This is a genomic window from Chryseobacterium sp. C39-AII1 (assembly GCF_039672645.1).
Lineage (GTDB): Bacteria > Bacteroidota > Bacteroidia > Flavobacteriales > Weeksellaceae > Chryseobacterium.
In genome coordinates, this window is record NZ_JBDFPQ010000002.1 from 57,672 (window position 1) to 115,342 (window position 57,671).

The 57,671-nt window shown below is 34.6% G+C and carries 52 protein-coding genes, 3 tRNA genes and 2 riboswitches (2 of these 57 cut by a window edge); of the genes, 20 read left to right on the plus strand and 35 right to left on the minus strand.

Annotated elements, in window-relative coordinates:
• Together rmuC and ABEG63_RS03105 are read left to right on the plus strand one after the other, a co-directional pair.
• On the plus strand, positions 1–76 hold the 3' portion of the coding sequence (gene rmuC / locus ABEG63_RS03100) for a DNA recombination protein RmuC (protein ID WP_346582909.1). It extends 1,307 nt beyond the left edge of the window; the window shows 76 of its 1,383 coding nt (coding positions 1,308–1,383); its start codon lies beyond the left edge, outside the window; its stop codon occupies positions 74–76.
• Positions 77–204: 128 nt separating this feature from the next.
• Positions 205–972: an RNA methyltransferase gene (locus tag ABEG63_RS03105; protein WP_346582910.1), complete on the plus strand. Its 768-nt coding sequence runs from the start codon at positions 205–207 to the stop codon at positions 970–972.
• 140 nt (positions 973–1,112) lie between these two features.
• Here the strand turns inward: ABEG63_RS03105 and ABEG63_RS03110 are convergent, their stop codons facing one another.
• On the minus strand, positions 1,113–1,364 hold the full coding sequence (locus ABEG63_RS03110) for a hypothetical protein (protein WP_267405505.1): 252 nt from the start codon (positions 1,362–1,364) through the stop codon (positions 1,113–1,115).
• 183 nt (positions 1,365–1,547) lie between these two features.
• On the opposite strand from ABEG63_RS03110, the gene ABEG63_RS03115 reads away from it, so the two are divergent.
• Positions 1,548–2,711 carry a hypothetical protein gene (locus tag ABEG63_RS03115; RefSeq protein WP_346582912.1) on the plus strand — a complete coding sequence of 388 codons (1,164 nt, stop codon included), beginning with the start codon at positions 1,548–1,550 and terminating at the stop codon, positions 2,709–2,711.
• Entirely contained in the window at positions 2,695–3,279 is a 585-nt protein-coding gene (locus ABEG63_RS03120) for a hypothetical protein (RefSeq protein WP_267405507.1), read from the plus strand. The genes ABEG63_RS03115 and ABEG63_RS03120 overlap by 17 nt, the downstream gene beginning before the upstream one ends.
• Here the strand turns inward: ABEG63_RS03120 and ABEG63_RS03125 are convergent.
• Positions 3,231–3,773 (minus strand): 5-formyltetrahydrofolate cyclo-ligase, encoded by a 543-nt coding sequence (locus ABEG63_RS03125; protein ID WP_346582914.1) that lies wholly within the window; start codon positions 3,771–3,773, stop codon positions 3,231–3,233. The two genes, ABEG63_RS03120 and ABEG63_RS03125, sit on opposite strands and share 49 nt — an antisense overlap.
• Before the next feature lie 45 nt (positions 3,774–3,818).
• Complete coding sequence (locus ABEG63_RS03130) at positions 3,819–5,183, minus strand: rhodanese-related sulfurtransferase (RefSeq protein WP_346582915.1); 1,365 nt, start codon at positions 5,181–5,183, stop codon at positions 3,819–3,821.
• Between the two features lie 380 nt (positions 5,184–5,563).
• Between ABEG63_RS03130 and ABEG63_RS03135 the strand changes: the two genes are divergently transcribed.
• Positions 5,564–7,108, plus strand: a complete 1,545-nt coding sequence (locus tag ABEG63_RS03135) for a trypsin-like peptidase domain-containing protein (RefSeq protein ID WP_346582916.1) — start codon at positions 5,564–5,566, stop codon at positions 7,106–7,108.
• A gap of 89 nt (positions 7,109–7,197) precedes the next feature.
• On the opposite strand, the gene ABEG63_RS03140 is transcribed toward ABEG63_RS03135, so the two are convergent.
• From ABEG63_RS03140 to ABEG63_RS03150, 3 genes are all read right to left on the minus strand, one after another.
• Positions 7,198–7,653 carry a hypothetical protein gene (locus ABEG63_RS03140; RefSeq protein ID WP_267405511.1) on the minus strand — a complete coding sequence of 152 codons (456 nt, stop codon included), beginning with the start codon at positions 7,651–7,653 and terminating at the stop codon, positions 7,198–7,200.
• Entirely contained in the window at positions 7,653–8,033 is a 381-nt protein-coding gene (locus tag ABEG63_RS03145; protein WP_267405512.1) for a RidA family protein, read from the minus strand. Before ABEG63_RS03145 ends, ABEG63_RS03140 begins: the two co-directional genes overlap by 1 nt.
• 67 nt (positions 8,034–8,100) lie before the next feature.
• Positions 8,101–10,689 carry a putative LPS assembly protein LptD gene (locus ABEG63_RS03150; protein ID WP_346582918.1) on the minus strand — a complete coding sequence of 863 codons (2,589 nt, stop codon included), beginning with the start codon at positions 10,687–10,689 and terminating at the stop codon, positions 8,101–8,103.
• A gap of 65 nt (positions 10,690–10,754) precedes the next feature.
• Between ABEG63_RS03150 and ABEG63_RS03155 the strand changes: the two genes are divergently transcribed.
• From ABEG63_RS03155 to ABEG63_RS03190, 8 genes are all read left to right on the plus strand, one after another.
• Positions 10,755–12,044, plus strand: coding sequence for an N-acetylmuramoyl-L-alanine amidase (locus ABEG63_RS03155; RefSeq protein WP_267405514.1), 1,290 nt, complete (start codon positions 10,755–10,757; stop codon positions 12,042–12,044).
• 59 nt (positions 12,045–12,103) lie between these two features.
• Positions 12,104–12,178, plus strand: a tRNA-Glu gene (locus tag ABEG63_RS03160).
• A gap of 178 nt (positions 12,179–12,356) precedes the next feature.
• Positions 12,357–12,716, plus strand: a complete 360-nt coding sequence (locus ABEG63_RS03165; protein ID WP_267405515.1) for a hypothetical protein — start codon at positions 12,357–12,359, stop codon at positions 12,714–12,716.
• A complete protein-coding gene (locus tag ABEG63_RS03170) occupies positions 12,713–12,898 on the plus strand; it encodes a hypothetical protein (RefSeq protein ID WP_267405516.1) in 186 nt (61 codons plus the stop codon). The genes ABEG63_RS03165 and ABEG63_RS03170 overlap by 4 nt, the downstream gene beginning before the upstream one ends.
• A gap of 337 nt (positions 12,899–13,235) precedes the next feature.
• Positions 13,236–13,556 (plus strand): hypothetical protein, encoded by a 321-nt coding sequence (locus ABEG63_RS03175; RefSeq protein WP_267405517.1) that lies wholly within the window; start codon positions 13,236–13,238, stop codon positions 13,554–13,556.
• 67 nt (positions 13,557–13,623) lie between these two features.
• Positions 13,624–13,878, plus strand: coding sequence for a 30S ribosomal protein S20 (gene rpsT / locus ABEG63_RS03180; RefSeq protein WP_123945153.1), 255 nt, complete (start codon positions 13,624–13,626; stop codon positions 13,876–13,878).
• An 11-nt stretch (positions 13,879–13,889) separates the two neighbouring features.
• Positions 13,890–13,961 (plus strand) — tRNA-Glu (locus ABEG63_RS03185).
• A gap of 95 nt (positions 13,962–14,056) precedes the next feature.
• Positions 14,057–14,128, plus strand: a tRNA-Glu gene (locus ABEG63_RS03190).
• Positions 14,129–14,411: 283 nt separating this feature from the next.
• Here ABEG63_RS03190 and ABEG63_RS03195 read toward each other — a convergent pair.
• From ABEG63_RS03195 to ABEG63_RS03235, 9 genes are all read right to left on the minus strand, one after another.
• Positions 14,412–15,086, minus strand: coding sequence for a SprT family zinc-dependent metalloprotease (locus ABEG63_RS03195; RefSeq protein ID WP_346582920.1), 675 nt, complete (start codon positions 15,084–15,086; stop codon positions 14,412–14,414).
• The gene (locus tag ABEG63_RS03200; protein WP_346582922.1) at positions 15,086–18,274 is read right to left on the minus strand and encodes an HsdR family type I site-specific deoxyribonuclease; all 3,189 of its coding nucleotides are present in this window, start codon (positions 18,272–18,274) and stop codon (positions 15,086–15,088) included. The genes ABEG63_RS03195 and ABEG63_RS03200 overlap by 1 nt, the downstream gene beginning before the upstream one ends.
• Positions 18,271–19,512, minus strand: coding sequence for a restriction endonuclease subunit S (locus ABEG63_RS03205; protein WP_346582923.1), 1,242 nt, complete (start codon positions 19,510–19,512; stop codon positions 18,271–18,273). Before ABEG63_RS03205 ends, ABEG63_RS03200 begins: the two co-directional genes overlap by 4 nt.
• Complete coding sequence (locus tag ABEG63_RS03210; protein ID WP_346582925.1) at positions 19,509–22,358, minus strand: N-6 DNA methylase; 2,850 nt, start codon at positions 22,356–22,358, stop codon at positions 19,509–19,511. The genes ABEG63_RS03205 and ABEG63_RS03210 overlap by 4 nt, the downstream gene beginning before the upstream one ends.
• Before the next feature lie 269 nt (positions 22,359–22,627).
• Positions 22,628–22,966: a hypothetical protein gene (locus ABEG63_RS03215; protein ID WP_346582927.1), complete on the minus strand. Its 339-nt coding sequence runs from the start codon at positions 22,964–22,966 to the stop codon at positions 22,628–22,630.
• A gap of 17 nt (positions 22,967–22,983) precedes the next feature.
• A complete protein-coding gene (locus tag ABEG63_RS03220; RefSeq protein ID WP_346582929.1) occupies positions 22,984–23,283 on the minus strand; it encodes a hypothetical protein in 300 nt (99 codons plus the stop codon).
• A 28-nt stretch (positions 23,284–23,311) separates the two neighbouring features.
• A complete protein-coding gene (locus ABEG63_RS03225; RefSeq protein ID WP_267405529.1) occupies positions 23,312–24,208 on the minus strand; it encodes a hypothetical protein in 897 nt (298 codons plus the stop codon).
• Between the two features lie 438 nt (positions 24,209–24,646).
• Positions 24,647–25,609 (minus strand): phage/plasmid replication protein, encoded by a 963-nt coding sequence (locus ABEG63_RS03230; protein ID WP_346582931.1) that lies wholly within the window; start codon positions 25,607–25,609, stop codon positions 24,647–24,649.
• A gap of 464 nt (positions 25,610–26,073) precedes the next feature.
• A complete protein-coding gene (locus ABEG63_RS03235; protein WP_346582933.1) occupies positions 26,074–27,132 on the minus strand; it encodes a site-specific integrase in 1,059 nt (352 codons plus the stop codon).
• A 747-nt stretch (positions 27,133–27,879) separates the two neighbouring features.
• On the opposite strand from ABEG63_RS03235, the gene ABEG63_RS03240 reads away from it, so the two are divergent.
• The gene (locus ABEG63_RS03240) at positions 27,880–28,536 is read left to right on the plus strand and encodes a FadR/GntR family transcriptional regulator (RefSeq protein WP_346582934.1); all 657 of its coding nucleotides are present in this window, start codon (positions 27,880–27,882) and stop codon (positions 28,534–28,536) included.
• A 60-nt stretch (positions 28,537–28,596) separates the two neighbouring features.
• The gene (locus tag ABEG63_RS03245; protein ID WP_346582935.1) at positions 28,597–29,802 is read left to right on the plus strand and encodes an MFS transporter; all 1,206 of its coding nucleotides are present in this window, start codon (positions 28,597–28,599) and stop codon (positions 29,800–29,802) included.
• Between the two features lie 59 nt (positions 29,803–29,861).
• On the opposite strand, the gene ABEG63_RS03250 is transcribed toward ABEG63_RS03245, so the two are convergent.
• The 14 genes from ABEG63_RS03250 to ABEG63_RS03315 form a co-directional block, all read right to left on the minus strand.
• Positions 29,862–32,141: a DUF5074 domain-containing protein gene (locus tag ABEG63_RS03250; RefSeq protein WP_346582937.1), complete on the minus strand. Its 2,280-nt coding sequence runs from the start codon at positions 32,139–32,141 to the stop codon at positions 29,862–29,864.
• Positions 32,142–32,171: 30 nt separating this feature from the next.
• The gene (locus ABEG63_RS03255; protein WP_346582939.1) at positions 32,172–33,359 is read right to left on the minus strand and encodes a cell surface protein; all 1,188 of its coding nucleotides are present in this window, start codon (positions 33,357–33,359) and stop codon (positions 32,172–32,174) included.
• A 13-nt stretch (positions 33,360–33,372) separates the two neighbouring features.
• Entirely contained in the window at positions 33,373–34,506 is a 1,134-nt protein-coding gene (locus ABEG63_RS03260; RefSeq protein ID WP_346582941.1) for a DUF5074 domain-containing protein, read from the minus strand.
• Positions 34,503–36,536: a TonB-dependent receptor gene (locus ABEG63_RS03265; protein WP_346582943.1), complete on the minus strand. Its 2,034-nt coding sequence runs from the start codon at positions 36,534–36,536 to the stop codon at positions 34,503–34,505. Before ABEG63_RS03265 ends, ABEG63_RS03260 begins: the two co-directional genes overlap by 4 nt.
• Positions 36,537–36,644: 108 nt before the next feature.
• Positions 36,645–36,830: riboswitch (cobalamin riboswitch) on the minus strand.
• 265 nt (positions 36,831–37,095) lie between these two features.
• Positions 37,096–38,037, minus strand: coding sequence for a transporter (locus tag ABEG63_RS03270; protein ID WP_346582945.1), 942 nt, complete (start codon positions 38,035–38,037; stop codon positions 37,096–37,098).
• Between the two features lie 11 nt (positions 38,038–38,048).
• On the minus strand, positions 38,049–39,092 hold the full coding sequence (locus ABEG63_RS03275) for a cytochrome c peroxidase (protein WP_346582946.1): 1,044 nt from the start codon (positions 39,090–39,092) through the stop codon (positions 38,049–38,051).
• Positions 39,085–39,906, minus strand: coding sequence for an MbnP family protein (locus tag ABEG63_RS03280; RefSeq protein ID WP_346582947.1), 822 nt, complete (start codon positions 39,904–39,906; stop codon positions 39,085–39,087). Before ABEG63_RS03280 ends, ABEG63_RS03275 begins: the two co-directional genes overlap by 8 nt.
• A 512-nt stretch (positions 39,907–40,418) precedes the next feature.
• Complete coding sequence (locus tag ABEG63_RS03285) at positions 40,419–40,787, minus strand: hypothetical protein (RefSeq protein WP_346582949.1); 369 nt, start codon at positions 40,785–40,787, stop codon at positions 40,419–40,421.
• A gap of 3 nt (positions 40,788–40,790) precedes the next feature.
• On the minus strand, positions 40,791–41,465 hold the full coding sequence (locus ABEG63_RS03290; RefSeq protein WP_346582951.1) for a superoxide dismutase: 675 nt from the start codon (positions 41,463–41,465) through the stop codon (positions 40,791–40,793).
• 112 nt (positions 41,466–41,577) lie between these two features.
• A complete protein-coding gene (locus tag ABEG63_RS03295; RefSeq protein WP_346582953.1) occupies positions 41,578–42,258 on the minus strand; it encodes an SCO family protein in 681 nt (226 codons plus the stop codon).
• Positions 42,245–42,520: a YHS domain-containing protein gene (locus ABEG63_RS03300; RefSeq protein WP_267405549.1), complete on the minus strand. Its 276-nt coding sequence runs from the start codon at positions 42,518–42,520 to the stop codon at positions 42,245–42,247. Before ABEG63_RS03300 ends, ABEG63_RS03295 begins: the two co-directional genes overlap by 14 nt.
• A 207-nt stretch (positions 42,521–42,727) precedes the next feature.
• On the minus strand, positions 42,728–43,036 hold the full coding sequence (locus ABEG63_RS03305) for a hypothetical protein (protein ID WP_346582955.1): 309 nt from the start codon (positions 43,034–43,036) through the stop codon (positions 42,728–42,730).
• Between the two features lie 378 nt (positions 43,037–43,414).
• On the minus strand, positions 43,415–45,373 hold the full coding sequence (locus ABEG63_RS03310) for a heavy metal translocating P-type ATPase (protein WP_346582957.1): 1,959 nt from the start codon (positions 45,371–45,373) through the stop codon (positions 43,415–43,417).
• A 45-nt stretch (positions 45,374–45,418) separates the two neighbouring features.
• Complete coding sequence (locus ABEG63_RS03315; protein WP_326981932.1) at positions 45,419–45,838, minus strand: transcriptional repressor; 420 nt, start codon at positions 45,836–45,838, stop codon at positions 45,419–45,421.
• 355 nt (positions 45,839–46,193) lie between these two features.
• Here ABEG63_RS03315 and ABEG63_RS03320 point away from each other — a divergent pair, with 355 nt between their 5' ends.
• The 4 genes from ABEG63_RS03320 (at position 46,194) to ABEG63_RS03335 (ending at position 48,254) form a co-directional block, all read left to right on the plus strand.
• Positions 46,194–46,883 (plus strand): hypothetical protein, encoded by a 690-nt coding sequence (locus tag ABEG63_RS03320; protein ID WP_346582960.1) that lies wholly within the window; start codon positions 46,194–46,196, stop codon positions 46,881–46,883.
• 45 nt (positions 46,884–46,928) lie between these two features.
• On the plus strand, positions 46,929–47,540 hold the full coding sequence (locus ABEG63_RS03325) for a hypothetical protein (protein ID WP_346582962.1): 612 nt from the start codon (positions 46,929–46,931) through the stop codon (positions 47,538–47,540).
• 100 nt (positions 47,541–47,640) lie between these two features.
• The gene (locus ABEG63_RS03330) at positions 47,641–47,895 is read left to right on the plus strand and encodes a CPCC family cysteine-rich protein (protein ID WP_267405554.1); all 255 of its coding nucleotides are present in this window, start codon (positions 47,641–47,643) and stop codon (positions 47,893–47,895) included.
• A gap of 113 nt (positions 47,896–48,008) precedes the next feature.
• A complete protein-coding gene (locus ABEG63_RS03335) occupies positions 48,009–48,254 on the plus strand; it encodes a hypothetical protein (RefSeq protein ID WP_346582964.1) in 246 nt (81 codons plus the stop codon).
• A gap of 103 nt (positions 48,255–48,357) precedes the next feature.
• Here ABEG63_RS03335 and ABEG63_RS03340 read toward each other — a convergent pair whose 3' ends face one another.
• On the minus strand, positions 48,358–49,851 hold the full coding sequence (locus tag ABEG63_RS03340; protein WP_346582966.1) for a RagB/SusD family nutrient uptake outer membrane protein: 1,494 nt from the start codon (positions 49,849–49,851) through the stop codon (positions 48,358–48,360).
• Positions 49,852–49,867: 16 nt separating this feature from the next.
• Positions 49,868–52,777 (minus strand): TonB-dependent receptor, encoded by a 2,910-nt coding sequence (locus tag ABEG63_RS03345; RefSeq protein ID WP_346582968.1) that lies wholly within the window; start codon positions 52,775–52,777, stop codon positions 49,868–49,870.
• Between the two features lie 83 nt (positions 52,778–52,860).
• Positions 52,861–52,958, minus strand: a riboswitch (SAM riboswitch).
• Positions 52,959–53,358: 400 nt separating this feature from the next.
• Between ABEG63_RS03345 and ABEG63_RS03350 the strand changes: the two genes are divergently transcribed.
• Positions 53,359–53,766: a type II 3-dehydroquinate dehydratase gene (locus ABEG63_RS03350; RefSeq protein WP_346582970.1), complete on the plus strand. Its 408-nt coding sequence runs from the start codon at positions 53,359–53,361 to the stop codon at positions 53,764–53,766.
• Positions 53,767–53,911: 145 nt separating this feature from the next.
• Here the strand turns inward: ABEG63_RS03350 and pckA are convergent, their stop codons facing one another.
• From pckA to ABEG63_RS03370, 4 genes are all read right to left on the minus strand, one after another.
• The gene (gene pckA / locus ABEG63_RS03355) at positions 53,912–55,531 is read right to left on the minus strand and encodes a phosphoenolpyruvate carboxykinase (ATP) (RefSeq protein WP_346582972.1); all 1,620 of its coding nucleotides are present in this window, start codon (positions 55,529–55,531) and stop codon (positions 53,912–53,914) included.
• Positions 55,532–55,659: 128 nt separating this feature from the next.
• On the minus strand, positions 55,660–56,565 hold the full coding sequence (locus ABEG63_RS03360) for a GYDIA family GHMP kinase (RefSeq protein ID WP_346582974.1): 906 nt from the start codon (positions 56,563–56,565) through the stop codon (positions 55,660–55,662).
• A gap of 9 nt (positions 56,566–56,574) precedes the next feature.
• Positions 56,575–57,450, minus strand: a complete 876-nt coding sequence (gene fabD, locus ABEG63_RS03365) for an ACP S-malonyltransferase (protein WP_267405562.1) — start codon at positions 57,448–57,450, stop codon at positions 56,575–56,577.
• 50 nt (positions 57,451–57,500) lie between these two features.
• Positions 57,501–57,671, minus strand: partial view of a LysM peptidoglycan-binding domain-containing protein gene (locus tag ABEG63_RS03370; protein ID WP_346582977.1) — the final stretch only. Its footprint extends 1,761 nt past the window's final position; the window shows 171 of its 1,932 coding nt (coding positions 1,762–1,932); the start codon falls outside the window, past its right edge; the stop codon is at positions 57,501–57,503.

The following is a 57,671-nucleotide window of genomic DNA, read 5'->3' on the forward strand; positions in this document are numbered from 1 at the left end:
AATTAAAAACAAAAAAGAACTGCCGCAAAGTTTGATCGACACTTCTCAAATCTCAATTGAATCCTCAGAAGAATAATTTTTCAGGTACAAGGTAAAAAGTAAAAAGAACCGAGTACATCAAGCTACAATTAAAATAAACCTCGGATTGATTCTGAGGTTTTTCATTTTCATTATTTAACGATAAATTTTACATAATTTTGCAATATGCAAATAGAAAGTTTTCAAAACGAAAAGATAAAAAACATCACGAAACTTCTTACAGACAACAGATTTAGAAAGAAATCCAACGTTTTTGTTGTGGAAGGTCAACAGGAAAATGAAAGAGCTTTAAAGTATGATTTCGAGCCTGTAGAATATTTTATCTGTGAAAATATATTTAAAGGAATTCAACCCAACGGAAAAATTCATTTGGTAAGTGATAAAGTATATGAAAAAATTGCGTACAGAGGAAGTTCTGAAGGAATTATTGGTGTTTACAAAACAAAAGAAACTTCTCTTAAAGATTTTAACCCGAAGGATAATTCAACGGTAATTATTGTGGAAGGTGTTGAAAAGCCTGGAAATTTGGGTGCCATTTTAAGAAGTTGTGAGGCTTTTGGCGTTGATGCTTTAATTGTAACTGATACAAAAGCAGATTTTTACAATCCGAATGTTATTCGATCAAGCGTAGGTTGCCTTTTCGGAATGGAAGTTTTTCAGGCGGAAAATGAAGAAGTTTTAGAATATTTAAATAAAAACAATTTCAATATCTATACAACTATCATGGATGAAACGGCGGAAGATCTTTACAAAAGAGATTTCACGCAGAGATCAGCAGTTTTATTTGGAACAGAACATTCAGGTTTAAGTGAATTCTGGACAGGAAAAGGAAAGAATACTTTAATTCCAATGGTTGGAAGTATCGATTCTTTGAATTTGAGCAATGCTGTGGCGATTACTTGTTATGAAGCGTTGAGACAAAAGAAAGGATAATTGTTGATAGTTGTTGGTGGATAGTTTATAGATAATTACTTCTATAAGCTATTGCTTTGTCTTCGATTCGCAATGACTGTACATAAAAAAACCGTCTCACTGAGTGAAACGGTTCTTTTATTTTTAAAGCGTAGCTTAAATTATTTCTTAGCTTCTTCTTTAACTTCAGTTTTAGCAGCAGATGCATCAGCTTTTACTGAATCTACAGCAGCACCAGCGTTAGCTTTTACTGAATCTACAGCAGCAGTAGCAGTAGAATCTACAGCAGCAACAGTAGAATCGATAGCAGTTGTAGCTGAATCAGCAGCACCTTCTGTAGCAGTAGCTTCAGTTTTTTTACAAGCAACTAAAGAGATTGCAGCGATAGCAGCTACGAATAATGACTTTTTCATAATAAATTAAATTTAATTTTGTTAATATTGTTTTATAAAATTTTTCTCTGTTCTGTTATTTGAACAAGACAAAGGTATAGCAGATAAAAAATTTGTTTAGGAAAAATAATTGTAATAACTTTGTAAAATTGTTTTACAAATAAACAATACTGAAAATCAATAATTTAATTATTAAAAAATAAATTGACGGATTTAGATCTATTACATTTTGAGCAGTTAAAAAAGGATGTTCAAGCTCAATATCTGAAAGAATACACTCCTTCCTACGATGATATTTCAAAGTGGAAGGGTATAGATATTATATATTTTCAGGAAGATCTTCGAAAAAAAGCTAAAGGAAACATTAGCGAAAAGTCTTTTTACACTTACTTTAAAACTTCTCCGGTTACGAAATTACCCAGAATAGATATGCTTAATTTATTGAGCATTTATGCGGGTTACGATTCATGGTATGATTTTAAAAAGCAACATCTTTTTGCAGGAGAATTGCTACAGGAAAGTGAAGAATTAGACGAAGAAGAAATTCAGCAATTAGAAAATATCGTATCGAATTCTCAAGAATTGCCAAATTCTGAAATAATTCATAAAAAAACAGAATTACCAGAGCAAGAAATACCTGATTTACAAAAATCAAATACTGAAAATCAAATAATTAATCAAAATAGAGAAGATATAACTCAAACATTTCCTCAGAACGAAAAAACTAAAAAGAATTTCTTCAAAAAGAATATTTGGGCATTTGTAACTTCAATTTTGATTATCACTACGGGACTTTTAGGTTTTAAAGATGAAATTTTCTCAAAAACTTATAAATATTGTTTCACAGACGCAGACAGAAGCATCTCGATTATAAATACTTTAGAAATAAAAGTAATTAAAGAGAATGAATCTCCTCTTCTCTATAAAATAAAGCCGGGAGAATGTTTTTATTATTCTACCAAGGATAAAAACATCAAAATGCAGATCAGTGCTCCTTTCTATGAAAATCTGGAAGTAAACCGTAATCTGGAAAATGCACCTGAAGAAGAAATGATAGAATTAAAGCCAGATGATTACAAAATGGCGGTAAATTATTTCTCTGTAAAAGATGCAAAAGGCAATCCTGAAATGCTAAAACAAAAGAGAAAGCAGCTGGAAAACCTGATTAGTAATAACGCAGTGATCTATCAAGTATATGATAATGCAACTTTTGGAATTGAAACCCTCGATAAACAAAAATATATTACTTTAGTAACCACACCAACTACGTCTTTGAAAAACCTTAGCGTAATTGAAATGAAAAAAGACAAAGGAAAAATAGTATCCATTAAATTTAAAATTGCAAGTACTGATGAAAAGAATAAATAATTTTTTACTGTTTGCAATACTGTTATTTTGCTTAGCGGCCTGCAATAAAAAAACGACGGCAGAGGTAAGCGATTTAGACAAATTAAGAACAAGCAACAACAGAAGCAGCTATCCCGCAGTACAAATGGATAGCGCACAAGCAATAAATTTCATAACAAAACAAAAAGTTCAGGAGCTTTTGGATCTCTCAACGCTTTACTTATCAGGAAATGGTGATACTGAAATAGACACAGTAATCTATTCACAGATGAAAAGCTACTTCCATAAGCCGGACAGCACAACTTTTAAGAAACTTTTTAAAGAGCTGGACAGCCTAAAAGTAAAGACCGCGAAAGTTAATAATCTTGAGGTGTATAAAGATTATTACAAAAAAGACACTTTAGATTTAGCGAAATTTAATGTGGAATATTTTGATGATAAAAACCGATCATTAGGTTCTTTTGAGAAGAATGCTCAGTACACATTAGTTTCTGCGCCGGTGAAATTTAAGAAAGAATTTAAATTTTACTTTTTAAATTTTTATTCCAAGCCTAAAAAAGATACAACGTCTGTCGGCGTTACCAAATAGTCTAGCGGAATATCATTTTCCCAGACATCATCGATATTTTCATCGGGGTTAAAATAATTAACTCCGATTTTTTTTGTCTTGGAAGCTATATTTTCAAAGAAACCATCATAAAAACCTTTTCCGTAGCCTACTCTATTCCCTTTTTTGTCACAATATAAAAGCGGAGTAATCACATAATCGAAATCATTTTCTCCGGAATCTTCATTAGAAACTGGTTCAGAAATTCCCAAACCGCTGATTTCAAAAACTGTATCAGCAAAAATTTCAATAGCAATTAATTTCTCATCAACAATTTTAGGGACAAAAACACGAATATTTTGCTTAAAAAAATAATCAATGAAAATCTGAGTATTAATTTCTTTTTTAGATAAAATAGGTAGAAAAACATGAACTTTTTCCTTTTCTTTTGGCATGAAATAATTCAGAAAATTTTCAACTATTTTTTCAGATAACAAGAAAGCCTCATCAATCGACAAGGCTTTTCTTTTTAGCATATATTTTTTTCTAAGTTCAGCTTTTAACATTTTTTAAATATGTTTTTATGCTTCCAGAATTTTATATAATTTATCAGACAAACGAACTCTGAATGGCAATTCAAAAGTAATTTGATCTCCTGCTTGAGCTGTTTCATTGAAATCTCCATTAACGAAAATCTGAGTAATCGTTACTTCCTGATCTCCCGTTGTTGGCCCTGAAATCAAAACTTTATCTCCAACTGAAAGCTCTTTACTTTCAATAAGAAACTGAGCAATTTTTGATTTTGAATAATAATGTTCTGCTTTTCCTATCAACGTTTTCTTTACTTTGATTTTCTGACGAATATCTTTTGTTTCTGGTGCTGCTTTTGCCAAAGTTAACGTAGAAAGATCTCCTGAATTCTTAAATTTCAGAGCGTCAGATTTTCCTTTTCTAAATACTTTATTACCAACCTGAAGACCTTTTCTTTTTGCAACCTGCTCTTCCCAAGGCAAATGAATAGTTTCAAGACATTCTGTCGAGCATGTATTTTCCATTGTCGCTTTACATTCATCACATTGGATAAATAAAAGATGACAGGCATCATTAGCACAGTTTGTATGATTATCACAAGGCTTTCCACACTGGTGACATTGTGAAATAATATCGTCTGTAATTCTTTCACCTAAACGATGATCAAAAACGAAATTTTTTCCGATAAATTTACTTTCAATGTTTTCTTCTTTGATCTGGCGAGTATATTCAATAATTCCACCTTCCAATTGATAAACATTTTTAAAGCCCTGATGTTTGAAGTAAGCACTCGCCTTTTCACAACGAATTCCGCCTGTACAATACATCAAGAGGTTTTTATCTTCTTTAAAATCCTGTAATTGATCGTTGATGATCGGCAAACTTTCTCTAAAATTTTCAACATCGGGAGTAATCGCTCCTTCGAAATGACCAACTTCACTTTCGTAGTGATTTCTGAAATCTACGACAATCGTGTTCGGATCATCCAACATATCATTAAATTCCTGAGCTTTCAGGTGAATTCCTTTATTGGTAACATCAAAAGTTTCGTCATTCAATCCATCGGCAACGATTTTATGTCTAACTTTTATGGTTAATTTTAAAAATGAATGATTGTCTTGCTCTACCGCTACATTCAGACGAATTCCTTTCATGAAGTCATATACTTCCAGCGTATCGCGAAAAGCCTCAAAATTGTCAGCAGGAACACTCATCTGAGCATTAATTCCTTCATGAGCAACATAAATACGACCCAACGCATCCAAGGCGTTCCAGGCTATAAATAAATCATCGCGAAATTTTTTGGGATCTTCAATTTTGGCATACGCATAGAAAGACAGTGTAAGGCGTTCCTTACCAGCTTCATCAATAAGTTGAGCTCTTTCTTCTGCGCTTAAGGTGTTATACAGTTGCATGCTATAAACGTTTTAAGTGAGAAAAATATTTTTGCAAAGATAAGAATTTTTTAAATGGGTTGATAATTGATGATTGTTGGTTTATAGTTTTTCGTTGATGGTTAATTGTTTATTTAAACATGCCTTAAATAAAATGATTATATTTAACTTTTATGTCCATATTGGCATCTATACTATGTCAGATTGTCATTTAATATAATTTTAAGTTTTGTTAATAGAGCTTTATAATTACGACATAACACATAAAATAATGTTATTCTAGTTAAATTTTAGTTAAAACTGAAACATTACGTGCCAATCGCATACCTATTTAGCATTAAATTTGTTTACACTAAAACGAAAAGTTTAAAAAATTAATAAATAACAAAGAAGATATAACAATGAAGAGTACTTTAAAAAAACTATTACCATTTGCAGTGGTTGGAGTTATCTCAGGAGCTACTACCGTTGGAACAATTCAATATTTTGACCACGGTTCTAATAATGCAGACCAATCTTATTTTACAAAAGGATCTAATGTCTCTTTTGCAGGGATGAACACCGCTGCTGTCGGTGATGATTTCGTAAAAGCAGCTAAAACAACGGTTCCGGCTGTAGTAACAATCAAAAATTATCAAAACAGAGCAACTTCCGGTGGTGGAAGAGCTTCTGAACAAGATTTATTCGATTTCTTCTTCGGTGATCCTTTCGGCGGCGGCGGAAGAGGTCAACAAAGACAAAAGCAGCAACAACAGACTCCAGACAATATGCCATCAGGAATGGGTTCTGGGGTAATTATTTCGCCAGACGGATACATTATCTCAAATAATCACGTAGTAGCAGGAGCTAGCAAACTGGAAGTTGTATTAAGCAATAAAAAATCATATATCGCAACATTAATAGGAACTGACCCGAATACGGACATTTCTTTATTAAAAATTGAAGAAAAAGGATTACCATATTTAAATTTTGCTAATTCAGATAATATTGAAGTCGGACAATGGGCATTAGCAGTGGGTAACCCTCTTGGTTTGAACTCAACGGTAACAGCAGGTATTATTTCTGCAAAAGGTAGAGGAATCGGAATTCTTGGAGGACAAGGTAAAGCAACCAATCCTATTGAAAGTTTTATTCAAACCGATGCCGCTATTAACCCTGGAAACTCAGGAGGTGCTTTGGTAAATACAAATGGAGATCTTATCGGGATCAACTCGGCAATTCAATCTACAACGGGTTATTACCAAGGGTATGGATTTGCGGTTCCGGCGAACTTAGCAAGAAAAATTGTTGAGGATATTAAGAAATTCGGTATCGTACAGAGAGGTTTCTTGGGAGTACAGTCATTAGACTTATCAGATGATATGCAGGTGGCGGCTTATAACAAGCAGAAAAAGACAAATATTAAAGCTGGATCAGGGGTTTATGTTACAGGATTCGGAGATAAGAGTGGTGCTGAAGATGCAGGATTGAAAGTTGGAGATATCATCACGAAAATTGATGCTACCAACATTACAGATTTCGCAGATTTATCAATGTCAATCGGAAGCAAACGTCCTGGTGATAAAGTACAGTTGGTATATTTAAGAAACGGAAAAGAAAACACAACTACAGTAACGTTGAAAGATCAGCAAGGTGGAACTTCTACCAGAACAAAAGCAGATCTTACGGTAACAGAAAAGATTGGTGCTGAATTCCAAGGTTTGGATGACAGAACGAAAGCTTATTATGGTTTAACCAGCGGTGTTGTTGCTAAAAACGTAGTAGAAGGTAGTGAAATTGCTAAGGCAGGTATTGTAGATGGATATATTATTACGGAAATTAACGGCAAGCCGGTAAATTCTCAAAAAGATGTAGAAAGCTTATTAAGCAAATTCACAGGAACAGGTCAGATCAAATATATGGATGACTACGGAAGAGGCTACCAAAGAGGGTTTAAAATGCCTTAATCAATTAGAGCTAAACAAAGATTTCATATCAACGAAAACGGGCTGCAAAATAATTTTGCAGCCCGCTTTTATTTTAAGATGTAAATCAATTAAGATTTATTATTCATTTTTTCAGCGATTCTTTTCTTTTTATTTCGTTCATAAATTACTTCTACAATCTTACCTCCAATCCACGAAAACGGGAAAAACGTAAGGAAAATAGAAATCTTATAAAATGTAGGATGATACGGAAAAATAATAACATCCAACATCGCTATAAAGAGCATGATAAAACCAATAAGAATAGCATAGGCAACTTTGGCATACTTTACAATCACAGCGGTAACCACACCTCCTACGGTAGTTCCCAAGCCGGAAATAAACAACAGGAATCCGAAGAAGGCCTGGTCGTCTTTCATACTGTAAAGAAATCTTTGCCAATGCTCAAACGGAGCAAAAGCTTCAAAAGTAACCCATTGCGGAAAAACTCTTATACCAAGAGTAATAATAAGCCCGGCGATACCAAGCCCTACAATAACCGCTAATGTATTTCTGAAGAAGTTCATTAATCCTGATGTGCAATCATAGAAATTTCAATATCAACATTTTTTGGCAGGCAAGAAACCTGTACCGTTTCACGAGCCGGATAGCTTTCTGCATCTAAATAAGACGCATAGATATCGTTCATTACCGCAAAATCATCCATACTTTTAAGGAAGATCGTAGCTTTTACCACGTTTTTGAAAGTCATCCCAGCTTCTGTAAGGATAGCCTCAAGATTTTTCATTACCTGATGTGTTTCTTTCTCAATACCTTCTACCAATTTTCCAGTTGCAGGATCTACAGGAATCTGACCAGAGATGTACAAAACACCATTTGCAAGGTTAGCTTGTGAATAAGGTCCGATAGCTGCAGGAGCGTTAACTGTGTTGATTATTTGTTTCATTAGAATTTATTTTGGGTGCAAATATAAAATTTATATTCTATTTCTATCTTTAAATCTCAAATCCTTCTTAGAAAGGTGAATTTGGCTGTGTAAAACTTCTGTCTTTATACTTCAACGCATCACTTAAGATATTGGCTTTAATACCGATAAAGAAGTCATACACTTTATATTGCCCGAAAGGAACCCAGTTGAAGTTAATCGTAAAACTTCGCTGATCTCTCGAAAAACCAATCCTCGTATACGCCAGCTGCTTGGTTACCATATCATAATGCGTACTTCCGTTGATGTTCCAATATGGAGTTAATTTAATACTTCCATCAAGACCTACGGATGCTATTTTATTAGCATTTCTGGTTGCATTTCTGGTGTAGGCGTAGTTTGCATTAATATTCAAAGTCCATGCCTGATCGAAGCGTGCATAATTATCATCATCAAAATAATAATTTTCGTTTCGAATCTCTCCTTTCTGCGAATATTTTTTAGCATAATCTGTTTTCTCACCAAAAATTTCACTGCTTAAAGGATACGATAACTGAACATTGAAACCCTGAACACTGAAATGTCCGAAATCCTCCGTTCTGATTCCCTGATCTTGCCCCGGAAGGAACATGATTTTATATGGATCTAATGTTAAGCTGGTGTTTACACTCAATTTATTTTCAAAGAAAGATGACTGCCCGTTGATTGAAAATACCGACCAAGGGTGATCTTTCGCTGCAAAGTTATAGTTTGCCGAGAAGTTTAATGATTCGAAAATCTTTACTTTTTTCACTCCCGTTGAATCTTTCTTAGATTTTACTTTCATTTCAACATTGTTTCCAACATTGATACCTAATGCACCAACCATGCCACTTGTCGGTTGACCTACAATTCCTTTTTCAAAAATTGAATAAGTGGTTAAAGCTCCGTTGGCATTGTAATAATTCTTAAAATATCCAAAACCGGAACCTCCGAAATCAGGGGAATAGGTAAAACCGATACTTGGCGTCATCATGTGTCTCACCGCTTCTACTGCACCTCCTTTCTTGAATTTCATCATCCCATACAATGTAGTCTGCAAACTCGCTGTTGTTGAGAAAATAGAATATCCTGCGATATTTTTATTCACCACGTCTACTTCTTTATTAATGATAGGGTCATAAGTTCTGGTTAATGTTTTTGTCGTTAAAGCATTATCAATATTAGCACCTAAGCTGAAGGTAAAATATTTCGCCACTGTTGTATTGGTTCCTAATGAAATATTATTCTTCAATCCCGTCTGCATTTTTTCCCACATTGCCGGAGTGAAAAGTTCCCCTTCTGTGGTAGAAACATAATTGGATAAATTTAACCCTGTGTTTACTGTAATATTTTCCAATAAACCTTGTCTCACCCCTGTTTTAGATTTAAATAAATAAAATTGGTTGATGGCAACGTTCATCTGTGGCAAACGCAAATCTGAATTTCCTGTCGCAAAGTTCTGAGAATAAGAAGCCGTTCCTGTAATGGTAATCGGCAATTTCAAAAATCTCTTGGTTACCGTTACCGTTGAGTTTTGCTGAGTATTTAATACGTTCTGATTAAAAATATAATTATTATTGATCGTATTATTATAGAATCTGTTGCTTACAATATCCACCGAAGCCGAGAAAGTAAGGAAAGGATTAGCCTTCGTATCCTGAGTATGTCTCCAGGCAATTCTGTAGGTACTTGTTTTGGTATAATCATCAAGCCCTTTAATACCTCTTACCGTTGTTCCGATATCTGCAGAAAAGTTACCATTGTAACGGTATTTTTTCACATAATTCATCTCCGGACGGAAATTCCAGCTTCCTTTGGTATAGAGATCGGCTAACACTTTAATATCAAAATGCTCACCAATCGGTTGATAATACCCAATACTATTTAAAAAGAAACCCACGTCTTCTCTTTCCCCGAAACTCGGAATCAAAATACCCGCTGATCTTTTATCTGAAAAAGGAAGAATTGCAAATGGCATAATCAAAGGTGTCGGAACATCTTCAATATACATTTGGATAGGTCCCGTTACAATTTGAGATTTATTCTTTGTTTTTACCAATTTAATGTGCGGAGCCAAAAGATAATAATCGGAAACAGTATCTTTTTTCTTCAGGAAATATTCGTCGGTCGTATACTTCCCTCGTCTCATGAAGAAAACAGAATCGTTGTATTTTTTTGTTTTTTCCGCAATAATTACCCCTTCGCTTTCTTCCGTTCTTGCATTGTAAGCAATCGCCTGCTTGGTTTTGTAATTATAATTAAACTGATCGGTCTCGTATTTTTTCCCTCCCTGATTGGTAATGACAGGTTCGATGATTTTTCTGCCTAAAGAATCTTGTTTTCCGCGAGCGAAAATGAGATTTTTTTGTTCATCAATTGAAATATAATCGGCGTCGATCTGCATATCCTGATATTTTACCTGCGCATTTTTGTTCAGATAAATCATCTTTTTAGGCACGTCACGGCGTATATCATCAGCTTTTGTCTGAAGAATATCATCTAAGGATTCCTTTTTTGCAACTATGGTATCCTTTTTGGAAATAGTATCATTAACCGCATTTTTAGGTAATTTTTCAGGAGTTTTCTGTGCTAAAAAATTGTTAAAAATTAGGATAATTAAAATTTGTAATATATTTTTGAAGACGGTTTTGACCAATTTTTGTATATATTTATATGTATATAATTAAGGCTCAAAATTAATATAATTTTTAAAACTGTAAGATGCACAAAGTAAATTTTAAAATAATTTTATCATTTCTTCTTATACTGGTCTCCCAAATTATTTTCGCTCAAAAAAAATTCACGGTGGTTTTAGACGCCGGACACGGGGGTAGTGACCATGGAGCCAACAGAAATTACGCTGATATCGGAAGAGTGGCAGAAAAAGATGTAACCCTTGCCATTACCCTGAAAGTTGGGGCAATGCTTGAAAAAAATAAAGATTTCAAGGTAATCTATACAAGAAAGATTGATGAATACCCTTCATTATCAGACAGAACCAACCTTGCCAACAGAAGTAAAGCTGATCTTTTTGTGTCTATTCACTGTAATTCTGCAACGAGAAATACCGCTTACGGAACCGAAACTTACGTTCAGGGGCCGGATCAAAATGATACCAACTTGGAAGTTGCTAAAAGAGAAAATGACGTGATCTTTCTGGATGAAAAAGATAAACAAACGTTTGGTTCTTATGACGCAAGCTCTCCGGAATCTTTAATTGCCTTAAAACTTCAGCAAAGTAAATATCTGGAATCAAGTTTATTGCTAGGTGGATTGGTAGAAGATAATTTTGTAAATAAAGATAAAAGGTTTTCAAGAGGTGTTTTCCAGAAAAACCTTCACGTGCTTCGTATGAATGCGATGCCTTCTGTACTTATTGAGACCGGATTTATCAATCATCCGGAAGAAAGCCATTATTTAGCTTCAGAAAAAGGACAGGAAGAAATTTCACAAAGTATTTTTCAGGCGATTATTGATTATAAAAAAGCCATCGACAGAAAATCAGGAGGTTCTTCAATTGCTGCACAAAAACCTGAACCTGTAAAACCTGCAGAAGTTGCTCTTAAAAATGATTTCAGAATTTTATTAATGAGTGCTCCTACAAAATATAATGATGGAGATCCTGCGTTGAAAGGATTGAACTACATTCTTCCTATCAAAGAAAATGGTTTGTATAAATATTATTACGGAGTAACGAATATGGCTTCGGTAAAAGATATTAACATTAAAACAGCTAAAGATGCCGGGTTTAAGAATGCATACGCAGTAGGATTTATGCCAAATCAAAGACTGAATTCTGGATATTATACGATAGAAGTCTATGTGGGAGAAAAACTGAATGGTAATTCATTCATCATTCAAACCCTGAAAGATGTAGAAAGAAATAAAGAAAGCGGTGTCTTCTATTATACTTACGGAAAGATGTACACGCTGGAAGATGCTGTAAAAACTCAGAAAGAGCTGGAGGCAAAAGGAATTAAAAACACTGTCATTCAGAAAGTTTATAAATAACTCTAAAAAATAATTTTGAAGTTAAAAAGTTAATCACTACTTTTGCAACCTCAAAATTTGGCCTATTCGTCTAGTGGTCAGGACTCAAGGTTTTCATCCTTGCAACAGGAGTTCGATTCTCCTATAGGCTACCAAATTTACTATACAATCCCTGACTTATAAAGTTCAGGGATTTTTTATTTTATAAATCAATGGAATTCTATGCCATTTTAAAAGAGTTATGATACACTCTTTATCCAAAAATCTTTTTTTTATTTTTGCACTACTAAATCTACAGATCGAAAGATCTTTTTTTAAAACAAAACAGATAATATGAAACAATTCTTTACTATTATAGCCCTTACTCTGCTTGCTCCTCTAAGTTTTGCTCAATACTTCACTCTTACCCCGAATGGATTTTTATCAGAAGGGAAAAATAATTATACCGTTGTTGATTTTCCCAACACAAAGCAAAATAATATTTATAAAAATGTGTTAAACGCATTAAATACAATGTACAAAGATCCAAAGAAAGTACTGACTTTAGTAGACGGAGAAAGTATTACCATTAACGGATATGAAGAATATGTAATTCCTCACAGGGCAAAATCAAATCCTATACCATATCCATATTATTTAAGGATAATAAAATGCGTATTAATAGTCCCACATTTGAATGCAGAAGATGGATGACAACAGATTACTCCGCTAAATGGGTTTACCTTACATTGAATAAAGACAAAAAATCAAAAGCCTCTATATACGGTAAGGAAAATGAAATTAACGCACAAGATTCTTATGATGCACTTAATAAGCACTTTAATAATTTAATTGCAGAAATCGTCAAGAAATCTAAAACGGTTAATGATTGGTAAAACAGAATGAAAATTGAATAATAGAACATTCAAAAGAAATATAGCCAACTTCAAAATACGTACTTAATCTCTGCTTTTGGTGTCATAGAACCATTTCATTAAAATATCTTTTATAACCTCTGAAATACATATTTTTCATTTCACTTCACTTTTTTCAAAAAAAATAATTATATTGTATTCCAGTTATTTAAATATGATTGTTAAAAAAATTATATTTAAGATTTTGTTGATTAGAAAAAATTACTAACTTTGCAGCCGCTTAGAAGGAAATGAATTGTAAGAAAAAGCTATTTAAACAGTTTTCGATTCATCTCTTCAAAAGCGAAAAACTCATACAATGCCGGATTTAAAAATACAAGAAGCGAAATTGCTTTTTAAGAAAATCCACTCTAACCCCAAAAGTTACGATTTAAAAATCAATGAAGATGGGATATCAGGCAGAGATGATGAAATAAGTTTCAGACTTTATAGGACGGGAGAAAGGGTAGCTTTTGAAGTAACGATTGACGAACTTACCTTCACCAATACAACTGGAGAATGGAACAATGCGATGATTATGCTGGAAAGCACAATCAAGAAAATAGAAAGAGAAGACGAAAATTTTAAAATAGAACAGGCGATAGATAAACTAAGAAAATACTTATCTGAAGAAAATTAAAAATTTTTAAAGAAAAGTTTGGTAGTTTCAAAAATAGTTTATACTTTTGCACTCACATTTGAACGATATGGCAAATCATAAATCAGCATTAAAAAGAATCAGACAAAACGAAGTAAGAAGACTTCGTAACAGATATTACCACAAGACAGCTAGAACAGCTTTGAAAGTGTTAAGAAATGAAGAAAATAAAGCTGCTGCTACTGAGCAGTTGCCTAAAGTTATCGCTTTATTGGATAAATTAGCTAAGAAAAACATTATCCACAAAAATAAAGCTGCTAACTTAAAAAGTAAATTAACTAAGCACGTTAACAAACTAGCTTAATAAGTATAGCTGGCCCGTTCGTCTATCGGTTAGGACCTCAGATTTTCATTCTGGTAAGAGGGGTTCGATTCCCCTACGGGCTACAATTTAAATACTACTAACCGAGTATTTAAAGTAAGAGTTGAAACTTATAAAAACAAAAAATACTAACCTCGTAATTCGTTACGGTTGTATAGATGGCCCGTTCGTCTATCGGTTAGGACCTCAGATTTTCATTCTGGTAAGAGGGGTTCGATTCCCCTACGGGCTACTTAACAACAATTTAAAAACTCTGATAAATACAAGTATCAGAGTTTTTTTTGTTTTGAATCTTTACGAAATTCTTCCGATTTTCCGAAATCTCCCTTACACAATCTTGTATAAAGCGAATTTCTAAAATCTTTTTTGATTTCTAAAATTTTCTTTTTCCTTTCTTTTCTTTTGTTATAAATTCAAATTGAAAAACTTTCATGTATTTTCAGTTAAAACATTAGTGGAACGTCCCATTTTCGGAAACATTTAATAATAATAAATTTGTAAAGATTTCTAAATACCTAAAAATCTATTTCTAATAATTGCCCATTTTTCTTTAACCAGTTTTTTGCTTTTTCATAATTAGGCACCTGTATTGACAAGATATTCCAAAAGCGAGGTGTATGGTTATCTTCCATAAGATGTACTAACTCGTGGGCTACTAAATATTCTAATACATACATTGGAGCTTTAATGATACGCCAATTGAAAATGATATTGTTTGCAGGTGTGCAAGAACCCCATCTGTATTTCATATCAGAAGTTTTGAATTGATTATATTCAACTCCTAAACTTTTTGCATATTTCGTAGCTAATGGCTCCATTTTTTTTAATGCTTGACTTAAATACCATTTTTTAAAAAGTTCGTTTGCCTTTGGTTGGTTTGATTTTGATATTTTAAATCTTTGGTCAAATTCTATTCCTTCAATTTCTTCATCTACTATAAGTAACTGATAGTTTTTCCCTAAGTACATTAAGGTTTCACCTGATACAAACTCTTTGCTTTCCGCTATTAAAGGATATTTCTGTGTGTGGTTTAGCTTTTCCTTAATCCATTGTCTTTTTGATTGAACTATTTTATCAATTTTTTCTGCTGTAAGATAATGTGGAGCACGAACAATAATACTTCTATCCCTTTCAACAGAAATGTTTAGGGTTTTACGATTGGAATATTTTATTTGATACTCAAAAAGCATTAGTCATTGATTATTTTAAAATGATTGGTTTTAGCTAATTCCATTATTCTTGAAATGATTTCATTTCTTTTCGTAATGATGTTTGGTAAATCTTTGAACTCAGGAGATAATAGCATTTTTTGTAGTTCAGCTTTTAGTTTTAATTGAGCAGGTGTACTGTCCCAAAAGCCTGTTAGCTTTATTTCAGTTGTTACTAAATTGAAAATGTGCTGTGTTAGATTTACGTTTCGAGCAATTTCATCTTCCGATAAATCTCTATTATCAAACAACTCTGCTTTAAAAATTCGGAAAAAAGGCATTTGTTTTTTACGGTCTAAACCATAAGTTTCTTCTTTTTCTCTATTTCTTATCTTCTCCCTTAATTTTTCTAATTCTTCATAAATTACTTTCCAGTTACCTTTGAAGTTTTGCAAAATTTCTTCTAATGCTTTTGCAAAAGAGGCAAATAGTTCAGGGTCTTCATCTATGTTTAAATTAATAAAGTGTCTAATAGCGTGTTCTACTTCTGCGGCTTTTGTTTTTTCACGTTTCTTGTTGGTAACAACTTTGCTGAAAAAATCATCTGCTATAATAGAAATAGGAGCAACTTGTTGCTCTATCCCTTTAGAAATTAAATATTCATCTGCTATGGCTCTTAGTTTGGGTGGTATACCTTTCATACTGAATCTGCCATCCCTAAAATGTTTGTTTGCCAAAGCATTAATTTCTGTAAGTGCTTTCCAATCATTAAAAAACTCTAAGGCCTCTTTACGAGGTAAAACCGTATTAAAACAGCTTGTAAGTATGTTGTAAAGTTTGATGTATTCAAATCTAATATCTTCATCATAAAACACATCAAAGAAAGCATCTGAATCTGACAAATTTTCTAAACCATACACTTTTAAGAAGTTCCAAATATCTTGGTGTGCTTTGATTAATTCGTTAAGTTCTGCGTCATCATCTGAAATACAATCTATAATCTCCTCCAATTCTTTTTCTGCATATGTATCCAAAGCTCTTTTTAAGTGGTGTCCAACACCTACATAATCTACTACAAAACCCTTGTCTTTACCTTCTGGACCAACTCGATTTACTCGTGCAATAGTTTGTAATAGATTATGAGCTACAATTACCCGATCTAAATATATTACCTGCTCAATAGGTGCATCAAAACCTGTAAGTAGCATATTGTTTACGATTACTATACCTACATTCCCGTTTATACTTGTATCTTCTTCGTCTGTTTTACCATAAGGCAATTTGAAACGCTTTATACTTTTTTTATGATAATCACCATTTATATATGCTTTGATTTCTAATTCATCATTATGACTACCTGATATTACTACTGCTGTTTCTAAAGTTTGCAATATTTCAAGATTAACTAACATAGGATTATCAACCATTAATTCGGCTATTTTAGTTTTTAATGCTTCATCAATGGCTGCTTTATATCTTACTGCTGCAATACGAGAATTTGCAACAACTTGAGCTTTAAAACCGCCTGAAAAAATGTGTTCTACATAATGATTGACCATACTTTTAGCTTTCTCTTGAATGGTATTCATATTGTCTAAATATGCATCACGAGAGCCATAACCTAAAATCTGTAAACGCTCTGTTAGTTGATAATCGCTAAAAACATCAGCAAATTTATCATCCATTCCTTCTTGGTCTTCTATCTCTGCATTATGTGTGAAACCTTCATATACTATCTCTAAAGTAACACCATCATCTATGGCTTGACGCATAGTATACTTATCAATATAGTCTTTGTATTTCTTTTCTGTTTTACCTGTTGGTGTTCCTGTAAAACCAATAGAAGTTGCATTTGGCATTGCACGGTCTAAATTGGCTGCTAAAAGCGAATATTGCGACCTGTGAGCTTCATCTGTCATTACTAAGATGTTGCTACCCTTGTTCAATTCTGGGAATATTTCTAAACCCGTTAAATCTCCGTTTTCTTGGAACTTATGAATCATAGCCATTACCAAATCAGAATTATCATTGCTTAGTAACTCTTTTAAACTTTGACCATTGGCTGGATTTTTAGGATTGATGAAATTGGCAGACTTTATTGTAAAACCAATAGTTTGCCCCGTTTCAGATAGTTGTTCTTCTAATTGGGTTCTATCCGTTACAAAAATAATTTTCCAAGACATTAATTCGGATCTTAGTTTCATTTCACGAACCATAAACATCATAGTAAGCGACTTCCCCGAACCTTGCGTATGCCAAATTATACCACCTCTTTCTATTGGATTTTTACCATCAATGAGTCTTTGCGTTGCTATTTTAACGGCTCTAAATTGTTGGTATCTACCTACTACTTTTATTTTTCTTCCCTTGTCATCTGTTTTGAATACCGTAAAAACTCTAATTATATCTAACAAGTTGCGAGGATCCAACATACCTGCAACCAAACGTTGTTGGTCGTTTGGTGACGATTGACCGTGAGCTAAGTCATTAAGTGTTTTAGGATATGGATCAGTCCATCTGTAAAAGTGTTTTTCTATTTGTGTAGTAATTGTTCCAAACTTAGCTTCTGTGCGACAAGTAGTTACTAAAATTTGATTGTAATAAAACAACTCTTTGTTACCTTCTCCTATATCGCCTCTTTGTTCGGAATACCGCATTAATTGGTCTATGGCTTCAGGGATAGGTTCTTTTACTTTGGAAGATTTAGCTTCAACAACTACCAAAGGCAAACCATTTACAAACAAAACCATATCAGGAATGATATGATGGTCTGTACCCGTTACCAGTACTTTAAATTGAGAAATAGCAGTAAAGCTGTTATTTTCTATTTTTTCAAAATCAATAAAACGCACTGTTGGGTTTAACTCTCCAGTTTGTTCGTTTCTTGAAACCGTGGTGTTCTCTAACAAGTAATGCAATACTTGTTGGTTGTTTTCTAACAGGCTACTTTTTTGAAACGTAGTGATTTTACGCTCCAATTCATCAACTTGAGCATCTGTGAGGAAAGGGTTTATCTTAACCAATGCTTCCCTTAATTTGGGTTTTAAAACCACCTCTGAAAAAGACGTTCTAAAACTTTGTCCTGGTTGTTGTTGCATTTGTAATTCCAACACCTCCCAACCTAAGCCTGCTAATTGTTCTAAAAACGGCTTTTCTACATGACTGTATTCATCTAACTTTAAGGTAGTACCTAAGTTACCTCTGTATTTATTGTCATTACTTAATATCATTCGTTTGCTGTTTCTTTAATGAGGTGGTTTACTCTTACTTTACCACTTAATAAGTCTTGCATTAAGCCAGTTTTTAGTGATTGAAGTTTAGAAAGTTGCTTTGTATTAGAAATTTCAAATTCTTCGACCGCAATAATTTGATTTGATATTTGATTTTGTTCTGTAATTGGAACCTTCGGGATTAAAACTTCTAAAAAAGATTTTTTAGAAATATTCTTCATTGAATTGCTCGTACCTGTTCCAAGAAATGCAATTGTTTTTCTGTAGTTATCAGAAGCCAATACACTTGCTAGCCAATTAACATTTAATTGTTCAATATTTTTAAATATCGTCTGCCAGATTCTATCCGGCAAATAAAGATTATCAAAAGTATCTTTAACCAAAGCATTTTCCCCAACTAAATCGGGAGTATTCATTCGACTTATTAAAATTGCACCTTTTCGAATTGGACATTTTAACCGTGGTAGATCGAATTGTTTTACAGTTTTATTCTGTTCAAAATTAAACTTACATTGTGACAAAGCACTTGTTTTTAATATACCTAATTGATTACCTCCAATTGGAATATCATCTGAGTTAACACTCACTCCAGATTCAAGTTTTTCTATAAAAAAAGATAAATTAACACAATCCCATTCTTTCGGAATTTTACCCAGTGGGCTGTCTTTAAACTCGTGGGTTTCTTCACTACGGATATTGCCATTTTCATCTATACCTTTGGTGAGCAAATCTTGCATTAAGCCTATTTTTACGCAAGTGTATTTGGCAATGAGTTGCTCGGTTTGGGCTATAGCTTTATCCACTTTAGAGAGGATGGTGGCGATTTGGGTTTGTTCAGAAGGTTTAAAATGTTTTACGTCAATGGACAATAGAATCTCCTTGTCTACGTGAGGAATACCTGAACCATTGGTCTGAGATTTTAGAAAATCTTCGAAAAATTTCAGCTGGTAGTATAAAAATAGGCGATCATTTGCACTTTCATCAAAAAGGAGTTTAACCATTGTTGATGAAAGAACTCCATTCTTACCCATGAAAAATTCACCAGCATTTGAGCCATCCCAGAGAAGTAACAAATCGCCATTTTTAACTTCAACTTTTCCAAAAAAATTAGGCAATAAAGTCTCTTTTGCTTTATTCCTAAGATATTCAGGTGAAAGATAAATGACCAAATCGTCATTCAATTTGATTCCCGTCGGGGCTTTACCTTTTCTATAATTTATAATATTTCCTAATTTCATAAGCCCAAATAGTTTAACTTAGTTAGAAAGTCGTTCAGGTCTGCCATAGTGCTTTCCCTTTTTTGTTCAATGGCTTGGGCAGAGGTGTAGTATTTATCAAATAGATTTTCAAAGGCACTTACTAACTCTCTCTTCTCAGCATTTAGGTAGCGTTGTAGTTGGTCGTTAATTATATCAAAGTGCTTTTTAAGAATTAATTTTTGGCTTTCTTCGGTGGTAATCCTACCGCCAATTTCTTCTAAAAGAGCATCTAAACTATTGAGTTTATTTTTTAGAATTTCACTGTCTTTTACTCTGGCATTATAGGTTTTGGTAATTTCAGAAAACTGTTTTTTTGCTTCTAAAACCGATGCCAATTTTACCATCGCTTTGTCATCATAGTTGCCTTTTAAGGTTTTTTCTAATGCTGCAACCGATTTTTTAATTTTATCGAAATCTGCACTATCTTTTAAATCAGCTTTGAAAGTAGCGATTAATTTGTAAACAGTTGCATTAAGGTTGGTGATTTCTTTTTGGGTGGCTACTAGCAAAGCGTTGCTTTCTGCTTTCAACTCTTCACTGCCAAATCTTTTTAACTCAATTTTTAATGCTAATTGAGCTTGTTTTTCTTTTAATAATGCTTTACAATCTTTGATAGACTTTTCAAGGTCTTTAATTTTTGTTTCTTGTTCTTGGTAAGGTTTGGCTTTATCACTTTGTCTTTTTTCTTCTACATAAAACTCAATCATCTTAGCCAATTCATCTTTCGCTAACTTTGGCGTTTGTTTTACTTCGCCTTCTTCTTCGTCTGCTTCATATTCTACCAAATTCAATGCTTCTTCCACCGCTTCTTCCAATTGTGATTCAAAATCAGCTTGTTCAATTTCTATTTGCTCTAGTTCAGCTTTTTCTGTTTTAAAAAATTCTTCAATCAAGTACTCATCGGGAATAAGCCCAGCATCCCAGCCGTTTTGCATAATGGTCTTTAGGTCATACTTGATATTATCCCACCAATTAACAAATACGCCAGCCACTTGAAACTTATCCAATATGCCAACTGGTACAAACTTTTCTTTAATGGTGTTTAATAACTCTGCTCTTACTGCTGGCAAATTGGCTCTTGAGCCATTACCATTAGGAGCAAGAGTAGAAAAATCTTCTTTGGCTAATTGCCACCAATCCGCTAAGTGAATCCCTAATTCTGTAAGCGTCTCGATTACGTTTTTATCATCTTCAACAATTTGTTTGATTTCAGATTTCTCACTGATTGCAAAATCTTTGTATAGAGCATTTTTATCTTTAAACAATTGATACCCATTAAATTCAAATTTTGGAGCTAAAGAATGTTGTACTTTCTCTATTTCACTTGTAGGAACTCCACCAATTAAATGAGCTTTTACATCTTCAGGTTCGGGAAGAGGTGTATTATCCACATACCTACGAATGTTTAAGGTAAAGTCATTTTTTTCAATGGTTTCTAAATCTACTAATTTAGAGTAGTTGGCTTCTTCAATTTTATTGGTAAATACAAAATCAATTTTCTCTACATCTTCGGGTCTTAGTGTATTTTGTTTTTTACCTTCTGCATAATCTTTGTCGGCATTTACAATAAATACTTTATTCTTTAATGTATCGGGTTTGCTTTTGTTGAAAACCATAATACAAGCAGGGATCCCTGTACCATAGAAAAGTTGAGGAGGTAAACTAATAATACCTTCCAACACATCTGCTTTTAGCATATTTTCACGGATTTCTTTTTCCTTACCGCTTCTAAAGAGTACACCATGAGGCATTACCACTACCACTTTACCATTTTGTTTACAGCTTGCCAACATATGTTGAACGAACATTAAATCGCCTTTCTTACCTGTTTCAGGAGCAAAGCCATAGCTGAACCGTGATTGATATTGCATTGTAGCTTTGTTATAGTTTTGAGAGAACGGAGGATTCGCAATTACTCTGTCAAACTGAATTAATTGACCGTCTTTTTCATTTAAAGGTTCATCTAAAGTGTCACCATATTCAATGTTGTATTTTATAATATTATGTAGAATGATGTTCATTTTACAGATAGCTACAACAGTAGGGTCATTCTCTTGACCAAAAAGCTCTAAATCATCTGCATTTTGTCCTTGCTCTTCAATGTATTGGTGTGCCTGAATCAACATACCACCCGACCCAACAGTTGGATCATATATTGACATGCCTGCCTCTGGTTTCATCAATTGAACCAACAAACGAACGACTTGGTTAGGTGTATAAAATTGACCGCCTTTTTTACCACTTTCATCAGCGAAGTGTTTTAGTAAATATTCATAAGCTGCTCCTAATAAATCAGGAAACTCAAAATTTTCATTAACCAGTTTTGGAAACTCGTTAAAGTGGTCAATCATTTTTTTTAGGTCGGCATTTTTAACAATCTGCTTTCCATCTACTTCTTTATTAAAGTTGATACGACCTTTAAAAATGCCTGAAAGAGTATCAGGATTCGCTTCTTCAATGGCATCTAATGCTTTGTTAAGCATTTGCCCAATGTTATTTTGAAGGTGCTTTATGGGTGGTTGTTGTACCTCATTTTCATCTATAAAGCCCTGATTCCATCTAGATCTTGGTGGTACGAAGAAAGTATCACCATAAGTTAATTTATCTTCAAGAATTTCATTTAAAGTATTTATGTCTAAATGCTTATAATCATTCTTTCTCAAATACTCTTTTTTTTGATCGAATACATCTGACATTCTTTTAAGAAACAGCATACCAAAGATGAACTCTTTGTATTCTGAGGCATCCATTTTACCTCTTAATATATCAGCTGCTTTCATCAAGAAGCTTTCTAATTGGGATAATTTTATTTTGTCAGTCTTCATTAAATCTAATCAAATTTTATTTTAATATGCTACTAAATTCTTATAGTCGTGTTTTTTCATTTTATAGTTTGTAATTTCAGCTTCATAATAAATTTACTCTTCAAACATAAATTTCAAAACATTCATTATGAAACACTTAAAATATTTACTCGTATAAACAAAAAATTACATTTGAATAAACAAATGTAACTTAAAAAATAGCGATACTCAAAATTTTAGAACAAGTATTATTCATATACTAAATCATAGAAAATTAACATATTTTTAAATTATTTAGCTAGTGTCTTTCCAAATTTCAAACCTATAATTTCATCCGATTTATCATAAATAAATACATTATTGTGAGTAGATAAGTTCATCCCTTTATCAAATTTGAAATCGTCTGAAAACAAATCATTAGTAAACAAAAGGTCACAATCAAAATAAACGCTGTCTAATTCCTGACCGTTTTCAGAAAAAGGAGAGATTTTTTTGATATCAAGATTCTGAACCTCTACTTTGTTTTCAAGCATTCCCTTTAAATCATAATCTACCTGTTGAATTGTTGTTCTTTTGGAGCAGGAAAACAAGAAGAAAATAATTGTTGATATTGCAGCAGTCTTTTTCATTCTTCCTCAAATTTTATTCATACAATTTTCTGTGATTTCACATTTTCCTCATTGGTTTTTTTGACTACCAAATAAATTCCTTGTTTCTGCATTTTCGGACTTAGCTCTTTGTACAAGTCTGAGGATTTATCAAGTGGTTCTTTCATAACAAAATCTTTTGAGGTTGATATATCATTGAGTTTGTAATCAATATCAACGTAGAATTTTGGATTGGTAACTTTTCTCAAATTACCCTCTCCGTCTGAATAATACAACTGCTGAACAAATGAGAAGGCCTGTTTGAAATAAGAAACACTTACTATTTTTGCATCAATCATCCAATCACCATGAAGTATTGTATTTCCGTCATAATAAACCCCTTGCTCTCCTTTGAAATACTTTGGTGCTGGTTATTCCTGCCACTCCTCGCTTGTTTTTGATGATGAGTGTATCTTTGACAGTGTAAGGAAGACCTTTGTCTAAAAACACTTGTACTACATATTCTTTCGGGATTGTTCCGTCTGGATATGATATGTTGTTTTGATGTTGATTAGTGGTGTTTGATTGTTCTTTTGTCTGGGATGACTTGTCTTTTTCGACTGGTTCTAAAGAATCAAACAAAGGAAAATCCTGAATATTCGTCTGAGAATCAAATCCTGATTCTTCAACAGCATAGGATTCTGAAATTTTGCCAGTTTTAATGTTGATTTTTTCCTGTTTTATCAATCCCCTATCCTTAGAATAGTATTCAACTGTTTTTTCAGGGAATTGCTGCCTTCCTGACATTTGTCGTTCAATGACAAGAAACTTTTCTTTGTTGTTATTTTCTTTCCAATAACACATACCATAATAAATTGTTCCGCTATCATCTGCATAGCTCCATTTGATTGCTCCTATTGGGGTAGGGAGCTTGAAATAAATGTTATTTCTCCCCAAATCATGTTCTTCTCCACCCATATCCCCAAAAGCTCCGTCTTTTGTCCTAATCAATGAAATTTCATCATTCCCGATCTCAAAAAGCTTGGCACTTGGTTCTGAGTTCATGATTCCGATTTCAAGGGATGTTCCTACGAGATCATTTGAAATTTTGAAATAATTAATCCTGAAAAAATCCTCTGAATTTGTTTTGGATTTCAGTCTTAGAAAATTGTTTTTGGCTGGAAAAATCCATTGTTCTAGCTTTTCTGTTTCTTGTCCCTTTACACCTTGACAAAAGACCGTCAAACTCAATAAAAGAAAGAAAAAACCATAATTGTTTTTCATATTGTACTGTTTTAATCTTCAATGATGTGATGAAGTCTATCGTAAAACAGCTTTTCTGGAAAAAAAAAGAAAAGCAAGTGGTTATCACTTGCTTTTAGTCTTGAAGGCTCTGCAAAGCCTATGTTACATAAAAACAGGATAAGCCACTTGCCCTATGGGGACAAGCGTACTCAAACTGTTTGCATTTTGTAACATTTAAGAGTTTGTTATACAATCTCTCCGAATTTTGCAGATTCTCAAGACAAAAGCAAAAGTTTTACACTTTTATTTTCCGATAAAATTTGAATTGCAAAGATAGAAATTTTTCTAATTTCTTTCTCTGTTTCGCTTCAATAAAAAGATTTTCAAGGATTTGACATTTTTTCTATGATTCTCCTTGTCTTCTTCTAAAAAGCACAAAGTAGGTTAACAACGACCTACTTGACTATTTTTTGATATTTATTTCATTCTGAAAATTTGTTTCAAACCCTCAACATATTGTATTCGAACTTTATGAGTGAATTCGATTGTATTTTTATCAAATTTGAATCCAAAATCAGAGTTCAATGCATTATCAAATTGCTTAAGTTTTTTTGACTTATCGCTTGAGGACAATAAACCCTTGTCAATTCCTTTCTTTAATAAAAATTCAATTTTATCCCTACCAAACTCATAAATGAGATATCTCTTCATAAAAACTTCAAAGCCTTTTAAGCCTTTTAAATCAGGATATTCTAACAATGACTTTTTATGAATTTTATTATACATATCAAACCACAATTTAAGAGCTTTTTTGCAGTTTTCTGCTTCAAATAAATCTTTAACCCTTAAGTCTGGAATTTTCAAGATTTTTGAAGGATTTGATTGCATCATAAATTCATACCTAACCAAATTATGGAAAGTATCAATAAATGAAGTATCCTCCTGAATAAGTTTTTTATTTTTTGTAGCAAACTCTTTTATCTTATCATAAAAAACTAAGTTTCTTCTTCCACTATTTGAATAAAATCTCAGAGTAGTTCTTTTTGACGTATCCCGCTGAAAATATTTCAAATAATATAGTCCAAGAAAGTAATCTGAAACTTCGTTTTCCAATTCAAAATTTGCAGCAATATCAAGTCTTCTTACCCGAGCATTTCTTAGATCAACACCTAGTTCATCACTCAATAACATAATAGCAATTGGAAAAGACCTGAAATCAAAGTTTTCAATATTGTTATTATTAAAATATTTGGGAATGCTTCCATCAATTTTAATCATTTCATCATTGATAAATACTGCCATATTTCTAATCATTCCTGTTGGCTTAAAATTTCCCCTGACATATTTATCAGCAGGCATCAAGTTCTTTTTAATTTCATCAGTATTCCAAGGGGTTTCAGCGTCTTTTCGATATAATGTTAGAGCATTAGTATCAAACATAATTTATTTATTTTTTGAGGTGAACAAAGTCAAAAAGTAAAATTGACCTGTATTAATACTCTTCTTCTTTCCTTTTTCGGAATATTAATACGCTTTTTATTTGAAATCAGACAATTTTGCCGACACTTTTGATAATGGTAATTTTCAGTTTCTAAAAAAAGAAATGATTTTCTCCATTTTTACTAAATTTTCTTTGGTTTTTGATTATTTGCTTCAGCTTTTATTTCCTCAAGTGTTTTGACTTTGTCTTCTGTAAGCCATTCATCAATTCTAGATTTCTCAAAGAAAAGACTTTTTCCTTTTTTACAGTACGGAAATTTTTTTTTTGCTTGTTAATTTATATATATATGATTTTTGATAACCTGTATAGTAACAAACATCATCAATAGTCATAGTCTTTTTTTGATTTCTGAGTAATTCTCTTATCTCTATAATCATTTCTACAAAAGTTTATTTTTTCATAATTAGTCTGGTAATATGTTTGGTAGTTTATTTATAGCTTTGGTTTTTGAAAGTTCAGCGGTTCTGACATAAATTTGAGTTTGTCTCAAATCCTTATGACCTAAAAGCGATGAAACCATATTGATTCCAACATCTGCAAAAATCAAAGACGTAGCAAAAGTGTGTCTGGCACAATGCCAAGTGATGTGTTTATCAATTTCAGCTTTTTCAACCCATTTCTTCAAAATACCCAGACAACCTGTATGGGAAGGCAAATCAAAAACAAGAGATTTCCCCTGCTCTCTTTCTCCCAAGAGCTTAATAGCATTGTCGTGAAGAGGCATGACCATCTTTTCCTTTGTTTTGACCTGAACGATTGAAAGAATGTTTTCATTATTGATATTGCTCCATTTGAGTATCTTGACATCACAATAACGTAGGCCTGTCAAGCAACTGAAAAGAAAGGCTCTTTTAACATTTGAGTTGGAACACTCTGTAATAGACAATAAAAATGCTTCCTCCGATGTGAGAATATCTTTTTCAGCTGAAATTCCTTTTGAGTTTTTGATATTTAAAGCAGGATTTGTTTTGAAATACTTGGAAATTGTAGCCTCCTTGATAATTCTTTTCAACTTTTTGAAATAGTTGAACGGAGTACTACCGTTCAATGTTGCATCCAAATAATCTTTGAAAGAAATTAAAAATTCTTCGTCAATTTCAGAACAAGGCAGTTTTTTCTTTTTCCAGAAAGTTTTGAGCTTTGCAATCATTGACTTAAATGTACGCATCTCACTATGTTGAGCTTTTCTTTCAATAAATTCATCACAGTATTCAAAGAAATCTTTTTCTGTTTGATAGCCTTTCTCATACAAATCATCAATTCCCCTTAGTTCGATATTTGCTACAATTTTTTTGACTATTTCTTTCCTTTCCTTATTGATTTCCCTTTCAAGAGGAGTTTTTGGATATTTGTAGTATCTAATATCCAGCATTTTCTTTTTTCGTGTCCCATTCTTGTGAATGTCCAATTGAATTCCGATCCAATTACCTTTTAGGTCTATTTCACGTACTTTAATAGTCATACTTACAAATTTTTATATATCAGCTTTATAACAGATGTTCAAAAAAAGAATCGGATTTTTAACAAATTTTAACAAACATTATAAATATTTACGAAAATCTTCCGAATACAAGTACGAGGAGGAGGTCAAACAAAGGAAATCAGAATCAAGGAATCTTTGATTTTTATAAGTATTCTCTGAAAATTTATGCTCAAATTTTGTGAAAAGTGTTTCCCCTACGGGCTACTAAAAGAGATTTCATTTGAAGTCTCTTTTTTTGTTTTCTATTCGTTCTAAAATAGAAATTGTTAATTTTCTCTTTAACGCTATCGATCGCTTAAGCTTTGCATTTCAATGTAAATATTTTCGGTCGCAATGGCGTTCTACTCAGCTAATGATAGCAATACTTAACTCGCTTAACTATAAAAGTTCAATACCTTAAACTTTGAACACAAAACCCACAAAGTTTTTTTTGATTACCCAATGTTTTAAGTTTCACTAAGCAGTTTCACTTATAAAAGACAATAAAAAGTTTATTTACTTTCTCCCTAAGTTTTAGATTGAGCCCATTTCACTCAGCAAATGAAAACAACTGTTTTAAACTAAATTAATAAACAGGGAACACTCAATTACCACTTTGATATTAAACCTAACAGGTTTTAAACCTGTTAGGTTTGGATAAACAAGAACTTTAAGCATTAAACTTTGAACTTCGAATTAAAAACTATACATTTGCAATTCATCAGATGATATGATGTTATCAATACAATGCAGATTCAAAGAAAGACCTTAGCCGAAGAAGTAGCCGAAAGATTGTTGGAAGGAATTGTTAATGATGAATATCTCATTGGAGAAAAACTTCCGATCGAACCTGAGCTGATGAAGATCTACGGGGTTGGGCGTTCCAGCATTCGTGAGGCAATAAAAATTTTACTGATAAAAGGAATTCTCAGCGTTCAGCAAGGCGTCGGAACCTTTGTTGTTTCTAAAAATGCGCAAGAATCTCTGGAAACGCAAATGGATAAAGCAAAGCTTGAAGATGTATTGGAAGTAAGATCAATCCTAGATGCGAAAATTGCAGGAAAAGCAGCAGCCCATCGTACAGAGGAAGATTTGAAAACCATTAAAATGTTTTTAGATCTTAGAAATAAACTTGCCGACGATAGAAAAGCGCTAGAATGTTATGAAGCCGATGTTAATTTTCATGTTTCTATTGCCAAAGCTTGTGGAAATAGTCTTTTGAAAGAGATCTTCATTATCGCGAGTAAGCATATCCTTAGTTCTTTTGAGCACCGTCATAATAATGATACAGAACCATTTAAAATTTCTCAGAAAATCCATACTGATCTTTATTTGGCGATTGAAAATAAAAATTCTGAAAAAGCTGAATTTATTGCTCAGCAAATCGTAGACAGAATTTATTAAAATAAAAAAAATTTAATCCAATTCATCAGATGATATGATGAATATAAAAATCCTATTCTTATGGAAAATGTAAAGGCTCCGACAATTGACACTACAAAAATTGTCTACCCTATTTTATTTATGATCAGTTTTTCACATTTCCTGAATGACCTGATCCAATCTACCATCCCATCCCTCTACCCTATTTTGAAGGGAGAATTCAGTTTATCATTTGCTCAAATTGGGATTATTACACTGGTATTTCAATTAACAGCATCCCTTTTACAACCATTTGTCGGAATTTATACCGATAAAAAACCAAATCCGAGATCATTAGCGATTGGCATGGGATTATCAATGGCGGGATTATTATTGTTGGCAGTAGCTCATCAATATTATGTGATCTTAATTTCAGTGGCTTTAATCGGAATGGGCTCGTCCGTTTTTCATCCTGAAGCATCACGAGTAGCACAATTGGCATCGGGCGGACAAAAAGGATTGGCACAATCGATCTTTCAGGTAGGTGGAAACTCAGGAAGTGCGATAGGACCTTTATTGGTTGCTTTAATTGTTCTTCCTTTAGGACAAGGCTATGTTGGCTTATTTGCGATCGCAGCATTTATCGGAATTATCGTATTGTGGAGAATCGGAAACTGGTATGCGGAAAGATTATCATTAAAAAAATCAGCAAAACATCCGAGCGATATTATTGAAATACAATTATCTAAAAAGAAGGTACTTTTCTCAGTGACGATTTTATTGGCACTGGTATTTTCAAAGTACATTTACCTGGCTTCCATGACGAATTATTTTACCTTTTTCTTAATGGATAAATTCCATATTTCGGTAAAAGATTCTCAATTATATTTATTCATGTTCTTAGCTGCTGTTGCTGTCGGAACAATTTTAGGCGGAAAATTAGGCGATAAATACGGAAGAAAAAAAATCATCTGGATCTCCATTTTGGGAGCGGCACCATTTACCCTTTGCTTGCCTTATCTTCCGTTGTTCTGGACGATTGTTTTTGCCGTTATCATCGGATTAATTATTGCTTCGGCATTTTCAGCAATATTGGTATACGCAACGGATTTAATGCCTAACAAAATAGGTTTGGTGGCCGGATTATTTTTCGGATTTATGTTTGGAATGGGAGGAATCGGTTCTGCCGTATTGGGAGCAGTTGCCGATGATACAAGCATTGAATATGTCTTTAAAATATGTGCTTTTTTACCGTTAATGGGAATCATCACAGCCTTTTTACCAAACATCAAAGGAAGAAAAAAATAGCCTCCACAAAAGGCAAGAGGTGGAGGCTAAAAAACAAACTTGAATATGCTTGTGAAAAATTAGTTCTTCATCAATTTTTGTTGATAAACTGCTTTGTCCGTAACGATCTTCACAATGTAAATGCCTTTTGCAAGAGTACTTACATTTACTTGTCCGTTTTCGAATTTAGCATTCACTAATCTTCCGGATGCATCAAAAATAGAAACATTTACCACCTTATCCTGTGTCTTGATATTCAGAATATCAGTCGCAGGATTTGGATAAATGCTTAATTCGGTTTTCTTTACCTCAACAGTTGATAAAACTCCGCTTGTCGTATTCACTGTCAGCGTTTTTTCTACCACTTTACCGTTTGAGTTGAAACTTATCACCACCTCAGCAGTTCCGTTTCCTTGTGGTGTTAAAACCAATTCGTCATTCAAATTAATTACCGCAGAAACTACATTTGCATTGCTGTTTGATTTCACTGCTTTTACAATAGAAGCAGAGGCATTATCATCATCCGTAACGATTGTTTTTAAATCGATCGATGTTGCGCTATTTACATTAATCTGAGTTGGGAAAGTAGCCGCAACCACAGGATTTGTATTATCCGGGAAAACTACTACAGCCGGGAACCAGTAATAATCGTTTAATTTTAAAGTATTGGTTAAAGTTCCGCTGTTATTATAAGTATGAACCCAGTTATTTTGGTAATGAGCTCCGTAACCGTATTCTGTAGTGTTAAGAATCAATTCATCTGTTGTAGGATTCACACGCAGTGCTGCTCCGTAAGGAATTTGTGGGAATGATCCTGTTTGCCCCGGAATCGTCGCAAAATTTTCATTGAATGTTTTGCTAGTTACATCAAACTTTACAATCTGTGTTCCTGAAGAAAAACTATTGATAGAATTGATCCAGTATAGTGCATTATTCTGCTTACTTGCTGTAAAGCTTCCTGCATGCCAAGCGCCCCAAGAAGCAAAATATTTTGTGGTTGGAATATTATAAATTGTCGTAACAAAAGTTGTCGGATGAATATTGACCAACTTTTGATCCTGAATTGCCCAAATACTTCCGTCTTTAGCCTGAACAATAGAATTGAAAGATCCCGAAATTGTCTGAATGACTGTATCTGTATTAGGATCAATAATAAAAATTCCGGCAGCCTGTTTTACGGCAAAAACATATTGAGAAGTTCTGATCATATTCCCGATTTGTCCTGCATAAGCACTTCCACCACCTGTTGTAGGAATGAGAGAACCTACCTGCATATTATCGATATCAAAAGTATAGATTCCGTTAGAAGCTCCAATGTATCCTTTGTGTTCGTTAACGCCTAAGAAAGATCTTCCGTCTCCCCCACCAATCGTATTAAAGCTGGCAATTTTCTGCATGGTTTGTGCATTGGCAACCACTAATCTTCCACCTGGTGTATATTGTGTGTCACCACCATCAGCAGCTTGCTTAGAAACAAAATAGAATTTATCTCCGTAAATTGTTCCGAATTGCGTTGTTGCTCCAAAAGCTTCATTATTATTCACATTGCTATAAATTCTGTAATTAACGGTTCCATTTGGATTAACAAAATTTACAGAACCGTTGGTGTGGCCAAACCATTCTTCATTTACAATAAAATAGCCATTGGTAAAGTCAGTAGAATTTACATAAGGCGAAACCGGAGTTAATGTAGAAGAAATAGGGAAAGAATTCATATCAACATTAAAATTCCAAACATCCCAAGATCCATTTTGCAATTGTCTAGTGGAAGCTCCTACTCCTGAGTATCCAAAATCTGCATCCGCAGGATCTTTCACCCAATACGACCAATACCCGGTTGTCCAGCCAGATTTCCAGTGGTCGTTGGTATCTGCGGCAGTATAGGAATCAAAATCATATTCCGAAGTATTGATAATCCCTTCTGACGGATACAACGGATACATCGTGTCACCGTTTTTATACAATGCGTTGGAATTAATTCCATTCAAATCAAAACCAATTCCTCCAACAGCCGTACCAAACTGAGTTCCCTGTCTTAGCAAAGTATAAAATCTGTGATCTGCCTTCGCAATCGCTTTCAGCATATCTTCACCTGTCGCTGTTCCGTTCCATCTGAACCCCCAAACCAAGGCATCAGGATTTTTACTGTCATTCCACTGAATCACCAAAGCTGCTTCGTTGGTTCCTGTGCCTACCCAATACTGAATGTCTGAAAAAGGCAAAGTAGTAGTGGTAAGATTCTGACTTTGCGCAGGCAAATTCTGCGAAAGGTCATTTCGGGGCACGCCCTGTACTTTTATCTGCGCATTGGTAAAGCATGCAAACAGAAAAAGCAATGTAAAAAGATAAAACTTTTTCATTTTTATTTAATTTTAGAAATATTATTGAATTTATTTGAGATGTAAATCATACGCTCCGGCAACTTCCGTAGACACTTCGCCCAGCCATCCTGCTTCCTGATTTACCCCGGTATACACTTTCACAAAATCGACTCCAGGAAGTTTTACATATTTTCCGTTTCGATCTACCGCCCAGGAAATATCGATATTGGAAGCTTCGTCATTATTCGGAGCGTTGTCTGCATATCCGAAATCGTAGGACTTTCCTACCCAATATGTTCCGGTTCCACTTTGGTCATGAAAATTATCCTGAAGTTTGGTTCCTGAAAAACCGTAAGATTGATCAGAAAGCCACAACGGATAATAGCTTTGGCTATGGAAGGTATTTTTTGTTTTAAATCCAGAATTCCCCTTATTATCCTCCCATTTGATGTACTCCAAATCGGTTTGCCAATACTCATTCCCCGGAACCGGAACTTTATTACTATTGGGTTTGAAGTAAGTTATTGTATAGTCTTTTGTTGTTGTATTTTTAAAATATTCGCTTCCGGCAATTTCGTACCATTCATTATCGTCCGGCTTGCCGTTTTTATTCTTATCATAAGCCACCATGATGATTCCCGGCTCGCAAGATCCTGCGCGGTCTGTAGATCCGTTGGCAAAAAAAGCATTTCCTAGCACTTTAAAATCTCTGCCGTTCATATTCGGAATCGTATGATCGAATCCGAACACCACATAGCCGCCGTAGCCGCCAAGGGTAACCATGGAAGAATTTCCTCCTACAAGATAATCATTCGCTTTCTGAATCATCGCTGCTGAAGTACTTCCGTTTTCGTACTCCGGAATTTCATTAATAAACTGACCAACTGCAGGTTTAAAATCTAAAACCTTTGAAATATATTTGCTATAGTTTCCTACTTCATGGTTCACAATGATTTTTGAATTATAGGTCTGAACATTCCCATTCCTTTCAATTTTCAGTGTTAAAGGATAGGTATCAACAGTCGGGCTGATGAATTCCAGTTCTGAATTTTGTGAAATAATAGAATCATTAATACTCCATGTTACATTTGCCGATACGTTTGTAGGAATGCTCAAGACATTAAAACGGTCAATAGAATACGATTCTTCAAGACCATTAAAAGTAAAATCGTCGTCATCACTTTTACAGGCGGTGATTCCAACAAATAATATGGCTAAAAGTGAGGTCTTTATATATTTAAAGTTGTTGTTCTTCATCGTTCAGATTTAATTATTTATATAAAAAAGCAAAGTGAGCAGGAATATTTCCGCCTTCAGTTTTCCATTTGAATTTTCCATTCTTATCAAAACAATAGACATATCCTGTGACCACATAATTTCGGGCATCGGTAATATAAATATCTTCGGTGATAGGATTTACGGCAATTCCGTAAGGCGCTTTTATGGCATCCACATATTCCTGATCGATAATTTTTGTGGAAATAACCTGCTCGGTTTTAACATCGATAATTCCGAAAGTTTTGGTGTAAGAATGGGTATTATAATTAAATTCGTTTCCATAATAATAGAGTTTATCATTTACGATCGTCATTCCGCTTACGGCAACATGAAAATCTTTTTTCACCACTCCAGTTGCGGCATCCAGTAAAAACAAACTCGAAGGAATATTATAATAATCTCCTCTCGAACTTACATACAAATCGCCGTAATTGTCTTTTTGTAAACGGTGAAGATTAATCGCAACATCTATTTTTTTAGTCTCGGTAAAAGTCGTAAGATCGATCACCGAAACGGTTTTATCATAATTCGGAAATTTATATCCTCCGGAATTGGCTACAAACAACTGATTTCCCACAATTTCGAGCTCCTCAGGCTGATAGCCAACGACAACTTCTCTCTGAATAGAAAGCGAAGTTGTATCAATTTCCACCACTCTTCCCGGTGGCGAATTCGGATCCAATGCTACCGGACCGGCATAACTGCTCGCATAGATTTTATTTCCTTTAAAATTCAGATAACGGCAATTCTGTAACTGAATCGTTTTGATTCGTTTTGCCGTTTTGGCATCCATCACTTCAATTTTATTGGAAACATTGATAACGGCATACAGCTTTCCGCCATAGACCATAATATCATTTCCTACGTCGCCAAGCTCTTTCACAACCGTTGGATTCGTTTCCGCATAAATATTTCTGCGGTAGGTTCCGGTGGTATAATCAAAGAAATCGAGGGTCGATTTATTACTCCCCATATTCCCTTCATTTAAAAGATAAAAACCTTTGATAGCCGTATTTTCGGGCTGAGTAAGTGTTTCTCTTTCTTCGGGAACCACCACATCATCTGTTCTACATGAAAGCAGAAAAAGTAAAGTAAAAGCCAGTAAAAAAAAGTTGAGTTTTTTCATAACATAAAGCTTAAGATCAGTTTAAAATTTCTACCCGGCATCGGATAGTTTTTCACAACTTCATAATTTTGGTTGAAAATATTATTCACCTCAAAACTCGCCTTGAAATCGTGTGAAAGCCAATGGAATTTCCTTTGCACAGAAAGGTCATGCGTATACCAGGGCTGAATATAGTTGTACTGAATATTGTTTAATTGTCCGTCATAGCGCTCCCCGACATACATTCCACTGTAATTGAAGCTCCAGTCTTTGTAATCTGCCATCATCGTAAACGTTCCGGCATGCCATGGAACATAAGGAATCTGATCACCGTAATTAGACTCGCCTGGATCTGTTAAATCTCTTGCACTTTGATACGTATAGCTCACCAATGGTTTCAACCTTACATTTCCCACATTGATCTCGGCCTGAAGATTGACATCGGCTCCGATAATTTCAACGTTTCCAAGATTTGTCATCGTCCATCGAAACAAATTAGCAGTCGGCATCGCGACGATTTTATTTTCTACGACATTGTAATAACCGTCTACTTTTAAATAAATGCCTTTAAAATTCTGATGATCAAAAAGTTTCTGATAGGTAAAACCCACGTCATACTGATTCGTATATTCGGGTTTCAAAAGCGTATTCCCGATCATCGTATAGTAGAGATCGTTAAAAGTCGGCATTCTGAAAATCCTTTTATAGAAAGCTCTTATCGTAAAATCGTTGGAGTCAAAAGGTTGATAACTCGCAAAAATTGAAGGTGTCCACTCTGTTTTATCGGGAGCATTGTAATTCTTTTGTACATTTTCATTAATAAATGTTCCCAGAACGCTTCCCAATACCTTAAACCGATTCCATTGATAGGTTGTTGCAAAAGCGACCAACGAGGTATAACGTGTTGGATATGAAAAATCGATTAAATTGGCATCCAGATTATTATACTGAAAGTCGAAACTTGCGCTCACATCCCAGTTTGGAGTAATTGAATACAAATTGGAAGAAGACAAATACACTTCTCTCTGAATAAAAGTATTGTCGATTCTTAACCCGGTATCTCCAACATTTAAAGTATCTGCAAATCTTGTGTAATCATAAGCAAATTTTGTTTTGAACTGAGTTTCAAAATTTCTGAATATTTTCTTTCTAAACTGTCCCTGAACAAAATAATTTTCATCCCTCATTCTAGAACCTCGCGGAATAAAACCATTGCTGATAATAGCTGCCGGAACCCCACGATCCGATAAATATCCGTATCCTCTTATGCTCCAGTTTCCGTTGTTTAAATTTCCGTTTAAGCTGGTCTCAAAACGTTTTGAAGTCACATCAGAATCATATCTTTTAGCAATGGTATCATACGCCGTAGAACCATCATCATTCTTTCTCGATGTTCTGAATTTATAAATACCATCCGTCTGTAAATATTCCGAGCTGAAACTGGCCGCAATTTTATCGGTAATCTTTTGCTCTAAGCGAAAAGACGGATTAAAAAGCTGAATAGAAGAAGATTTTGTCCTTAAAACTAAATTCGTTTTTCTACCATTTCTAAAAGTCGGAGTTTTAGCCTGCATATAAATAGAACCCGACGAACCAAAATCTTTAGCCGGTTGAAAAATTTCGCTTTTTTGCCCGTTATAAAGAGAAATTTCCTCAATATCATCCAAAGAAAATTTTCCCAGATCCACCACTCCATTTTGGGCATTTCCCAATTGAATTCCGTCATAGAAAACCCCAACATGCTGGCTTCCCATGCTTCGAATATTCACGGTTTTTAAGCCGCCAACTCCGCCGTAATCTTTGATCTGAACTCCTGAAAAATACCTCAGCGCATCGGCTACCGACTGACTGTTGAGTCTTTCCAGCTGTTCTCCCGAAAGCGTTTGTGCAGGAAGGATTTCTTTAAAATTCTTTTTGTAAATATTGACTGGAAGAATCGTCTTCTCCTTAATCGTATCTTTTCTGGATTGTGAAAACAACAATGGCGTTGTTAACACAAAAACTGCGAAAACAACCTTATAGAGTTGAGATGTAAGAAGTTTTGCCACCATTAGCTCATTTAGATAATGATGACGCTAATGGATATAAGAATACACCGATAAAGCGTAGTCGTAAACCACACAAAATCAATGATGTCCTAAGCTTTATTCCACGAAAGCGTCAAACGTTTATGGTCTGGCAGGTCTTCTGACTTACTCCGTTTTTGAAATCCTTCCCATTAAAAAACAGTGGATATTATTATCAAAAACTTTGGTGTGGAGCTTACAGCAGCGGGTCTGTTCTGGATTTTCACCGGATTCCCTTTTAAGCGCTTTTTATGGCTCACCAGATTGCGGCAAAGATAGAAAATAAATCACAGAATCAAAATTGAATTTAATAAATTGATTTACAAATACATAAACGCTGAAATTAATTTATTGAAATAATATTTTTTAACGCAAAGTTTTATTCGCTGTTGTTAATATTTTTAAGGAGCAAAGAATGAATCAATTAAAAATTGATTTGAGGAAGTAAGTGTTTTATGCAGCTTCATCAAACAGCTTTGCTATTCATCTTTACTCCTTTAATAAAAAGAGATTAAATAAAATCTTTGCGTTTAAAATATTCTGTTTAAATTCCAAAATTCAGGAAAACACTAAAACGCGATTTCGCTTGAATATCACCTCCCGCCAAATTGGAATATACCGGAAGCATGATTTCACTTCCCAAACTGAATTTTTTATAGGAAGCCTCAAAACCAAGCTTTCCATACAAAGCACTTCCTGCCGTTCTTGGTAATGCTTCGTTAAACTGTTTATTTTGATCAAAAACTTCTCCTTGCAAACCCGTTTTTCCGGAGAAAATTATTCTATCATTCTCAACAAACTGATAAAAACCTGTTGCAGCATAATTCCATTGGTTTCCGAAATTGTAATGCTTTTTATTTTCTGTTTTAATGGTATAATCTGTATTCATCAACAAAGCGATTTTATTTTTCTGGAATTTGTAATTCAGTACCATCTGGTAATCCCAACTCCCTGTTCCCAGCTGAAAACTTGGATTTACTCCCGTAATTCCTTTTTCATCAAACTTTCCCAACGGAACTTTTATTCCTACGCCACCATTCAGCTGATGAATATTATTCTTGGAATTTAGCAGTTGATAGATTCCCATCACATTAAAATCTCCGATTCCGTTAATATTTATATCTCCCTGCAACGTTTGCTTCTCATGAAAATGAAACGGTAAACTTCCATAAACACTCAGTTTTTGAGTTACCGGAATTCTTGCCCAAAGCTGAATGGTGTTAAAATACTGATCTTGAGTTAAATCTTTTACAAACAGATTTTCCTTGGCTTTATAATGCTGGGCAAAATATTTAATTCCTATAAACTGAGGGTTCAGTAGAGATTCAAAGCCTGAAGAGCCGTTTCCTGCTCCGCAACCGCAGGCGTCACAATCATCAAAAAAATCTTGGTGAACCTCATCAGGAATATAAAGGCTGTCACTCTGAGGTTTAGCCTGATTTAAATTAAATAAAATCAAGCTTATGATTAAAAATATTTTATTCATGTTTAAAAAAATTATTCCGCAAATTTTGGATTAGATATGAAATTTTTATCAGACAACGTTTTCAGAAAAGTGATGATGAATTGTTTTTCCTGAGTATTCATAGCAATTCCGAGGTGACCGTTTTGTTTTAATCGAGGATCCAAATTGGGGTTATCTTCCACATTATCCGAGTAGAAATTCAACACGGCTTCCAATGTGTAAAATCTGCCGTCATGCATATAAGGCGCTGTGTATTCAACATTTCTTAAACTCGGAACCCGGAATTTCATCCAATCGACCTGTTCCAATGTTACGCGATAACGACCTGCATCTTTAAACTGCGTATTATAATACATCCCGGTATTTCTAAAACTTTCATCGGTAAACAATTCTCCGCTGTGGCATGATGAACATTTTTGTTGAAATAAATTCATTCCTTGTAGTTCTTCTGAAGAAAAATTTTCTTTTCCTTGCTTCATCCGATCATATTTAGAATCTGCAGAAATTAGAGTAACCATAAATTGCGATAGCGCCTTTAGAATTCTATCTCCTGTAATATTTTCATCGCCATACGCTGCTTTGAATAATTTTTTATACTTCGCATCCGCATTTAATTTGGACACAATTTCCGGAATCGAGCTGTCCATTTCATTCACATCTGTGATCGGACTGATAGGCTGTTCGTTCAGGTTATGAATGACCCCATCCCACATATATCGCTGTAAAAAAGCCATATTCTGAATCGGCGGAGCATTTCTGATTCCAATTCTGTCATCAACCCCATGACTTACCGTGTGACCATGATGGGTGAAAGCATTTTCCTGAATATGGCAGAAGCCGCAGGAAATGGTATTATTTCGCGAAAGCCTGCCTTCATAGAATAATTTTCGTCCGAGCTCTACTCCATTTTTAGTCAGAGGATTTTCTGAAGGATTAAATGTCATTTTCGAAAAATAAGACGGATATTCCAAAGCATAAGGCTCATTTTTCTCAATGGGTTCAATTACCTCATCCGTACAGGAAATAAAACTCAAAAAAGAGAAAACAAACAAACCTGTTTTAAGTAACTTAATCATTATGAACGTGATCTACTTTAAACATTTTGGTCAGGTTATTCGTTACATTCACCAAATGTTGGCTGGACCCCATCATCATATCATTTGTAGAATTTAAACTCAATGTATTTTCGCCGGTTAAAAACTGATTCAGATCTGCCAGAATATGGATAGAAGGCGTAATTTGCGTACTTACTCTTGCGGTTGTTGGTAAATCCAAAGTAATCTCGCGGTAAAGATCGGGCGTATTGTTGGCGGTTACATTACCCATATTTCCGGTGTGATTCATAAATTCTGTCTGCGGAGAAGCGGTTCCGTATTTTCCTTCCAACTTTACAAAGACATAGCCCGCCGCCCAGGACCAGGTCATTCCTTTCTGTTTGGCTTTGGTCCAGAATTCCGCCTGCCCGTCCTGCCCCAACAAGTAAGCATTCTGGCTGAGTCCTAACCCGAATTTAACTTTTTTGTAATTTCTTTTTGGAACCTCATCGAGATTAATGTAGACGATTCCCGCCACCGCATCAGCCTGATCGATGATAAAAGCGCCTTTATCGGGATTATTTTCGTTGTATTTGAATTCATTTCCGGCTTCGTCCACCAAACTGATATTGCTGATGATATATTTTAAAGCAGAAAAGTGATGTTTTTGTCCTTGTGAAGAAGTCTGAGTGGTTTGATTCAGCACAATATCCCCGAGATTATTGAAGCCGTTTTCAAATTTAATCTGCAGTTTTCCGAGAGTGGTATTCTGAGACTCGTCTTCGTCGTTATTTCGGCATGAAGTAAAAGTGAATAAAATAAATACTGCGGAGAGTAATGATAAAAATTTGTACATTTTTTAGTTTGTTTTTTAGAAGTAAAATTTGGTGAATTCAGCAGCATCGACTTGATTTAAAAGATATTTTTTCTTTTGTCTTAACACAAAAGAAACAAACAGTCCAGACTTGGAAACTGAATGCTAAAAATTAAAAATCAATCCTAAAATCCCCAAAACTTGTGTGAATTCAATAGTTTGTCTTCGTAACTGAATGAGTCTCGCGCTTCAAACAATGGGAATTTTTTAACGGATTTATTTTTAATTTTCTTAACGCTTCATTTTCCGAGGTCGTTTTAATGGAGTTAAGGATTGACATTTTCTCTTTCCTTTATCATTAAAACTGACTTCTGTGTGAATTCACGTTACAATAGGTTGATATGACATCCATCGCGATAGGGATGGAAGCGGTTATCCTTTTTTTGGATTCTGACGCATGGAAGAACCTAAAAAAAGATAGGAGCGGACAGCCCGACCCGAGCGGCTGGAAAAGCCAGGGAAAGGGAATCGCCCAAAAAGGTTGTGATATTATTCTAAAAAACAGGAGGTCTGAAAATGTGTTTCAGAAAAAGAAAAGAATACGCCGAATGGTAAATAAAAGTGAAATTTGTAAAGTCCGGCTTTTCGGTTGTTGTGATATTGGCAATGGCAGGCAGAAGATAGATATCGAGTAATTTCTGACCTGAATTTTTGGCTTTGTTTACTGGTGAAGAATCGCTGTCATTCGCTTTTGCGAGTTCTTTCCCGAGGTAACATTTTCCGTTACAGTGAAGCTCGGGTTTGTTTTTGTTGATACATAAAACTTCCGAAATATAAGTATAATTTACAGCATACTCCGCCAACGGCATCAGAGGTCTGAATACCACAAATAAGGTGAGGAATATGCTGCAAATAAAGTTCATGAATTATTTTTTAGTGATCGCTTCTTCGTATCTTCTGCTGATCTCTTTCCAGTTGGTTACGTTCCAGATTGCTGTTAAATAATCTGCTCTTTTATTCTGATATTTCAGATAATACGCATGTTCCCAAACATCAATCCCGAAAATCGGCGTTCCTTTTTCTTCTACCACATCCATCAACGGATTATCCTGATTAGCTGTCGACGAAACAAATAGTTTACCATTTTTATCTACAGAAAGCCATGCCCAACCTGAACCAAAACGATCTGCACCTGCTTTGGCCATTTTTGCTTTAAAAGCATCCATACTTCCGAATGCATCGGTGATTGCTTTCGCCAATTTTGCGGAAGGCTGCGTATTTTTTACAGGCGTAAGAACCGTCCAGAACAATTCGTGATTGTAGTGTCCACCGGCATTATTTCTTACTGCAGCAGGTAGTTTTGAAGCATTCGACATGATCTCGAACAAAGTTTGCTTTTCCTGTGGAGTTCCGGCAATGGCTTTATTCAAATTAGAAACATAAGCCGCTGCATGCTTTGAATAATGGATCTCCATCGTCTGAGCATCGATATTACCTTCCAGTGCGTTGTACGCGTACGGTAAAGGAGTTTGTTTGAATTGCGCAAATGCAAATTGCGCCGCAAAAACTGCACTTAAAGCAGCTATTTTCAAAATCTTCATAACTTTTTGTTTTTTATGGTTTATATTTTGGCGGGAAGATGGGAACTGGAGGCGGAAAGTTTACTACTATGCGTTAATAACTTCCATCTTCCTGCATCCATCTTCCTGCCCCTTACTTCAATAATTTCTTAATATCCTCGATCAGCAATTCTCTGTCGGGATGATATTTTCCGGTAAGTGCAGGAACTTTTCCTTCCGGATCGGAATAATTTAATCCTGAATAATACAAAATCGGCATATTCTCTTTATTAAACCGACAACGCAGATTCCCGTCCTGATCTACCAACGCGATCATTCCGCTATGGTTGAGGTTTTCACTTTCGTCTTCTTTATCGCCTACATAAATATCAAACTGATCGGCCAAATTTCCGATATACGCTCTGTCACCCGTTAGAAAATGCCAGTTGGGAGATTTTGCTCCAATCTTTTTTGAATGTTCTTTAAGCAACTCCGGTGTATCATTTTCAGGATCGATGCTGATGGAGATAATTCCAAAATTTGGATCGTTGATTTCATCTTCTATTGCCCGCATATTGGTGTTCATCACCGGACAAATCGTTGGGCATTTACTAAAGAAAAACTCTACCAGATATACTTTTCCGAGCATATCTTTATTGGTAATGTTTTTATTGTTCTGATCCGTCAGTTCAAAATCGGGAACTTTCATGATCGTATAAAGATTCTTTTTAAAATATCCCATTCCCACGCCAATAATTAAAAAAAGCAACGCAATCACCGCGATCGGAATAATCAGCTTGCGCTTGGTATTGTTCTGCTTTTTAGTTTTTGACATACTTTTCAGGATTTTTCTTGAATTCGTCTTTACAGTAAGCACTGCAAAAACCGTACGTTTTATTTTTGTACACCGCCGTATCTTTCATGTCGGGTTCTGTGGGCATATGGCAAATTGGGTCTACCGCATTAGCAAATTTTACCGTTTTTACATTTTGTTTAGCAGCAGTTGTTTTACTTTTATGTTTTACTTTAGGCGTTTCCTGAGCACACGCCATTAATGAAACCGACAAAAATGCAGTTAAAATAAGTTTTGATTTCATTTTAAATTAAATTGAAATTAATGATGATTTTGAATAAAATGGATTGATATTTTAAACTAAACTTAATATTGATCTTGTTTTTAAACGCAAGGCTTGCAAAGCTTTTTCATAAACTTCATCTTATTATGTTCGCAACGGCGTTAACACTCAACAAAAGATAGCTAAGTTTACTTCAATATTAAACTATAAAATTAGTTTAAATAAATTTTAGGCTAAAGGAGGATGGAATATTCGGAAGAAATATTCGGAAGAATGGAAATTATCATCAAACGAGTTGGGATTTTTTTCTGGAACTTCCGTTTGAATTTTAGTTGAAAAAGATAGAATTTCATTTGACAAAAAAACGTCAAGACCTGCAATTTTTACATTTTGGGTATTGCTGGATTGCTTTTCAGTTTTTGCCAATTCTTTTTTTACGAAGCATTTCCCCTTACAGGTAGATTGAGGGATATTTCTGTTTTCGCAAAGATTTTTTACGATGTAATCGTAATTAACCGCATAGTTAATTAATGGCAATACGGGACGTAGTGCGATCGTAAAAATGACAAATATGGAAATGAAAAACTTCAACAATGAATTCTGTAGTACAAATATACTACTGAAATTTGTTTTTCATGTTAATTTATGATGAAAGTCATTTCTAGTTGATAGATTTTGTTTGATAGTTGAAAGAAGTTTGAGGATGTTTAGGTTTTTCTCTCGCAGATTTTGCAGATAGCGCAGATTTTTAATGATCTGCTGAATTTGCTTTATCTGCGAGAGAATCTTGTTCTTGTCCATTTTTTATTTCCCACAGATTTACACAGATGTTTATTTTTTTCGTAGATTTTGGAGATGGCAAAGATTTTTAGTTTAAAAATCTGTCGAATTTACTTGATCTGCGAGAGAAAATATTTAAAACTTCATTCTCTGAATTCTAACTGCATTTAAGATCGCTAATAAAGCCACACCAACATCTGCAAAAACGGCTTCCCACATAGTTGCCAAACCTCCGGCGCCGAGAGCTAAAACAACTGCCTTGATTCCGAATGCAAGGATAATATTTTGCCACACGATCTTTTTCGTTTGCTTTCCGATATTGATTGCCATTGGAATTTTACTCGGCTGGTCATCCTGAATTACAACGTCTGCTGTTTCAATCGTGGCATCACTTCCCAATCCGCCCATTGCAATTCCGACATCGCTTAAAGCGACAACCGGAGCATCATTCAATCCATCGCCCACAAAAGCTACGGTTTGATTTTTTGCTTTCAGCTCTTTTACTTTGTTCACCTTATCTTCCGGAAGCAGATCGCCAAAAGCATTTTGAATTCCTAATTTTTCTGCAACATGGTGTACAACGGAAGATTTGTCGCCACTAAGCATAGTGGTATTTACATGCAATGCTTTTAATTTTTTTATGGTTAATTCGGCATCCGATTTAATGGAATCTGCAATCGTTAAATAACCCACAAATTTTTGATTATAAGCAACAGCAATTAAGGTATAGACCAGATTTTCAGTATTAATGTCATAATTGATGTTGAACTTATCCATCATCTTGAAATTTCCTACTAATAACTGTTGCCCATTAATCGTTGCTTTTAAACCATGACCCGCAATTTCCTCAACATTTTCAAATTGCAAAGAATGATCAATTTCGCCCACAAAATCATGAATGGCGGTGGCCACGGGATGCGAACTTTTACTTTCAAGCGCATTGACGAATTTTAAAATTTCATCTTTATCAAATTCATTGCTAAAATTTACTTCCTGAACTTTAAAAACGCCTTCCGTCATGGTTCCGGTTTTATCCATTACTACATTTTGAATATTGGCTAAAACATCCAGAAAATTACTTCCTTTAAATAAGATTCCGTTTCGGCTTCCCGCTCCGATTCCTCCAAAATAGCCTAAAGGAATAGAAATCACCAAAGCACAAGGACATGAAATTACCAAAAATACCAATGCTCTGTACAGCCAATCTCTGAATTGATAATCAGAAACAAAAAAATAAGGCAACAATGTAATTCCAATCGCTAAGAAAACCACAATCGGGGTGTATATTTTAGCAAATTTTCTGATAAAAAGCTCGGTGGGTGCTTTTTGGGCAGTGGCATTCTGCACTAATTCTAAAATTTTACTCAGTTTGCTGTCTTTGTAAGCCGTTGTCACTTTTACCAGACTTACTGTATTTAGATTGATCATTCCTGCGAGAACGTTTTCTCCTTTTATCTTCGTATCGGGTTTACTTTCCCCGGTTAAAGCAGCGGTGTTGAATGAAGCATTTTCAGATAACAATTCGCCATCCAAGCCTAGTTTCTCTCCTGATTTTAACTGAATGACTTCTCCGATATTCACTTTTTCGGCCTTAACTGTCTGTGGTTTTCCGTCTTTTATAACGGTAACCTCATCGGGACGCTGATCGAGTAAAGATTTGATATTAGTTTTTGCTCTGGTAACTGCAATCGCCTGAAACACTTCACCTACAGAATAGAAAAGCATCACCGCTACGCCTTCCGGATATTCGCCAATAGCAAAAGCTCCAACAGTTGCGATACCCATCAGAAAAAATTCAGAAAAAACATCCCCATTTTTAATGCTTTCAAAAGCTTCTTTTAAAACAGGCAAACCTACAGAAATATAGGCTACGAGATACCAAACCAGACGAATCCAGCCGGTAAACCAATCGGGTTTTATATAATTGTCTAAAGCGATTCCAATTAATAACAAAGCAAAAGAACCCATCGCAGGAAGAAACATCTGAAATGTAGATTTATCTCCTACATCATGCGAATGCCCGTGATCATGATCGTGGCCTTCGTGGTTGTGGTCATGCTTTTTTTTAGGTTTTGTACTGCAACATTCTTCCATAACTTAAATATTTTACTCAAAGTTAAGGCGAAACCCAATGCAATACTATTGCAAACTTTCGAGACAGTTTTCACAGATTCCTTTTGCAAAAAGTCTGATTTCATCGATCCTGAAATTGGTCTGAATATTTTCAGGAACCGAAATATCTTCTTTACAGGTGGTCTGTTTGCAGATTTTACAGTAGAAATGAAGATGCCAGTCTTTGTGGGTACTTTCATCACAACCATCGTGACAAAGTTTGTATTTCGTCGTGGTATTTTCCTGAATTCCGTGAACAATTCCTTTTTCTTCGAAAGTTTTCAGTGTTCGGTAAATTGTAGTTCGGTCTGCATTTTCAAAATGATTTTCAATTTCAGACAAAGACAGCGCGGCTTCCTGAGAACTTAGAAAATCATACACCAAAATCCTCATGCTTGTGGGTTTTGTGTTTTTGTCGATCAGCTTATTTTCGATGTCTGCTTTCATGTTGCAAGGAATTTTGGTATAGTAAAGGTAAGAGTTTTTAACAATTAAGTTAACATGATATGAATATGTAATCGTAATATAAAAATCTCTTGTTCGGGAAATTATTTTTTTATAATTTCGCAGCAGAAACACAAATTCTACCCATCTCTACCCACTTTTAAATTTGCTTTATTTAAAAAATAAGCTGATGCTGCATTTGATAATTAGTATACTTCCTTAAACATCTAGGGATATAAATAAAAAAATAGGAGCTCACGCCCTTACACAAGGTTTCCTTGCCACAGTACAAGGAGGAAACTTTTGGGGTGGAGCACTAAGTGGTGCATTTGCCAGTGCTTCTGGTGATTTGCTGGGTATGGCAACAGATAACTTAGGAGCTAACAATATATTAAGAAGTGATGCATTTGCATTATTTAACGGAGCTGTTAGTGGTGGTGTGGGTTCTGTACTTGGAGGTGGAAACTTTTGGATGGGTGCAGGCCAAGGATTGGTTGTTACTGCTTTTAATTTCTTGGCGCATAGAATTGATATTACTAATAAAATACGAACAAGAATTAATAAATATTATAATAATACTAGTGTAGCAGATGCTTCAGTAAAGGAAATTTTTTTAAATGATCTATCACAAATTTTTCCAGAGATTTATAATGTAAGTGCAAAAAATTTTGCTATAGCAAATGAACAAAACTTAACCGACTTTAACAATAATACGGGAACAGATTACGTACTTAAGGATAACAAGTTATTAAGCAACGGAGGAACTGGTGATCCTGTAAACGGAGGAACATCTATGGGAGATGGCATCGTTTTAATTTCTCCACATCGAATGAGAACAGCATTAGGCTTTGCTGCAACTTGGTATCATGAAGGAATACATTCTATACATACAGTTACAGGAATGTATCAAGCTTGGAAAGCAAAATACGGAGTAGCAGAAGCTACCAGAATAACTGAATTTTATGCTCACAGTATGACAGATGGAATATCAGGAGTAAATATGAAATTTTCCGCTGCATTCAGTAGCAGATATTATCCATCAATATAATATATTCAATCACTATTTTCATCATTTTTAAGACCCTAGAATAATATGAAAAAGATAGCACTAACTTTATTTTTAATCATAAATAATTTAAATTCACAAATTTACAATATGAATGTAATTACTAAAAATATTGAAGATAAACATCTCACAGTAAGAATTAAAAACAATAGTAAAAAAACATTATTGCTTTATAGCGGATTATTTGAGACTAATTTTAAAATAATAGATAATGATGGTAAAGAAAATATTGGAGAAGTAACAAGTATATACTCAGGAGAAGATTATCTAGATTATCAATTTGACTACAGTAAAAGTTTAATAAATAAAACAATGAAAAAATATTCCTTATCTTTTAGAGAAGCGATATTATATTTACATTATAAAAACAAATACATATTAATTCCATCTAATTGTACAAAAGATATTGACTTACCAATAATTACTAATAGTAACACAATGGAATATAAATTAGATTCTACAAAGTCTTACTTTTTATCTGCATCTACAACATTTTCTGCAGAATACATTCCTCAATATGTAAAAGATTCATTAATGTCTGAAAATATAGAAATTATAACTCCTAAAATTAATTTCTGTAAAATAAACGTCAATATAAATAAGTTCTTTAGAAAATATAAGGATCACTATATTAAATAATAAAAGGCAACCTTTTTACTACTCTATGATATGCTAAAATTTATTTTTAAATCATTCTTACATCCTAAATAAGTTATTATTTATAAGCGATTATAATCATATGGAAACTAAAAAATATAGTAAATTCTCGTGCCCATGTTGCGGATATCATACTCTTGAATACAAGGCTGATAATACGTTTCAAATATGTCCGGTATGTTATTGGGAAGATGATGGAGTACAACTTCATGATATTGATTATGATAGTGGAGCAAATAATGTAAGCTTAAGAGAGGCAAAAATTAATTTTAAAAAGTATGGCGCGATAGAAAAAAGATTTATAGAATTCGTTAGACCTCTTTTAAAAGAGGAATAATATTACACATAAAGACTTTCCGAAAATTTTGGATAGCCTTTTTTATCAGAACAAAATAATCTCTTTAAATTTATATTTTATTTAAAATCGCTAAGATTATTCAAACAATGAAAATGAAAATAACAATCCATAACTGCAGCGACGAAAAAATGTCTATAATAAAAGAACCTGAAGCTTTAGAAGCATTTATTGAACCTAATAATGAAATAAAAGTTGAGACCAACGAAGAGGAAGAAAACATCTATCTAAATGTGGGTAAAAATGATGATGGAACTATTTACGTTCAAATTTGGGATGCTCTAAAAACACGATACAAAATTTACCACCAAGGCAAAAATATGTTTGAAGATTACTTATAGGTATACAATCTTTAAGTGAATACTTTCATTTATTACATCACTAATCATAAAAAAGGCTGTCCTCTAATTAGGGCAGCCTTTTTAAAAATTTAAAAAACTAATCCTACAAATTCGGATTATTCTCCACTTCCTTCTGTGGAATCGTGAACAAATAATACTTGCTATTCGGAGCAAAAGAAGACTGATCAGGAAAAGCATAAATCGTGTGCCCTCTTCCGGCAACATTTTTCACTGTTCCGTCGGGCGTGGTGATTTGTACCTGAATCGAAGAACCATCTGCATTGGTAAAAGGTTTTCTTATGACTGTTCCCTGCGTTCTGATGATGTCGGATAAAGAAAATCCTTCGCCGAACAATTCTTTTCTTCTTTCAATTAAAACCTCTTTAATCACATCATTTTGAGCTAAAGAACCTGAATATTGATTAGCATTTCTCGCCGATTTCAATTGGTTTAAAACAGTTACTGCATTGGTTACATTTCCATTTTTGGCTTCGGCTTCGGCTTCAATTAAGTACATTTCGGCCGCTCTCATATAGACGATATCGGCAATTAAATTGGCTTTAAATTTAAATTTAGCATATCTCAAGAGCCCTTCCCTACCCGGAAGTCCGTCCCATGAAAAGAGAGAATAACGAATATCATTGGTATCAAACAAATCTTTAAAATAAGGATCTGCCATGAAGCTGTAATAATAACTTCCGGAAGACGAAACATCTAAAAAGTGGAAGGCATAACTCTCGCTAGACTGCTCTTGCGTTTGCCCGTGACCCCAAATCCATTCTCCGTTGCTGATGTCGTTGAAACCTTCTTTATATTTTTCAGCAGTCATTAAAGCATACCCGTTTCTTGCTACTTTTGCGGCAGCGGCAGCTTTTGCCCAATCTCCTGTATTCAGATAGGTTCTTGCCAACAATCCGTTCACTACCGATCTGTCGATTTTATCTTTATTGTTTCTCGTGTAATTTTGAAGCAATTGATCTGCGTCTGTTAAATCACTTTTAATCAGCGTATAAATTTCTTCTAACGTTGCTCTTTTATTCGGCTTAGATTCAGTAGTTGTAGGTTCTGTATAGATTGGAGCGGTTAATGCTGTTTTATCTTTCAAATAACTAAACTGATAAAAACTCGCCAAATTCAGATAACAAAAAGCACGAAGCGTCTTTGCCTGACCTTTTACCTGATCTTTTTTTGCCTGACTTCCCTCTGCCACATCAATTCTGGTAATCACATTATTCATATTATTAATGGTAGAATACAGCAAACTCCAAATGAAAAGAGCACGACTTCCGGTGTTATTACTCAAATCTGAAAATGTATAAGCCGTTGGAAACCCGTATTTATTGGTTAAAACCGCCACATCACTTCCCATCGCATCACTCGTTCTCAGTACGGTTGAATATCCGATGTTGGAATATGTTGTTCCATCATCATTAAATTTCGCCCAAGTTCCGTTGATCACCGTTTCGGCATTATCAGCCGTTTTAAAAACTTCTGCTTCGTTAGCCTGATTGGTCGGCGCCGTTTCCAACTCGCTTTCACAGCTCACCAGAGATAAGGTCGCGATAATGGCAAAAGATAGATATTTTATTTTTTTCATTGTTTTAATTTTAAGATTAAAGAGTTGCCTGAAGTCCGAAAGTGATGGTTCTCATCGCCGGATATCTGTAATACGTTGTTCCATCCAATGATTGCTCAGGATCCATTCCTTTATGTTTGTAAAACGTGAGTAAATTTTCCCCCTGAACATACACTCTGAAGTTTTTCAAGCCCAATTTTTCAAAATAATTCGATGGAAGTGTGTATCCGATACTTACATTTTTCAATCTTGCATACGTTGCAGAATATAAAAATCTCGATGAGGTTGAAGTCCAGTTATTGGTTGTTGTGCTCAAAATAGGAACATCCGTATTTGTATTTTCAGGAGTCCATCTATTGACCATTTCAGCACTCCATGCACGTCCTGCCAAATTTCCGTTTGACATGATGGAGGTATAATCGGTATCCAAAATCTTTCCTCCCAATCTAAAAGTCAGTAAAGCGGAAAGGTCGAAGTTTTTGTAATTCAAGCTTGTCGTTAATCCACCCATTAACTTCGGAAGTGCCGAACCCTGAATTTCTCTTGCCGCTTTAGCGTATTCAGAAGTGGTACCTTCCACCGTTTGTCCGTTGGCATCTGTTGTAATTGTTTTCCACAAAGGTTTTCCGTTAGTTGGATCCACGCCTACCCAAGTCGGAAGATAGAAATCGTAAACCGAACCACCCACAGTTAATAATTTTGTTCCGCTGATGATAGAAGGCTGAGGAAGTTTTGTGATCTTGTTGTTTAATGTACTTAAATTTACATCAACATTCCATTGAAAATCGTCGGTCTTTACAGGTGTTGTGAATAATGAAAATTCAAAACCGGTATTCTGCATCGTTCCGATATTTGCCTGGAATCCTGTAAATCCTAAAGACGGCGCCAAAGGCATTTCAAAAAGTAAATCCTGACTTTCACGCTTGAAATATTCTACATTACCTTTAATTCTGTTGTTCAGAATCGCAAATTCAAGTCCGATATTTAAATTAAGATTCGTTTCCCATTTCAAATTTGGTGTCGGAAGACTGCTTGCAACGGTTCCTGCTTCTCCTAAATTGTTGTAAAATCGATATAAACTCTGATAAGCATAATAGGTTTTAAGCTTGTCATTTCCCTGACCTCCGTAACTTGCACGTAGTGTCAGCTGATCGAATATATTTAAATCTTTAATAAAATCTTCACTCGACGCTTTCCACGAACCACCGACAGACCAAAACGTTCCCCAACGGTTATCTTGAGAAAATCTCGAAGAAGCATCTGACCTTACCGATCCTGAAATGAAATATTTATTCTGATAATCGTACTCCGCTTTACCTAAGAAACTTAGCAATCCCAACTGATCGCTGTTTCCTGTGAAACCACCCAATAAAGCTGCAGCGTCTGGTTCATAATAATACGGAAGTGAAAACTGAGATCTGTTTCCGGAAATCGTCTGATATTCATAATGATAAAACTCCTGCCCTGCTAATAAATTCACGTGATGCTGACCGAATTTTTTATCATAAGTTAAAATATTACTTGTGGTATAAGAGAGCGTTCTGGAATTTGTTTTAGTGACCGAACCGCCAATTTCAGTTCCTTGCCCTAACAGAGAATTAGTGTAATAATGACCGTTATAATTCACCAAATCAACTGAAAAACTAGTCTTAAATTTCAATTCTGGCAAAAACGTAAACTCAGCAAACCCCTTTCCTGAAAAGTTATCTTCTCTGTTTTCGTTTTTATCTAAAGGTAAAGTTGCTGCTAAATTCTGATTTTGTAAAGCGCTTGTTGGTCTGTATTTTCCGAAATCATAAATATAATTTCCGCCTGCATCCAATTTATAACTTCCATCTGTATTTCTTTCATAGTAAGGATAAAATGAAGGAATAATACGCCCGACATTGATAATATTTTCAGAACTTGAATCCGAAGAAGCGGGAGCCAATTGAACGCTGTTGGTAAAGCTTAAATTCGCACCAACATTCAGCCATTTTTTAACTTCAGAATTTAATTTTAATCTTGTACTGTATTTTTTGAAACCAGATTCTATGGCAATTCCTTTATCATCAAGATACCCTAACGAGAAATAGTAATTACTTTTTTCGTTTCCGCCGCTGAAATCCAAATCAACCTGATTTCTAGAAGCCACACGCTGAAGAACATCTGCCCAATTGTCATTCCACAAAGCTTTTGCACCTGCTAACAATTTTCCGTCTGTTCCTACAGGTTTTGCAAAACTGGCTCCGTAAGGATTGATTCCCAAAGCATTCACCAAACCGTCTGTTGCCATCTGAGCCGCCTGCTGTGGAGCAATATTATTCGCAACATAGCCGTTTCTCATTGCCTCCCAATACAATTCAAAATACTGATCGGTATTTACCTGAGCATAATCTTTCACCGCTCTCGAAGAAAAACCCTGACTGATATTAAAATTGATCTTTGATTCTCCTTTTTTACCCGATTTTGTCGTAATGATGATTACTCCGTTTGCCCCTCTCGAGCCATACAAAGCACTTGCAGAAGCGTCTTTCAGTACACTCATCGATTCAATATCATTTGGACTGATGGTGTTGATATTTCCATCAAAAGGAAGTCCGTCTACCACATACAAAGGATCGCTTGAAGCACTTATTGAGCCAATCCCACGAATACGAACCGAAGCTACAGACCCTGGCTGGCCAGAAGCACTCACCGCTTGAAGCCCGGGAACCTGACCTTCCAAAGCTTTTGTAATATTGGTAACCGGTCTGTTGTTAATTTTATCACTGGAAATTGTGGAAACCGAACCTGTATAGCTATTTCTTTTCGCTTTTCCATACGCCACAACAACTACTTCGTCTATCTCTTTTTCCTTCAGGGTATCTTTTTTTATTTCCTGACCTTGTACTCCGATAATTCCTAGGAAAAATACCGCGACAGGTGGAATCCAAATCTTAGAATTAAATGAATTTTTATTAATCATAATCAATTTTGTTTAACATTAATTAAAAATCAACCTTTTACAAAAAAGACAACAACAAGCACCAATAAGTAGGATTAAATTATTGCTTATCTTTCCTTTTTAAGGCTGAATGTAACACCTTGCCCAAAGCAGGTTGTTAAGATTTCATAGGGTCAGTTCCCTCCATCTTTCTTTATAAGCCGATCGAAATATGGTTGCAAATCTAAAAACAAATAGTCTACAAAACAAGTAGACTTTAAAATTTTTGATTATAATTTTATGAAAATTAAGTTAAATTTATTTTAAAAACCACCAAAATAGACAGTTATACAAATTATTAAATTTTCAAATATGAGAAATATCATTAAAAATAATACAATGGATAATTTTCCCTTTAGACTACATTAAACTCAAAATGTAATACATATGACCATCGTCACTTCGAGTAGATTTTTACAAAAAAAATCGTATCGAGAAGTTTTGCTGTGGAAATAGAATTTGTGTTTCTGTTCACTGGTTCTCGATACATTTTTATCCGCTTCGCTGCGAAAAACACTCGAAATGACGGAGAGAAATTCAAAAAAAGTTTTTAATTTTATGTTATGAAAATTTTAATTGTAAACGGTCCTAATCTTAATCTGTTAGGTACGCGAGAACCAGAAATTTACGGAACGGTAACGATGGAAGATTATTTAGAAAAATTACAATCTGAATTTTCTACGCATGAAATATCTTATTATCAATCAAATATTGAAGGTGAATTGATTAACCGTCTTCAGAAAGATGATTTTGATGCTTTGGTAATTAATCCGGGAGCATTTACGCATTATTCTTATGCCATTGCTGATTGCTTAAAAAATATTCAGAAGCAGAAAATCGAAGTTCACATCAGTAATATTTACAAGAGAGAAGAATTTCGTCAGAAGTCTGTGACGGCAGCAAATTCTGATGCCGTTTTATCCGGTTTTGGAATGGATGGATATCGATTGGCAATTTTGAGTTTGAAGTAATAGAAAATGCTTCGACAGGCTCAGCATGACAATTCTAATACTAACTGTGTAATTATTTAACACTCTATTTTTAGCGATGTCATGCTGAGCCTGTCTAAGCATCTCAAGCATAAAAAAAGCCTCATCACTGATGAGGCTTCCTAATTTAGTTAATTGCTTGTTGCTGTAACTGAGGACCCGAAGCAATAAGCTTTTTACCCTCTTCGGTGTTACAATATTGTTCAAAGTTTTTGATATATCTTGAAGCTAAGTCTTTCGCTTTTTCTTCCCATTCAGAAACTTCGTTATATGTATTTCTTGGATCTAGGATGCCTTCAGAAACGTTTGGTAATTCTGTAGGAACTTCAAGATTCATAATTGGAATTCTTGTTTTCGGAGCATTTTCAATAGATCCATCGATGATAGAATCAATGATTGCTCTTGTATCTTTCAAAGAAATTCTTTTTCCTGTTCCGTTCCAACCTGTATTTACCAGATACGCTTTAGCACCATGTTCTTTCATTTTACCGATCAATGTTTTTGAATACATTGTTGGGTGCAATGTTAAAAACGCTTCACCAAATGCAGGCGAGAATGAAGGCTGAGGTTCTGTAATTCCTCTTTCTGTTCCGGCTAACTTTGAAGTATAACCGCAAAGGAAGTGGTATTGTGCCTGATCTTCATCCAACACAGAAACCGGAGGCAATACTCCAAAAGCATCTGCAGAAAGATAAACAATCTTGCTCGCGTGTCCTGCTTTTGAAGGCAAAACAATCTTATTAATATGATAAATCGGATAAGAAACTCTCGTATTTTCTGTGATAGATCCGTCTGTATAATCAGTAATTCCGTCGTGAATCACTACGTTTTCAAGAAGTGCATCTCTTTTGATCGCTCTGAAAATATCCGGTTCTTTTTCTTCAGAAAGATCGATTACTTTTGCATAGCAACCTCCTTCATAATTAAATACTCCATTGTTGTCCCAACCATGCTCATCATCACCAATCAGATATCTTTTCGGATCTGCAGACAAAGTAGTTTTTCCTGTTCCTGAAAGACCGAAGAAAAGAGCAACATCTCCTTCTTCACCTACATTTGCAGAACAGTGCATAGAAGCCATCCCTTTCAAAGGAAGGTAATAATTCATCATGGCAAACATCCCTTTCTTCATTTCTCCACCGTACCAAGTTCCTCCAATGATCTGAAGTTTTTCGGTAAGGTTGAACATCACGAAGTTTTCAGAGTTTAATCCCTGCTCTTCCCAGTTCGGGTTTGTAGTTTTAGATCCATTGATTACTGTGAAATCCGGTTCTCCAAAGCTTTCCAACTCATAATGAGAAGGACGGATGAACATATTCGTAACGAAATGTGCCTGCCACGCTACTTCAACGATGAACCTTACTTTTAATCTTGTATCTGTATTCGTTCCGCAGAATGCATCTACAACATAGATTTTTTTAGCATCAGAAAGTTGGTTCAGCACTAAGTCTTTACAAGACTGGAAAATTTCCGGAGATGTTGGCAAGTTTACTTTACCGTCCCAAAAAATCGTGTCTTTTGTAACATCATCCTGAACTATGTACCTGTCTTTAGGTGAACGACCTGTGAAAATTCCTGTTTTTACTGATACTGCACCAGATTCCGTAAGCTCAGCTTTCTCAAAGCCCTGATTTTCAGGAGAAACTTCAGCCTGATACAATTCTTCATACGAAGGATTATAAATGACTTCATAACTTCCTTTAATCCCTAATTTTTCTAAATCCTGGATGATTTTAGCGTGTTTCATTTTACTTATATTTTCTATTTCAATATTGGGGTTCAACAAAATTAATATTAATTAATTGTTAAAAGTGGTTTAAATATAATGATATAAGTCAGAATGGCAAATAAAAAAACAAGTTTGTAACAAACTGATTACAAACTAATTAAATCTTTCCAATTGAAAATTGTGCGAAAACCTTTCTCCCAAAAATAGTCCTCAAAGCCATCAAATTTTGAGCTCATGACAAAATCTCCACCCCAGGCTCCCAAACTTTTCACAAAAACAGGGATATCTGCAAAGAAACGCTCTCTAACTGTAGGAATTTCAAGGAATTTCGAAATTTGTTGCTCATGAATTAACATTAGTTCAGAAAAATTCCCCAATTCGTTACATACTAAAATATTTCTTGTAAGATTCGAAAATTCATCAACCAGTTTTTGAGACTTTGTTTTAGACTTGTAAAAATTGATTCCTTGACGGCTATCCTGCTTCTGATTCAAATGAATAAAAATCAATTCATCTTTAAAAGAAGGATTGAAATTCGTCCGTTCATATGTAATCTCAGGTTTGCTTTGAAACAGCACTGCAGATTTCTCTTTTGCCACCGCAATATCATATCCGCTGCCACCTAAACTGATTGAATTTAAACGAAAAGGATCGATCTCTGCCCATTCCGCAAGATTGGTCATCAGCGTAGAACTGCTTCCCAAACCGTAATCTGCAGGAAACTGAAGGTTGGTTTTTAAATGATAAGTAAAATCGTTCTTGAATTTGATTGTAGAAAGTGACTGAACATTTTTTAAGGTTTTTAAAATAAATTCAGCACTTGAAGTAATATTGGTCTCAATGATCTGCCAGTTTTTATAATCGATGACAGCTTTTAACCATAATTTGTTTTGATGATAGGCCTCCCAGAAAATAAGAGATTTCCCATCGTATTTTTCTTCAAAATAAAACTCTTGTCCCAGCTTGGTAGGTACCGCTAAGACAAGAGCTCCATCCATTGCGAAATATTCTGAAGTAAGCATCAGCTTTCCCGGTGAAAATATCTCGCCCATATTTTTTATTTAGATTGCAGAAGCAACAGATACAGACCCGTCGATTTTCTTGATCAATCCCTGAAGGGTTTTCCCAGGACCCACTTCAATGAAGTTATTAGCCCCGTCTTTGATCATATTCTGAACAGACTGCGTCCATTTTACAGGACCTGTTAATTGTGCAATAAGATTATTTTTAATCTCATCAGGATCAGTAATCGCTGTAGTCGTGATATTCTGATACACAGGAATTGTTGCTTTTCTGAATTTTGTTTTTTCAATCGCAGAAGCTAATCTCTCTTGTGCAGGCTGCATTAAAGGAGAATGGAAAGCTCCATTTACAGGTAGCAATAATGCTCTTTTTGCTCCGGCTTCTTTTAATTTTACGCAAGCTTCTTCAACTGCTGTTGTTTCACCGGAAATTACCAATTGCCCGGGACAGTTGTAATTTGCAGGAACCACAATACCGCTGATTGTAGCACAAATTTCTTCCACTTTAGCATCTTCCAATCCTAAAATTGCCGCCATAGAACTTGGGTTGGCATCACAAGCCGCCTGCATTGCTTTTGCTCTTTCGGAAACCAGCTTCAAACCGTCGTCAAAAGATAAAACGCCATTGGCAACCAATGCTGAAAATTCTCCTAAAGAATGTCCTGCCACCATTTCAGCGCCAAGACCATTCACCGCTTTAAGAGCCGCTACTGAATGTATAAAGATCGAAGGTTGCGTAACCTCAGTTTTCTTAAGATCCTCATCCGCTCCATTAAACATAATAGAAAGAATATCGAAACCTAAAATTTCATTGGCAGATTCCATTAAGTCCTTAATGTCTTTTCTAGAATCATATAATTCTTTTCCCATTCCTACGAACTGAGAACCCTGCCCAGGAAATACAAGTGCTTTCATTTAGTAATTTAAAATATTTTGTAAATATAAATATAATGTTAATAATATCCTTACGGAACTAATCTGATTACTCTATAACCAGTATTTACATAAGCACCATTTGCTTTGGCTTTTACAAACTCAAACTTGGTAGCCAGCTGAGTCTGAACCTTATTCATCTGTTTGAAAATTTCTCCTTTTTTATTTTCTCTGGTTAACATATCGTTTACAACATCGAAACC

Coding starts and splice junctions, on each gene's coding strand:
- ABEG63_RS03270 (WP_346582945.1), bottom strand. CDS start 38,037: ATGAATAAAATATTTTTAATCATAAGCTTGATTTTATTTAATTTAAAT.
- ABEG63_RS03250 (WP_346582937.1), bottom strand. CDS start 32,141: ATGAAAAAGTTTTATCTTTTTACATTGCTTTTTCTGTTTGCATGCTTT.
- ABEG63_RS03335 (WP_346582964.1), top strand. CDS start 48,009: ATGAAAATAACAATCCATAACTGCAGCGACGAAAAAATGTCTATAATA.
- ABEG63_RS03220 (WP_346582929.1), bottom strand. CDS start 23,283: ATGATTGATGCAAAAATAGTAAGTGTTTCTTATTTCAAACAGGCCTTC.
- rpsT (WP_123945153.1), top strand. CDS start 13,624: ATGGCAAATCATAAATCAGCATTAAAAAGAATCAGACAAAACGAAGTA.
- ABEG63_RS03200 (WP_346582922.1), bottom strand. CDS start 18,274: ATGATATTAAGTAATGACAATAAATACAGAGGTAACTTAGGTACTACC.
- ABEG63_RS03350 (WP_346582970.1), top strand. CDS start 53,359: ATGAAAATTTTAATTGTAAACGGTCCTAATCTTAATCTGTTAGGTACG.
- ABEG63_RS03260 (WP_346582941.1), bottom strand. CDS start 34,506: ATGAAAAAACTCAACTTTTTTTTACTGGCTTTTACTTTACTTTTTCTG.
- ABEG63_RS03255 (WP_346582939.1), bottom strand. CDS start 33,359: ATGAAGAACAACAACTTTAAATATATAAAGACCTCACTTTTAGCCATA.
- ABEG63_RS03140 (WP_267405511.1), bottom strand. CDS start 7,653: ATGAACTTCTTCAGAAATACATTAGCGGTTATTGTAGGGCTTGGTATC.
- ABEG63_RS03310 (WP_346582957.1), bottom strand. CDS start 45,373: ATGGAAGAATGTTGCAGTACAAAACCTAAAAAAAAGCATGACCACAAC.
- ABEG63_RS03320 (WP_346582960.1), top strand. CDS start 46,194: ATGGCAACAGATAACTTAGGAGCTAACAATATATTAAGAAGTGATGCA.
- ABEG63_RS03195 (WP_346582920.1), bottom strand. CDS start 15,086: ATGCTTTTTGAGTATCAAATAAAATATTCCAATCGTAAAACCCTAAAC.
- ABEG63_RS03155 (WP_267405514.1), top strand. CDS start 10,755: ATGCACAAAGTAAATTTTAAAATAATTTTATCATTTCTTCTTATACTG.
- ABEG63_RS03240 (WP_346582934.1), top strand. CDS start 27,880: ATGCAGATTCAAAGAAAGACCTTAGCCGAAGAAGTAGCCGAAAGATTG.
- ABEG63_RS03265 (WP_346582943.1), bottom strand. CDS start 36,536: ATGGTGGCAAAACTTCTTACATCTCAACTCTATAAGGTTGTTTTCGCA.
- ABEG63_RS03315 (WP_326981932.1), bottom strand. CDS start 45,838: ATGAAAGCAGACATCGAAAATAAGCTGATCGACAAAAACACAAAACCC.
- ABEG63_RS03210 (WP_346582925.1), bottom strand. CDS start 22,358: ATGAAGACTGACAAAATAAAATTATCCCAATTAGAAAGCTTCTTGATG.
- ABEG63_RS03170 (WP_267405516.1), top strand. CDS start 12,713: ATGACAACAGATTACTCCGCTAAATGGGTTTACCTTACATTGAATAAA.
- ABEG63_RS03330 (WP_267405554.1), top strand. CDS start 47,641: ATGGAAACTAAAAAATATAGTAAATTCTCGTGCCCATGTTGCGGATAT.
- ABEG63_RS03165 (WP_267405515.1), top strand. CDS start 12,357: ATGAAACAATTCTTTACTATTATAGCCCTTACTCTGCTTGCTCCTCTA.
- ABEG63_RS03235 (WP_346582933.1), bottom strand. CDS start 27,132: ATGACTATTAAAGTACGTGAAATAGACCTAAAAGGTAATTGGATCGGA.
- ABEG63_RS03325 (WP_346582962.1), top strand. CDS start 46,929: ATGAAAAAGATAGCACTAACTTTATTTTTAATCATAAATAATTTAAAT.
- ABEG63_RS03360 (WP_346582974.1), bottom strand. CDS start 56,565: ATGGGCGAGATATTTTCACCGGGAAAGCTGATGCTTACTTCAGAATAT.
- ABEG63_RS03215 (WP_346582927.1), bottom strand. CDS start 22,966: ATGAAAAAGACTGCTGCAATATCAACAATTATTTTCTTCTTGTTTTCC.
- ABEG63_RS03105 (WP_346582910.1), top strand. CDS start 205: ATGCAAATAGAAAGTTTTCAAAACGAAAAGATAAAAAACATCACGAAA.
- ABEG63_RS03345 (WP_346582968.1), bottom strand. CDS start 52,777: ATGATTAATAAAAATTCATTTAATTCTAAGATTTGGATTCCACCTGTC.
- ABEG63_RS03300 (WP_267405549.1), bottom strand. CDS start 42,520: ATGAAATCAAAACTTATTTTAACTGCATTTTTGTCGGTTTCATTAATG.
- ABEG63_RS03175 (WP_267405517.1), top strand. CDS start 13,236: ATGCCGGATTTAAAAATACAAGAAGCGAAATTGCTTTTTAAGAAAATC.
- ABEG63_RS03340 (WP_346582966.1), bottom strand. CDS start 49,851: ATGAAAAAAATAAAATATCTATCTTTTGCCATTATCGCGACCTTATCT.
- ABEG63_RS03225 (WP_267405529.1), bottom strand. CDS start 24,208: ATGAAAAACAATTATGGTTTTTTCTTTCTTTTATTGAGTTTGACGGTC.
- ABEG63_RS03275 (WP_346582946.1), bottom strand. CDS start 39,092: ATGATTAAGTTACTTAAAACAGGTTTGTTTGTTTTCTCTTTTTTGAGT.
- ABEG63_RS03280 (WP_346582947.1), bottom strand. CDS start 39,906: ATGTACAAATTTTTATCATTACTCTCCGCAGTATTTATTTTATTCACT.
- ABEG63_RS03290 (WP_346582951.1), bottom strand. CDS start 41,465: ATGAAGATTTTGAAAATAGCTGCTTTAAGTGCAGTTTTTGCGGCGCAA.
- ABEG63_RS03245 (WP_346582935.1), top strand. CDS start 28,597: ATGGAAAATGTAAAGGCTCCGACAATTGACACTACAAAAATTGTCTAC.
- fabD (WP_267405562.1), bottom strand. CDS start 57,450: ATGAAAGCACTTGTATTTCCTGGGCAGGGTTCTCAGTTCGTAGGAATG.
- ABEG63_RS03205 (WP_346582923.1), bottom strand. CDS start 19,512: ATGAAATTAGGAAATATTATAAATTATAGAAAAGGTAAAGCCCCGACG.
- ABEG63_RS03110 (WP_267405505.1), bottom strand. CDS start 1,364: ATGAAAAAGTCATTATTCGTAGCTGCTATCGCTGCAATCTCTTTAGTT.
- ABEG63_RS03125 (WP_346582914.1), bottom strand. CDS start 3,773: ATGCTAAAAAGAAAAGCCTTGTCGATTGATGAGGCTTTCTTGTTATCT.
- ABEG63_RS03120 (WP_267405507.1), top strand. CDS start 2,695: ATGAAAAGAATAAATAATTTTTTACTGTTTGCAATACTGTTATTTTGC.
- ABEG63_RS03285 (WP_346582949.1), bottom strand. CDS start 40,787: ATGAACTTTATTTGCAGCATATTCCTCACCTTATTTGTGGTATTCAGA.
- ABEG63_RS03135 (WP_346582916.1), top strand. CDS start 5,564: ATGAAGAGTACTTTAAAAAAACTATTACCATTTGCAGTGGTTGGAGTT.
- ABEG63_RS03230 (WP_346582931.1), bottom strand. CDS start 25,609: ATGTTTGATACTAATGCTCTAACATTATATCGAAAAGACGCTGAAACC.
- ABEG63_RS03295 (WP_346582953.1), bottom strand. CDS start 42,258: ATGTCAAAAACTAAAAAGCAGAACAATACCAAGCGCAAGCTGATTATT.
- ABEG63_RS03145 (WP_267405512.1), bottom strand. CDS start 8,033: ATGAAACAAATAATCAACACAGTTAACGCTCCTGCAGCTATCGGACCT.
- ABEG63_RS03130 (WP_346582915.1), bottom strand. CDS start 5,183: ATGCAACTGTATAACACCTTAAGCGCAGAAGAAAGAGCTCAACTTATT.
- pckA (WP_346582972.1), bottom strand. CDS start 55,531: ATGAAACACGCTAAAATCATCCAGGATTTAGAAAAATTAGGGATTAAA.